Source organism: Geomonas paludis, from assembly GCF_014193585.1.
Taxonomy (GTDB): Bacteria; Desulfobacterota; Desulfuromonadia; order Geobacterales; family Geobacteraceae; genus Geomonas; species Geomonas paludis.
This window is the reverse complement of record NZ_BLXY01000001.1, coordinates 920,704-978,374: the sequence shown is the minus strand read 5'-3', so window position 1 is coordinate 978,374 and position 57,671 is coordinate 920,704. Positions and strand designations below refer to the sequence as shown.

Annotated in this window: 46 protein-coding genes, 1 tRNA gene, 1 other RNA gene and 1 pseudogene (1 of these 49 running past the window's edge); 7 read left to right on the top strand and 42 right to left on the bottom strand. The window is 63.9% G+C overall.

All coding sequences use genetic code 11. From position 1 onward, the window contains the following. Positions 1-290: 290 nt before the first annotated feature. The gene (locus H7687_RS03950; RefSeq protein WP_183345329.1) at positions 291-689 is read right to left on the bottom strand and encodes a hypothetical protein; all 399 of its coding nucleotides are present in this window, start codon (positions 687-689) and stop codon (positions 291-293) included. A 17-nt stretch (positions 690-706) separates the two neighbouring features. After that, the gene (locus H7687_RS03945; protein ID WP_183345327.1) at positions 707-1,276 is read right to left on the bottom strand and encodes a hypothetical protein; all 570 of its coding nucleotides are present in this window, start codon (positions 1,274-1,276) and stop codon (positions 707-709) included. A 207-nt stretch (positions 1,277-1,483) separates the two neighbouring features. Between H7687_RS03945 and H7687_RS21885 the strand changes: the two are divergent. From H7687_RS21885 to H7687_RS03930, 4 genes and pseudogenes are all read left to right on the top strand, one after another. Then, positions 1,484-1,621: pseudogene (locus H7687_RS21885) on the top strand (LexA family protein); the annotation flags it as partial. Between the two features lie 279 nt (positions 1,622-1,900). Further along, positions 1,901-2,287: a LexA family protein gene (locus H7687_RS21880; RefSeq protein WP_246404635.1), complete on the top strand. Its 387-nt coding sequence runs from the start codon at positions 1,901-1,903 to the stop codon at positions 2,285-2,287. Further along, a complete protein-coding gene (locus H7687_RS03935; protein WP_183345322.1) occupies positions 2,263-3,513 on the top strand; it encodes a DNA polymerase Y family protein in 1,251 nt (416 codons plus the stop codon). Before H7687_RS21880 ends, H7687_RS03935 begins: the two co-directional genes overlap by 25 nt. 276 nt (positions 3,514-3,789) lie before the next feature. After that, complete coding sequence (locus H7687_RS03930) at positions 3,790-7,029, top strand: DNA polymerase III subunit alpha (RefSeq protein ID WP_183345320.1); 3,240 nt, start codon at positions 3,790-3,792, stop codon at positions 7,027-7,029. On the opposite strand, the gene H7687_RS03925 is transcribed toward H7687_RS03930, so the two are convergent. The 24 genes from H7687_RS03925 to H7687_RS03810 form a co-directional block, all read right to left on the bottom strand. Continuing rightward, on the bottom strand, positions 6,995-9,157 hold the full coding sequence (locus H7687_RS03925) for a sensor histidine kinase (RefSeq protein WP_246404556.1): 2,163 nt from the start codon (positions 9,155-9,157) through the stop codon (positions 6,995-6,997). The genes H7687_RS03930 and H7687_RS03925 overlap by 35 nt on opposite strands. A 293-nt stretch (positions 9,158-9,450) precedes the next feature. Beyond that, positions 9,451-10,605 (bottom strand): cell division protein FtsZ, encoded by a 1,155-nt coding sequence (gene ftsZ, locus H7687_RS03920; protein WP_183345318.1) that lies wholly within the window; start codon positions 10,603-10,605, stop codon positions 9,451-9,453. 111 nt (positions 10,606-10,716) lie between these two features. Next, complete coding sequence (gene ftsA, locus H7687_RS03915) at positions 10,717-11,955, bottom strand: cell division protein FtsA (RefSeq protein ID WP_183345316.1); 1,239 nt, start codon at positions 11,953-11,955, stop codon at positions 10,717-10,719. A gap of 15 nt (positions 11,956-11,970) precedes the next feature. Next, positions 11,971-12,795: a cell division protein FtsQ/DivIB gene (locus H7687_RS03910; RefSeq protein WP_183345314.1), complete on the bottom strand. Its 825-nt coding sequence runs from the start codon at positions 12,793-12,795 to the stop codon at positions 11,971-11,973. Positions 12,796-12,950: 155 nt separating this feature from the next. Beyond that, on the bottom strand, positions 12,951-13,868 hold the full coding sequence (locus H7687_RS03905; protein ID WP_183345312.1) for a D-alanine--D-alanine ligase: 918 nt from the start codon (positions 13,866-13,868) through the stop codon (positions 12,951-12,953). Positions 13,869-14,148: 280 nt separating this feature from the next. Next, positions 14,149-15,054 carry a UDP-N-acetylmuramate dehydrogenase gene (gene murB / locus H7687_RS03900; RefSeq protein ID WP_183345310.1) on the bottom strand — a complete coding sequence of 302 codons (906 nt, stop codon included), beginning with the start codon at positions 15,052-15,054 and terminating at the stop codon, positions 14,149-14,151. Further along, on the bottom strand, positions 15,051-16,436 hold the full coding sequence (murC, locus tag H7687_RS03895; protein WP_183345308.1) for a UDP-N-acetylmuramate--L-alanine ligase: 1,386 nt from the start codon (positions 16,434-16,436) through the stop codon (positions 15,051-15,053). Before murC ends, murB begins: the two co-directional genes overlap by 4 nt. A 117-nt stretch (positions 16,437-16,553) precedes the next feature. Further along, the gene (murG, locus tag H7687_RS03890) at positions 16,554-17,636 is read right to left on the bottom strand and encodes an undecaprenyldiphospho-muramoylpentapeptide beta-N-acetylglucosaminyltransferase (protein WP_183345306.1); all 1,083 of its coding nucleotides are present in this window, start codon (positions 17,634-17,636) and stop codon (positions 16,554-16,556) included. Further along, positions 17,633-18,712 carry a putative lipid II flippase FtsW gene (gene ftsW, locus H7687_RS03885; protein WP_183346047.1) on the bottom strand — a complete coding sequence of 360 codons (1,080 nt, stop codon included), beginning with the start codon at positions 18,710-18,712 and terminating at the stop codon, positions 17,633-17,635. The genes murG and ftsW overlap by 4 nt, the downstream gene beginning before the upstream one ends. A gap of 20 nt (positions 18,713-18,732) precedes the next feature. Continuing rightward, on the bottom strand, positions 18,733-20,094 hold the full coding sequence (murD, locus tag H7687_RS03880) for a UDP-N-acetylmuramoyl-L-alanine--D-glutamate ligase (protein ID WP_183345304.1): 1,362 nt from the start codon (positions 20,092-20,094) through the stop codon (positions 18,733-18,735). An 84-nt stretch (positions 20,095-20,178) separates the two neighbouring features. Beyond that, complete coding sequence (mraY, locus tag H7687_RS03875) at positions 20,179-21,255, bottom strand: phospho-N-acetylmuramoyl-pentapeptide-transferase (RefSeq protein WP_183345302.1); 1,077 nt, start codon at positions 21,253-21,255, stop codon at positions 20,179-20,181. Next, positions 21,255-22,661: a UDP-N-acetylmuramoyl-tripeptide--D-alanyl-D-alanine ligase gene (locus tag H7687_RS03870; protein ID WP_183345300.1), complete on the bottom strand. Its 1,407-nt coding sequence runs from the start codon at positions 22,659-22,661 to the stop codon at positions 21,255-21,257. Before H7687_RS03870 ends, mraY begins: the two co-directional genes overlap by 1 nt. Before the next feature lie 207 nt (positions 22,662-22,868). After that, positions 22,869-24,383 (bottom strand): UDP-N-acetylmuramoyl-L-alanyl-D-glutamate--2,6-diaminopimelate ligase, encoded by a 1,515-nt coding sequence (locus tag H7687_RS03865; protein WP_183345298.1) that lies wholly within the window; start codon positions 24,381-24,383, stop codon positions 22,869-22,871. Between the two features lie 14 nt (positions 24,384-24,397). Beyond that, positions 24,398-26,362 (bottom strand): PASTA domain-containing penicillin-binding protein, encoded by a 1,965-nt coding sequence (locus H7687_RS03860; RefSeq protein WP_183345296.1) that lies wholly within the window; start codon positions 26,360-26,362, stop codon positions 24,398-24,400. Further along, on the bottom strand, positions 26,359-26,694 hold the full coding sequence (ftsL, locus tag H7687_RS03855) for a cell division protein FtsL (protein WP_183345294.1): 336 nt from the start codon (positions 26,692-26,694) through the stop codon (positions 26,359-26,361). The genes H7687_RS03860 and ftsL overlap by 4 nt, the downstream gene beginning before the upstream one ends. A 14-nt stretch (positions 26,695-26,708) precedes the next feature. Further along, the gene (gene rsmH / locus H7687_RS03850) at positions 26,709-27,647 is read right to left on the bottom strand and encodes a 16S rRNA (cytosine(1402)-N(4))-methyltransferase RsmH (RefSeq protein ID WP_183345292.1); all 939 of its coding nucleotides are present in this window, start codon (positions 27,645-27,647) and stop codon (positions 26,709-26,711) included. Continuing rightward, positions 27,648-28,130, bottom strand: coding sequence for a division/cell wall cluster transcriptional repressor MraZ (mraZ, locus tag H7687_RS03845; protein WP_183345290.1), 483 nt, complete (start codon positions 28,128-28,130; stop codon positions 27,648-27,650). Between the two features lie 276 nt (positions 28,131-28,406). Continuing rightward, the gene (locus tag H7687_RS03840; protein WP_183345288.1) at positions 28,407-28,733 is read right to left on the bottom strand and encodes a hypothetical protein; all 327 of its coding nucleotides are present in this window, start codon (positions 28,731-28,733) and stop codon (positions 28,407-28,409) included. 19 nt (positions 28,734-28,752) lie between these two features. Next, positions 28,753-29,247 carry a hypothetical protein gene (locus tag H7687_RS03835; RefSeq protein WP_183345287.1) on the bottom strand — a complete coding sequence of 165 codons (495 nt, stop codon included), beginning with the start codon at positions 29,245-29,247 and terminating at the stop codon, positions 28,753-28,755. A 253-nt stretch (positions 29,248-29,500) separates the two neighbouring features. Continuing rightward, positions 29,501-29,921: RNase P RNA component class A (gene rnpB, locus H7687_RS03830), an RNA gene on the bottom strand. Between the two features lie 103 nt (positions 29,922-30,024). After that, positions 30,025-30,738, bottom strand: a complete 714-nt coding sequence (locus H7687_RS03825; RefSeq protein ID WP_183345285.1) for a zinc ribbon domain-containing protein — start codon at positions 30,736-30,738, stop codon at positions 30,025-30,027. Positions 30,739-30,785: 47 nt separating this feature from the next. Then, on the bottom strand, positions 30,786-31,904 hold the full coding sequence (locus tag H7687_RS03820; protein ID WP_183345283.1) for a Nif3-like dinuclear metal center hexameric protein: 1,119 nt from the start codon (positions 31,902-31,904) through the stop codon (positions 30,786-30,788). A gap of 120 nt (positions 31,905-32,024) precedes the next feature. After that, positions 32,025-32,101 (bottom strand) — tRNA-Ile (locus H7687_RS03815). Positions 32,102-32,176: 75 nt separating this feature from the next. Next, complete coding sequence (locus tag H7687_RS03810) at positions 32,177-33,301, bottom strand: THUMP domain-containing class I SAM-dependent RNA methyltransferase (protein ID WP_183345275.1); 1,125 nt, start codon at positions 33,299-33,301, stop codon at positions 32,177-32,179. Between the two features lie 386 nt (positions 33,302-33,687). Between H7687_RS03810 and H7687_RS03805 the strand changes: the two genes are divergently transcribed. Continuing rightward, positions 33,688-34,977, top strand: a complete 1,290-nt coding sequence (locus H7687_RS03805; RefSeq protein ID WP_183345273.1) for a sensor domain-containing diguanylate cyclase — start codon at positions 33,688-33,690, stop codon at positions 34,975-34,977. A gap of 237 nt (positions 34,978-35,214) precedes the next feature. On the opposite strand, the gene H7687_RS03800 is transcribed toward H7687_RS03805, so the two are convergent. The 5 genes from H7687_RS03800 to H7687_RS03780 all read right to left on the bottom strand — a co-directional run bounded on the left by H7687_RS03800 (position 35,215) and on the right by H7687_RS03780 (position 42,009). Further along, the gene (locus tag H7687_RS03800; RefSeq protein WP_183345265.1) at positions 35,215-36,000 is read right to left on the bottom strand and encodes an outer membrane protein assembly factor BamD; all 786 of its coding nucleotides are present in this window, start codon (positions 35,998-36,000) and stop codon (positions 35,215-35,217) included. Between the two features lie 77 nt (positions 36,001-36,077). After that, the gene (typA, locus tag H7687_RS03795; RefSeq protein ID WP_183345263.1) at positions 36,078-37,883 is read right to left on the bottom strand and encodes a translational GTPase TypA; all 1,806 of its coding nucleotides are present in this window, start codon (positions 37,881-37,883) and stop codon (positions 36,078-36,080) included. A gap of 104 nt (positions 37,884-37,987) precedes the next feature. After that, positions 37,988-38,716, bottom strand: coding sequence for a tetratricopeptide repeat protein (locus H7687_RS03790; RefSeq protein WP_183345261.1), 729 nt, complete (start codon positions 38,714-38,716; stop codon positions 37,988-37,990). A gap of 57 nt (positions 38,717-38,773) precedes the next feature. Further along, positions 38,774-40,261, bottom strand: coding sequence for a lytic transglycosylase domain-containing protein (locus H7687_RS03785; RefSeq protein WP_183345259.1), 1,488 nt, complete (start codon positions 40,259-40,261; stop codon positions 38,774-38,776). A gap of 611 nt (positions 40,262-40,872) precedes the next feature. Then, positions 40,873-42,009 carry a DUF362 domain-containing protein gene (locus H7687_RS03780; RefSeq protein WP_183345257.1) on the bottom strand — a complete coding sequence of 379 codons (1,137 nt, stop codon included), beginning with the start codon at positions 42,007-42,009 and terminating at the stop codon, positions 40,873-40,875. 59 nt (positions 42,010-42,068) lie between these two features. Here H7687_RS03780 and xerC point away from each other — a divergent pair, with 59 nt between their 5' ends. Further along, positions 42,069-42,944, top strand: coding sequence for a tyrosine recombinase XerC (xerC, locus tag H7687_RS03775; protein ID WP_183345255.1), 876 nt, complete (start codon positions 42,069-42,071; stop codon positions 42,942-42,944). 202 nt (positions 42,945-43,146) lie between these two features. Here the strand turns inward: xerC and scpC are convergent, their stop codons facing one another. Beyond that, on the bottom strand, positions 43,147-44,745 hold the full coding sequence (gene scpC / locus H7687_RS03770; protein ID WP_183345254.1) for a succinyl-CoA:acetate CoA-transferase ScpC: 1,599 nt from the start codon (positions 44,743-44,745) through the stop codon (positions 43,147-43,149). 653 nt (positions 44,746-45,398) lie between these two features. Then, positions 45,399-47,480 (bottom strand): methyl-accepting chemotaxis protein, encoded by a 2,082-nt coding sequence (locus H7687_RS03765; RefSeq protein ID WP_183345252.1) that lies wholly within the window; start codon positions 47,478-47,480, stop codon positions 45,399-45,401. A gap of 210 nt (positions 47,481-47,690) precedes the next feature. Between H7687_RS03765 and H7687_RS03760 the strand changes: the two genes are divergently transcribed. After that, positions 47,691-48,131 carry a PAS domain-containing protein gene (locus tag H7687_RS03760; protein WP_183345250.1) on the top strand — a complete coding sequence of 147 codons (441 nt, stop codon included), beginning with the start codon at positions 47,691-47,693 and terminating at the stop codon, positions 48,129-48,131. Positions 48,132-48,200: 69 nt separating this feature from the next. Here H7687_RS03760 and bfr read toward each other — a convergent pair whose 3' ends face one another. The 9 genes from bfr to H7687_RS03715 form a co-directional block, all read right to left on the bottom strand. Then, complete coding sequence (bfr, locus tag H7687_RS03755; RefSeq protein WP_183345248.1) at positions 48,201-48,668, bottom strand: bacterioferritin; 468 nt, start codon at positions 48,666-48,668, stop codon at positions 48,201-48,203. 386 nt (positions 48,669-49,054) lie between these two features. After that, complete coding sequence (locus H7687_RS03750) at positions 49,055-50,335, bottom strand: uracil-xanthine permease family protein (RefSeq protein WP_183345246.1); 1,281 nt, start codon at positions 50,333-50,335, stop codon at positions 49,055-49,057. A gap of 62 nt (positions 50,336-50,397) precedes the next feature. Then, positions 50,398-51,027 (bottom strand): uracil phosphoribosyltransferase, encoded by a 630-nt coding sequence (upp, locus tag H7687_RS03745; protein WP_183345244.1) that lies wholly within the window; start codon positions 51,025-51,027, stop codon positions 50,398-50,400. A 215-nt stretch (positions 51,028-51,242) separates the two neighbouring features. After that, entirely contained in the window at positions 51,243-52,079 is an 837-nt protein-coding gene (locus tag H7687_RS03740) for a rhomboid family intramembrane serine protease (RefSeq protein WP_183345242.1), read from the bottom strand. Positions 52,080-52,162: 83 nt separating this feature from the next. After that, complete coding sequence (locus H7687_RS03735; protein ID WP_183345235.1) at positions 52,163-53,485, bottom strand: dihydrolipoamide acetyltransferase family protein; 1,323 nt, start codon at positions 53,483-53,485, stop codon at positions 52,163-52,165. Positions 53,486-53,499: 14 nt separating this feature from the next. Continuing rightward, entirely contained in the window at positions 53,500-54,462 is a 963-nt protein-coding gene (locus H7687_RS03730) for an alpha-ketoacid dehydrogenase subunit beta (protein ID WP_183345233.1), read from the bottom strand. Between the two features lies 1 nt (position 54,463). After that, positions 54,464-55,519, bottom strand: coding sequence for a pyruvate dehydrogenase (acetyl-transferring) E1 component subunit alpha (pdhA, locus tag H7687_RS03725; RefSeq protein ID WP_183345231.1), 1,056 nt, complete (start codon positions 55,517-55,519; stop codon positions 54,464-54,466). A gap of 81 nt (positions 55,520-55,600) precedes the next feature. Beyond that, positions 55,601-56,272: a TVP38/TMEM64 family protein gene (locus H7687_RS03720; RefSeq protein ID WP_183345229.1), complete on the bottom strand. Its 672-nt coding sequence runs from the start codon at positions 56,270-56,272 to the stop codon at positions 55,601-55,603. 60 nt (positions 56,273-56,332) lie between these two features. Next, a protein-coding gene (locus H7687_RS03715) for a mercuric reductase (RefSeq protein ID WP_246404554.1) crosses the window boundary here: on the bottom strand, positions 56,333-57,671 show its 3' portion. The gene runs 191 nt beyond the window's last position; only the last 1,339 of its 1,530 coding nucleotides appear in the window; its start codon lies beyond the right edge, outside the window — the gene reads right to left on this strand; it ends in the stop codon at positions 56,333-56,335.

Genomic DNA, 57,671 nt, shown 5'->3' with positions numbered 1-57,671 from the left:
TTTGTGATCGTACTTTGCGATTTTGTGATCTTACTTTGCGATTTTGTAATCGTACTTTGCGATTTTATGGACGCACTTTGCGAAAGTACGGTCGCACTTTGCCAAAGTATGGTCGGACTTTCGCCGAGGGGAGGTTTTACTGGGGCGACAACACCGCTGAAAGTCTTGCCGCGGACGCGGGATGTGTTGAAGTGTGGAGAATGAAACGGCTGCCGGGAACTTCCGGCAGCCATGTTGTGGCGGTCCAAGGGCCCATCTGGGCCAACTTCGCGGGAGTAGGATATGCGAAATTAGATGGAAAGGAGCCGGTGGAAGAAGGAACGGTAACGGCGCAGGGCCAGACGAAGGTCTTCGGTGGAGACGTCGCCGCCGCGATCCCACTGGGCCTCGAGCTTGGCGCGCTCATCGGCGAAGGTCTCGGCCAGACGCTTCATCGCCTCGGCTACCAGGTTGTCCGCCTGTTCCACGCAACGCCGGGGCTCGTCCACAAATCCCACCTGTATCTCGTCCCAGCGACGGCGCAGATTGTTGGCTTCGTTGATGGACAGCAGGGGCGCCTGTTCTTCGCCCGAGACATCCTGCCCCCCTGTGATCTGAACATTGGCCGAGCCGCCTGCATCCGTGCGCCCGGCCAAATCCGCGGTAGTAAGCCCCTCGCGTGCTCTTTCTTCTTTTTTAATGTCGTCCATTTTTTAACCTCCGTTGTCTATACCTCTTTGCGCAACACCACACTCGGTGTCTCTTGTTCGCCGACCAGATCGGTGAACAGGGTGCGGTAGTGTATCATCGCCTGGCGTAAGTCTTCCGTGGTGGCTTGTCCCTTCGCGTGGCGCAGCGCGATCTCGTGGCCGGCCCGGTAATGCTCGACGACCCGCGGATGCTCGACCGAGATATCTGCCGCACGCTGTTCGAAGTCGCCGACGGGATAGCCGCGCTTCACCATGACATCCCCCAGCAGTTGATCCGCCTCAGTGACTGCCCCCTTCGGGTCATCGACGAAGCGGGTCTGCACCCGTGCCCAGGACTCCTTGAACCGCGCGGCGTCCTCCGGGCTGAGTTCCCGGATATTCAGCCTCTCAACCCGCTTTTCCCGCTGCTTCAGATCAGCCTCTGCACGGGCGCGACTCCCGGTTTCCCGGAGTGTGCGGTCGTACTCCGAGCCGAACCGACCGCGCAGGCCAGCAGTCTGCCGCCTTTGAAAGAGGGCAAAGACTGCAATTGCCAGGACAATTACGATGACGCCTAACCCGATAATGATGAGCGTGTTCCCGTCCATACCGGCCTCCAAATATTGGCGTATTTTAATCAATCACGGAGTTATACCATCCTTTCACCGTTGTTCAATGTTCACCCTTCACATTCACCCACGCTTGACTTACGAAAAACTTGCGAGTATTCTCGCTTCCCTGATCGAGTGACCATCTTCCCTCCCCCCTGCCCCTCTCCCAGAGGGAGAGGGGCAGGGGGGAATGGGCGTGATGGAATGGAGGTGGGAATGACACCTAAACAGAAGAGGGTGTTGGATTTCATTCTGGATTTCGTGGACCGCCACGGGTATCAGCCGTCACAGCAGGAAATCGCTGCCGGATGCGGGTTCGATTCGCTGGGAACGGTGCAGCATTACTTGCGCGCGCTGGAACGGCATGGACAGTTGGCGCGACAGGGTAATGCGAAGAGGGGGCTGCAACTAGCAAATCCCCCCTGCCCCCCCTTCGCAAAGGGGGGGACGTTTGCGGCCCATTCACCTGCTAAAGGAGGAACTGTTCTCGCCCCGACCCTCGCAGAGAAAGGAACGCTTACGGGCACCAGCCTCGCAGATAGGGAGACGCTTTCGGCACCAAGGCTGGCAAATTCAGGGGCATTTCGACAGGGGGGGAATGTAGCGTTCCTGGAACTGCCGTTGGTCGGGATCGTGGCGGCGGGACGGCCGGTGGAGGCGTTCCAATTGGCGGACGCCATCGAGGTCCCTTCCGCCATGGCGGGACCGGGCAACGTGGTTTACGAGGTGCGCGGTGATTCGATGGTGGAGATGGGGATCATGGACGGCGATTATGTGGCGGTACACCCGCAGTCGGTCGCGGAGAACGGTCAGACCGTGATCGCGGAGGTCAACGGTTCGATCACCATCAAGAAGTATTTGCGCAAGGGGAACACGATCCAACTGCTGCCGGCCAACTCGGCGATGAGCCCCATCACGGTGACGCAAGAGGACGAGTTTCATATCAGGGGAGTGCTGGTGGGCTCCATGAGGTTTTATCGCAAGTGGACCGGGAAATCCTCCACATAACTATCCCCGCTTTTCCTATCGCGCTGGCACGGGTGATCCATTCGCAGTTGCGCGGGCGACCGGTGGCGGTGGCTCCGCTCAACTCGGAGCGTGCGCTGCTGCAGTCGGTTTCGTCGGAGGCTGCCGCCGAGGGGGTGCACGTGGGGACGCCGATCTATCACGCCCGCAGGTCCTGCCCGTCGCTCATCGTGATCGCGCCGGATCCGCACCTGATGGCCAAGGGAAGCCAGGCGCTCATGGATCTCTCGGCAGAGTTCACGCCCATGGTGGAGCCGGGAGCGGGAAGGGTTTTCCTCGATGTCACCGCATCGAGAAGGCTCTTTGGCCCGGCACGCGACGTTGCGGCACGGCTGGAGAAGTCGATAGCGGGCGAACTCGGATTGGAAGCCATGGCCGGTGCGGGGGGAAACAAGCTGGTATCGCGGGTCGCGGCGGACACCATGCGGGAGCCGGGGGTGTATGACGTCTTCCACGGCGCGGAGCGTCCTTTCCTGGCTCCCTTCCCGGTCTCGGTGCTGCCGGGAGTGGGAGAGTCGCGGCAGACGCTGCTGTTCCGGGATCTCAACCTGAAACTGGTAGAGGAGGTCGCGTCGCTCTCGGTGCCGCAGTTGCGCCTGGCCGTGGGCCCTTTCGCGCCGCTGTTGCACGACCGGGCCTGCGGCATCGACCGTTCTCCGGTGCAGCCGCCGCGCATGTCGACCGAGATCGTGGAGGAAGGGCTTTTGGAGCAGGAGGAGAATGACGACGCCATTTTGCTCTCGGAGCTGTTGCGGCTGGTGGAGGGATGCGGGTTGAGGCTGCGGCGCCTGCGCAAGGGGGCGCGCAAGCTCACGCTGTCGGTGATGTACGCGGACGGGGTCAGCCAGCAGGGGAAGAAGGTGTTGCCGGTGCCGACATCGCTGGACCTGCCGCTGCTGGCGGCCGTGGAGGATCTCTTCTTCGCCACTTGCAAGAGGCGTCAGCGGGTCAAGGGGTTGCGGCTTAGCTGCGACCAGGTGGCGGAGGATGCGGGGCAGATGGATCTCTTTGCGGCCGCGCCGGCCGAGGTGTCCCGCAAGGAGAGCGACCTGCAGGAGACGCTGGACCTCTTGCGGGAAAAGCACGGCAGGAATGCGGTGCGCTGGGGGAAAGGGCTCGCGGCACGCCGGGAGGTTACCCTCGCCAGTGAAGCGCCAGCGGAATGGGACCCGGAGCAGAATAAGTATATGACAGTGACCAAAAGCTAAGGCATTTAACAGGGATAAAGGGGATAAAAGGGATAACGGCAGTAAAGCTAAAAGCTGTTACGCAAAGGACGGCAAGTATCCGCGAAGAACACGGAGACAATCTTTTTTGGGAACGGCTAAAACGAAATCTTTTAACTGATCTTGTGGTTCGGGTCCCCCCGTCTGCCTGATTCTCTTCGTGTTCTTTGCGGACACTTCGAGTTCTTCGCGTAACCGCTTTTCTGGTGGTTTTGTCATCCTTTTTATCCCTTTTATCCCTGTTAATCGGGTTTCCTGATGTTCATCCATCTCCATGTACATTCTTCCCTCTCCCCCAACTGGGGAGTGCTCTCGCCGGAGGCGCTCTGCGCGGAGGCGGCGCGGTTCGGGTTCGACACGCTCGCCCTCACCGACCGAAACGGGCTCTACGGGGTGCCACGATTCCTCGACGCGGCGCGTGACGCCGGCATCTCCCCCATCATCGGCACTGAGGCGGTGACGGAGCAAAACCGCGCGGTGCTGCTGGCGGCGGACCAGGAGGGGTACGCCAACATCTCGCGCCTGCTCTCGGACCTGCACTGCGACACGTCGTTCGACCTCTGCCACGCCCTCACCCGCTACCGGCACGGGGTGATCGTAGTGAGCGACGACCGGCGCCTGCTTGCTGCGCTGAAGCGGGTCTCGGCGGAGAGGCTCTTCGTGGAGCTGTCACCGGGACACGACATGCACCGGGCACTGGCAACATCGCGGGAACTGAAGCTGCCGGCGGTGGCGACGGCGAGGGTTGTCCTTCGTGCGTCGGGTTCCGCGCAAGATTCCCGTGCTGCCGGCGCCCTCACCCCAACCCTCTCCCGGGGGGAGAGGGGGCAGGGGACTGGCTCCGCAGGTGCCTGTCCCCCTCGCTCCAATGCCGCCGACACCGACGTCATCGCCCAAGAGGCAAAGGGGACAGGCACCTGGCGGAGCCAGTCCCCTTCAGGGGTTAGTGGCAACGTGGGGGCAAAGGGGACAGGCACCTGGCGGAGCCAGTCCCCTTTGCGGGGGGACGCCGGCGACTTCCACTTGCACCGGGTGCTGCGGGCCATCGACCTCAACACGAAACTGTCACGATTGACGCCGGAACTGACCGCTTGCGAGTCGGACGCGCTCTACGCTCCGGCACAGATGGCGGAGTTCTTCCCGCACTGCCCGGAGGCCCTGGAAAACTCGCTACGCGTCGCTGCCATGTGCCGCAGGGATTGGGACTTTTCCCGCACCATCTTCCCGGCCTTCCGCGGACTGGGCAACGACGACGCCTTCACGACGCTCAACAACCGCGCACGCGAAGGGGCACTCTGGCGCTACGGCTGCATCGCCCCCAACGTGGAGGCGCGCCTGCAAAAGGAACTGGCCATCATCCGCGACAAGGGGTTCGCGCACTACTTCCTGGTGGTGGAGGAGATCACCAGGCAGTCGCAACGCACCTGCGGCCGGGGGAGTGCCGCGGCGTCGCTGGTCGCCTACTGCCTCGGCATCACCCACGTCGACCCCATCCGCCACAACCTTTTTTTCGAACGCTTCCTCAACGAGGGGCGCAGCGACCCGCCCGATATCGACGTGGACTTCCCGTGGGACGAACGGGACGCCATCCTCGACTTCGCCTTCGCCCGCTACGGCGCCACGCGCGCGGCGATGGTGGCAAACCAGGTGGGCTTCAAGGGGAGGTCGGCCCTGCGCGAGGTGGCCAAGGTCTACGGCCTGCCGGACTTCGAGATCAAGGAGATGACCGATCGTATCTCGGGCTTCTGGCGCGCGGAACAAAGTGCGGCGGCGATGGCGGGGCACCCGCTGTTCCAGGGGGAGGCGCTGTCGCCGGACTGGCAGGAGATCGTCGCCACGGCGCGCCACCTGAACGGCCAGTTGCGCCACCTCTCGCTGCATTGCGGCGGGCTGGTCATCGTCCCGGACGAGATCCGCCGCTACGTCCCGGTGGAGATTTCGCACAAGGGGCTGCCGCTGATCCAGTGGGAGAAGGACCAGGCCGAGGATGCGGGGCTGGTCAAGATCGACATCCTGGGCAACCGTTCGCTGGCGGTGATCCGGGACGCAATGGCGGCGGTGAAGGAGCAGCAGGGAATCGAGATCGACTACGCGAGCTGGCGCCCACTGGAGGACGAGAGGACGCAGAGCCTTATGCGCCGCGGGCTCACCATCGGCTGCTTCTACCTGGAATCCCCCTCGGTGCGCCTGCTGTTACGCAAGATCTGGAGTTCGACGGCGCCGCGCGAAACCTTCGATATCGACCTGTTCGAGGTGCTGGTGCAGGCATCGTCCATCATCCGGCCGGCGGCAAACAGCTTCATCCAGGAGTACGTGGCCCGTATGCAGGGGAAGAAATGGGCGCACCTGCACCCGCTGCTGGAACCTGTCCTGGGGGAGACGCTGGGGATCGCCATCTACCAGGAGCAGATCACCCAGATCGCCATGGAACTGGCCGGGTTCTCGGCGAGCGAAGGGGACCAGCTCAGGAAGGTGATCACCAAGAAGCACCGGGGCAAGCGGCTGGAGGACTTCCACGCCAAGTTCATCGCGGGGGGGAAGGAGCGGGGCGTCTCCGGGCCGGTGCTGGATGCGATCTGGGAACAGATTCTCTCCTTCGCCGGGTACTCCTTCTGCAAGCCCCATTCGGCGAGCTACGCCCTGTTGAGCGCCAAGGCGGCCTACATGAAGGCAAACCACCCGGCGCAGTTCATCGCCGCGGTCATCTCCAACCAGGGGGGCTACTACTCGCCGTTCGCCTACATCTCGGAGGGGCGCAGGCTCGGGCTCACCATCCTGCCGCCGGACGTCAACGGGAGCGACTACCACTACACCGGCGCGGACAAGACGCTGCGCATCGGGCTGATGCAGATCGACGGGCTGACCCGTGAGGGGGCGCAGCGACTCCTCAAGGAGCGCCGCGAGCATGGGGCCTTCACGTCGTTCCAAGACTTCCTGCGCCGGGCCGGCGTGCAGCGCTGCGATGCGGAGCGGCTGGTAAAGGCGGGGTGTTTCGACGCACTGGAAGGGGAACCAAGGCGACCGGCACTGTTGTGGGAGCTGCTCCATTTCCAGCAGCAGGCGACGGCCCTGCTTTTCGAGCAGAAAACCGAACTCCCCTCGCCGCCCCCGTACGACGCGGAAACGGTGTTGAGGCAGGAGGTGGAGGCGCTGGGCTTTCTCGCCTCGCGGCATCCGCTCGCCCTGTACAAGGCACAGTGGCAGCGGCACCGGCCCATCAAGGCATCGGAGCTGATCAAGCACTCGGGGCAGTGGGTGACCATGGTGGGGTGGTGGATCACCACCAAGGCGGTGGAGGACAAGCACGGCCGCCCGATGGAATTCGTCTCCTTCGAGGACGTGACGGCGATCTTCGACGCCACCTTTTTCCCGGACGTCTATGCGCGCTTTTGCCGCAAGCTCTCGCAGCGCCGCCCCTACCTTTTGAAGGGTGTGGTCGAGGAGGAGTTCGGCGTGGCGACGCTCAGGGTGAAATGGGTCGGTTTTCTGGACGGTTGAAGGGTCGGTCTCCCTGCGCCTGCGCGCCGGAGGCCAGTTCGGGCACCCCTGCCGCGGCGGCGCCGGTCAAGAGCGGGAGGTATACGTTGAGGGTGGTCCCCACGCCGGGGGTGCTGTCGATCTCGACGTAGCCTTCGTGCTGCTTGACGATGCCGTAGACGATTGCCAGCCCCAGTCCGCTCCCCTTGCCCACTTCCTTGGTGGTGAAGAACGGTTCCAGCACGTGGGCCTTGGTCGCCTCGTCGATGCCGGTGCCGGTGTCGGTCACGGAGATGACGGCGTAGCTGCCCGGTCTGCCATACCCCCGCTGGTCGATCCACTCCTCGTTCATCTCCATGAGGCTGGTGCAGATGGTGAGGGTCCCGCCATCGGGCATGGCGTCGCGGGCGTTGTTGACCAGGTTGCTGATCACTTGGTCGATCTGGCCCGAGTCCGCCACGACAGCCAGTTTCTCCGGCCAAAGCTCCATGTGCAGTGTGATCTTCGACGTCACCAGCCGGCTCAGGAGCTTGCGCAGGTTGTCGACCACCTGGTTCAGGTTGACCGGCTCGGGATGGTTGACCTGTTTCCTGCTGAAGGCAAGCAGCCCCTGGGTCAGCGAGGCCGCCCGGTCCGCCGCGCTCAGCACCTGTTCCAGGTACTCCTGGGCCGGGTCGTCCCTTTTCAGCTTCATCTGCGCCAGAGCGACGAAGCCCATCATGCCCGTGAGCAGGTTGTTGAAGTCGTGCGCGATGCCCCCCGCCAGGACGCCCACCGATTCCATCTTCTGTGATTGACGGATCTGCTCGGACATGCGCCGCTCACGCTCCAGGTGGATGGCGTTGCGCAGGCTCATGCCGATGACCGGGGCGATACCGGTCAACAGGCTCAGGTCGCTCTGCATCAGCGGGCGCTGCGATTTCTTGTTGTCCACCGCCAGGATCCCCAGCACCTCGCCGTCGCAGGCGATGGGGCAGCAGATGAAGGAGCGCGCTTCCAGTTCCAGGGAGAAGGCGATGCTCCGCGGCGTGTGCAGGTTCGCCACGTCGGCGAAATCGCTCACGAACCGGCTCCGGTTCTGCCGGAAGCAGGTGACGAAGACGCCGTGGGCGCCGGGGTCGGTGAGGTCGAAGGAGGCTTCCAGGAGCACATCCCGCTGCGCGTCGGTATAACCGTAGCCGGTGCGGAAGGTCAGGCGCGATTTCCTCGCGTCGGCCAGCATGATGACGCAGCGGTCGTAACCCAGCCGCTTCTCGATCACCTTGGTGACGTTTTTGAGCACCTCGTCGATCCCGCTTTGCTTGCTGAGCGCCTGCCCGACCTCGTTGACCATGCGGGCGTTGTTGTAGTTGACACCCATCTGCGCGACTATCTGCTCGGTCGATTCCTTCACCTGGTCCAGGGCGGTGACGATCTCCCGCGTCTCCATCCGTTGCGCCAGGTAGGAACTCCCCAGGGTGATAAAGGCGAGTGCGGTGAGGAACGCCACCGGGTGCCCCACCTGTCCGAAGTGCAGCAACAACGCATAGACCACGAGGGAGAGAGGTACCAGCCGGTTCCTGAGGCTGCGCACCCGGGCGTACCAGGTCTTCTTCCAGGAGATGATGTAGCGGCAGCATTCGCCCCCCTGGAAAATGCATTCCTCGTGCAGGGTCTCCGGGGGATGGTAGTTGAACAGCATCACCACCGCCTCGAACATGCCGATACGGTTTTCGCACTGGTAGGGCTGTTCCTCCACCCCCGCGTGCGGCACGAAGGTGATCTCCACCTTGTTGTCGGCCAGTTTCGCCGCGCTGTAAGTCCCGGACCTGCTGAAGTTCCTGGCACACTTGCCGATGGCGAGCAGGGTGTTGACCGGGCCGATCAGCCCCAGCGTGTACTTCATCATCATGCCGTGGGCGGCTGCCGACGCCGCGTAGTGCCCCCCTTCCCTGGAGATGTCCGCCCCCACCATCTGGGTCATCCGGGCGTGGAAGCGGTCCACCTGGCGCTGGGTGAGCCAGTGCCCCTCGTCGTTCACTTCATAGGGGGTTATTTCCGCGTAGCGCAGCAGTTCCGGCACGTCTACGTGCGGATACTTCTTCTGCAGAAGGCTCACGAAGATGCTGATGATCTTGCTGTTGTAGAGTGGCTGTCCTTCGATCGTCACGGTAACTCCGGCTGCGTGCACGGCACAGGCGGGCCTTCATTTTCATAGGCCATTGTGCACCTATCGGATAAATCTGCGGATGCTTTAGGGAAAGGGGAGGCAAAACGGAAGGAGGGGACTGGCTCCGCCGGGTGCCTGTCCCCTTACTGCGTGATGAAGGGGGCTTAGCTGAAAGAAGCGTTCCGCTAGAGGGACAGGCACCTGACGGCCAGTCCCGTCTGCCGTGCACCACATCAAAAAGGCCCGGCTCCCTCTCGGGGCCGGGCCTTTTGGTTTCGTCTGTGGGGCCGGTACTAGTCGACCGACTTCCTCAGGAAGGTCGGGATGTCGTACTGGTCCTCGTCGTCCATCAGGAAGCTGCGCTGCTGCCTGGAGGCTTCACGCTCCTGCTTGGCGCGGATGTAGGTCGGGATCTCGCGGTTCACCTCGGGCTGCGGCTTGACCAGGGTGCTCACGTTCTTGATCTCGTGACGCCCCTTCTCGAGGTCGAAACGGTCGCCGAAGCCGGTGGCGATGGCGGTGACCTTGATGGTCTCGCCGAGGGTCTCGTCGATGACGAGACCGACGATGATGTTGGCGTCCTCGTGGACCTTCTCGTGGATCACCTTGCTGGCCGCATCGAACTCGTCCATGGTCATGGAGGAGGAGCCGGAGATGTTGACCAGGACGCCCTTGGCGCCGGAGATGTCGATGTCTTCGAGGAGCGGGCTGGAGATGGCTTTCAGCGCCGCATCGACGGCACGGTTCTCACCGTTGCCCAGACCGATGCCCATCATGGCCATGCCGCGCTCGCTCATGATCGATTTGACGTCGGCGAAGTCGACGTTGATCAGACCGGACTGGGTGATCAGGTCGGAGATGCCCTGCACCGCCTGGCGCAGTACGTCGTCGGAAGGCTTGAAGGCGTCCAGGATGGACATGGACTTGCCGGCCAGGCCCAGGAGCCTGTCGTTGGGGATCACGATCAGGGAGTCGACGTGCTTCTTGAGTTCCTTGATGCCGTCCTCACCCTTGGCGAGGCGCTGACGCCCTTCGCGGGTGAACGGCTTGGTGACCACGCCCACGGTGAGCGCGCCCTGCTCGCGGGCGATTTCGGCGATGATCGGGGCGGCGCCGGTGCCGGTGCCGCCGCCCATGCCGGCGGCTACGAAGATCATGTCGGCGCCCTTCAGCGCTTCGGTGACCTTGTCTTTGTCTTCCAGGGCTGCGTCGCGGCCGACGTTGGGGTTCGCGCCTGCGCCGAGACCCTTGGTGAGCTGGGTTCCGATCTGTATCTTGACCGGCGCCTTGGACATCCTCAGCGCCTGTGCATCAGTATTGGCAACGATGAAATCGACCCCTGCGATGCCCACAGTCATCATGGTGTTGACTGCGTTCCCGCCGGAACCACCAACGCCTATCACCTTTATTTTCGCAGTCTGGTCGATGCTTTCATCGAAATGGAACATTGAACTACCCCCCTTATTATTGCGCCCCCCGGCGGCGGAAAAATATTAGTCGGCTTTATACTACGTTTGCCCTGATAATGGAAGCCCTAAAACACTATATCTTGTGTTTTTTTAGAAGAACTCGCCAAACCAATCCTTCATCCTGCGGCTCACCCGACGGAAGACAGTCTCGTCACTTTGCTGGGTCGGGAACTCGTGTACGCCGACGTTCTTGGAGCCGTACACCACCAGGCCGACGCCGGTTGCGTAAACGGGGGAATTCACGACATCGGTGAGGCCGCCGATCCTCTGCGGCAAGCCGCGGCGTACCGGGAGGTTGAAGATCTGCTCGGCCAGTTCGGGCATCCCTTCCAGGATGGTGGAGCCGCCGGTGATGACCACGCCCGAGGCGATCATGTCCTCGAGGCCGCTCTTCACGATCTCGCGGTTCACCAGGGTGAAGATCTCCTCGACGCGCGGCTCGAGGATCTCGCACAGCAACTGACGGGAGAGGATGCGCGGCTTGCGGCCGCCCACGCTGGGGACCTCGATGGTCTCGTCCTTGCCGACCAGTGAGGAGAGGCAGCAGCCGTACTTCTGCTTGATGCGCTCGGCTTCGGCCATGGGGGTCCTGAGGCCGACGGCGATGTCGTTGGTCAGGTGGTTGCCGCCCAGGGAGAGCACGGAGGTGTGCTTGATGGCGCCGTCCACGAAGATGGCGATGTCGGTGGTGCCGCCGCCGATGTCGACGAGGGCCACGCCCAGTTCCTTCTCGTCGGCGGAGAGCACGGCCTCGGAGGAGGAGAGCTGCTCGAGGACGATGTCGGCGACTTCAAGGCCGGCGCGGTTGCAGGACTTGACGATGTTCTGTGCGCTGGCCACGGCGCCGGTGACGATGTGCACCTTGGCCTCCAGCCTGACGCCGCTCATCCCCAGCGGCTCGCGGATGCCGTCCTGGTCGTCGATGATGAATTCCTGGGGGAGGATGTGGATCACTTCGCGGTCCATCGGGATGGCGATGGCCTTGGCGGCCTCGATCACGCGCTTCACGTCCTCGGGGGACACCTCGCGGTTCTTGATGGCGATGACACCCTGGGAGTTGAAGCCCTTGATGTGCCCCCCCGCGATGCCGGCGTAGACCGACTTGATCTCGCAGCCGGCCATCAGCTCGGCCTCCTCGATCGCCTTCTTGATCGCGGAGACGGTGCTCTCGATGTTGATCACCACACCTTTTCTGAGCCCCTTGGACGGGCTGGTACCGATACCGACGATGTCGATGCCGTCCTCGGTGACGTTGCCGACGATGGCGCAGATCTTGGTTGTGCCTATATCAAGGCCGACGATCAGGTTATCCCTTCTGGTTGCGGACATGCTCCCCCCCTTTTCCTACACTTTTTTCACTATGATTTTGTCGATGTAATCGAGGTCTATGTAATCCAATGCATGCATCTGCGGTTTGAGGTCGCGATAGATGTTGGACAGGCGCGCGAGCTTCTGGCCGAAGTCGCCGTTGCCCAGTTTCACCGGAACGCCCCCCTGCATGGTGAACAGGGTGAAGCCGTACCCCTTGCTGTAATGAATCTCCGAGATATCGGCCAGGCTGAACACGCCGCCGGACTTCAGGGTGCCGATCAGCTGCAGCGCGCCCTTCAGCGCCTCCTGGCACCCCTTGGGGTCCTGGGACAGGTCCTCCTCGGTGATGCCGGTGATGAGCGGGAAGTCGAGACGGTCCCCCTCGGAGAGCGACTTGAACAGCACGCCCTTTTCGTCGAGGTAGTAGAGACAGCCCACGTTGGCCACCGCCTGCGGGGTCCTTTCCGAAGCGGTGATGGAAAGGGTGTGCGGGAAGTAGCGGCGCACCTGTACCTGCTCCAGCCAGGGATCCTTGGAGAGCCGTGCCATGATGGTCTTCAGGTCGAGCCCCAGCATCGAGTCGCCGGGGCGGACGCCGGCCAGGGTGATGATCTCCTCCCGGGAGACCGTCTTCAGCGGCGACACCTCGATGGTTTCCAGACGGAGCAGCGTGGTGCGCGAGACGAGGTGGTACGCCTTCCAGCCGCCCAGTCCGGCGACGGCGCAGATGACCGAGGCGCCTATCCCCCGGGAGAGCCACTTGAGGATGGGGCCCCAGTTGATGGGCTTACGCTCCTTGGGCGGCTTCTTGACCCTGTTGTGGGGCACCCTCTGTTTTTTGGCGTGCAGATCGCGCATGGCAGTTACCGTCTAGATTGAATTTCAATGCAACTAAATAGCAGCGGTGAACCTGAAAGTAAGACTGAGACTGAGATTAAGACTAAGATTGAGATTGAGGTTAAGGCCTAGACTTAATCTTTAACTTAATCTTTATCTTAATCTTTAACTGCTTCTCAGATTTTCAGCGATGCGGCAGAGATAATGCGCACCACCAACTGGTCAAAATCGATATCGGAGCCGCGGGCGATTTCCGGCAGCAGGCTCAGGTCGGTCATTCCCGGCAGGGTGTTCACCTCGAGGAGGTAGCACTCGCCGGCCTCGTTGACCAGGAAGTCGACACGGCTGTAGCAGTCGCAGCCCAGGGCGGCGTGGGCCTTCTCGCCTTCCTTCAGGACCGCCTGGTACACGCTCTCCGGCAGGCGGGCCGGGAGGATGTGCTCGGCGCCGCCGTCGGTGTACTTCGCCTCGTAGTCGTAGAACTCATTTTTCGGAACGATCTCGATGGCGCCCATGGCGCGTCCGTCCAGTATGCCGACCTGGACCTCCTTGCCGCTGATGAATGCCTCGATCAGGATCTCGGAGTCGTAGCGGAAGGCATCCTCGAGCGCCTTCGCCATCTGGCCGGGCTCTTTCACGATGCTGACGCCGACCGAGGAGCCTTCCTTGGAGGGCTTCACCACCACCGGCAGGGGATTCTCAAGCTTCAGTTCCTCGCCGCGGCGCAGCACCTGGTAGGGGGCAAGCTTCAAGCCGGCGGCGGCAAACATGACTTTGGCGGCGATCTTGTCGATGGCAAGGGCCGACGCGAGCACGCCGGAACCGGTGTAGGGTATTGCCATCAGCTCCAGCAGACCCTGTACCGAACCGTCTTCGCCGAAGCGGCCGTGCAGGGCGATGAAGGCCAGATCCACCTTCTCTTCGGCCAGGCGCTGAGCCAGGTCGCGGCCGACGTCGATGCCGACGGCGTTATACCCCTGGCGCTGCAGCGAAGCGAGCACGGCCTTGCCGCTGTTCAGGGACACCTCGCGCTCGGCGGAAAGCCCCCCCATCAGCACGGCGATCTTCTTGGTTTTCAGGTCCTGTATGGTCATCTCGAAACTTCCTTTGTGCTTATTCTGCTATCAGAGCTCTGGGGTTCCCCCCTCTCCCTCTGGGAGAGGGTCGGGGTGAGGGATGCGCCATGAGCACAATTTCTGCATCTGCCAGCGCCCTCACCCGGCCTTCGGCCACCCTCTCCCGGGGGGCGAGGGACTTTGGTTGCCCCCTCCGGGGTGCGTGTCCCCCCTCTCCCTCCGGGGGTGCGTGTCCCCCCTCTCCCTCTGGGAGAGGGTCGGGGTGAGGGAAACTGCGACAGAAATAGATATCTCTGAGCTATCCTTCCCCGACTATCCTTACCTCTTCCTCCAGCTCGATCCCGGCGGTCTCCTTCACCCGCGACTTGATCAGCTCCGCCAGGGCCAGGAAGTCGGCAGCAAGGGCGCCCCCCTTGTTGACCAGGAAGTTGGTGTGCACCTCGGAGACCTGGGCTCCACCAATCATCCAGCCGCGCAGTCCGGCCTCGTCTATCAACCGCCAGGCGCTCCCGCCGGCCGGGTTCTTGAAGAAGGACCCTGCGTTGGGGAAGCCGACCCGCTGGCCGCCGCGCTTGGCGATGTACTCCTGGATGCTCTCCTCGATCAGACGGCGCTCAACCGGTTCCAGCCTTAGCCGCGCCCCCAGGATTATCTCGCCAGGCTCCAGCTTCAGGAAGCGGTAGCCGTACTGCAACTCATCCCGTTTGCGCACCAGCACCCCGCTCTCCCGCAGGGTGGTGAGCAACTCGACCCGCTGCATGGTCTCGCCGCCGTGGGCGCCGGCGTTCATCGCCAGCGCGCCGCCGAAGCTCCCCGGGATGGCGCTCAGGAACTCGATCCCGCCCAGACACTGTTGCGCCGCGAAGCGGGTGAGGGCCTGGTTGGTGACCCCGGCGCCGACGTCGAGCCTTGCTCCCGGCAACGGCTCCAGGGTGTCCAATCCTTTCAACGAGACCACGCACCCCCTGATGCCGCCGTCACGGACCAGGAGGTTGTAGCCCCCTCCGATGACCAGGCAGGGAATGCCTGCCGACCGGAGTTGTTCCAGGACCCTTTGCAGGTCGTCGATGTCCGCCGGCTCCAGGTAGAGATCCGCCGGGCCGCCTACCCTGAGCGAGGTGTGCCGGGACATGGGTTCGTCCCACAGGACGGTTCCCTGCGTCCCTTGTGCGACCTGCTCCAGATGGGCCCGGGACCAGGTCATTTGTCCCCCGCAGCCTTCAGGCGCTCCAGCATGGTCTCACCCACCTGCCAGACGTTGCCGGCGCCCAAGGTGAGCAGGATGTCGCCCGGGGCCAGCACCCGCTCCAGGTGCTCGCAGAGCTTGTCCCGCTCCGGAATCCAGGTGACGTCCTTCTGGCCGTGCCTCCTGACCCGTGCCGCCAGCGACTCGGCGGTGATCCCCTCGATAGGGGCCTCGCCGGCCGCGTAGATGTCGGTGAGGATCAGAACGTCCGCATCGTGGAACGCCTTGACGAAGTCCTCGAAGAGTTCCTTGGTGCGCGAGTAGCGGTGCGGCTGGAACACGACCACCAGGCGGTTCTCCGCGAAGCCGGCCTTGGCCGCGGCCAGGGTCGCCTTGATCTCGGTCGGGTGGTGGCCGTAGTCGTCGACCACCATGATGCCGTTCACTTCCCCCTTCAGGGAGAAGCGGCGCCCGACACCGCCGAAGGCCTTGAAGCCTTCCTGGATGGTCTCGAACGGGATGTCCAGTTCCATGGCCACGGCGACGGCGGCCAGCGCGTTGAGCACGTTGTGCGCACCGGGCATGGAGAAGGTGATCTCGCCCAGCCGGACCCCCTTGTGGTGGGCCACGAAGCTGGTGGAGAAGCCGGACAGGCGCACGTCGGTGGCGCGGAAGTCCGCTTGCGCCGACAGCCCGTAGCTGGTAAAGCGCTTCTTCACCCGCGGCAGGATGTCGGCGATGTTGCCGTTATCCAGGCAGAGTACCGCCAGGCCGTAGAAGGGAACTTTGTTGATGAATTCGACGAAGGTGTCCTTGATCTCCTCGATACCGCTGTAGAAATCGAGGTGGTCGGCGTCGATGTTGGTCACCACCGCGATAGTCGGCGAGAGAAGCAGGAACGAGCCGTCGGACTCGTCCGCCTCTGCTACCAGGAACTGGCCCTGGCCAAGGCGCGCGTTGGTGCCCAGGGAGTTCAGCCTGCCACCGATGACCATGGTCGGGTCGATCCCCCCTTTGGCCAGGAGCGTCGCCACCATCGAGGTGGTGGTGGTCTTGCCGTGGGTGCCGGCGACCGCGACGCCGTACTTCATGCGCATCAGCTCGGCCAGCATCTCGGCGCGCGGGATCACCGGGATCAGCTTCAGGTGCGCCTCGATCACCTCGGGGTTGTCTTCGTGCACGGCGCTGGAGATGACCACCACGTCCGCCTGTGCCACATTCTCGGCGGCGTGGCCGATGAAGATCTCGCCCCCCAGGGTTTCCAGGCGTTGGGTGGTGTCCGAACTGCGCAGGTCGGAGCCCGAGACCTTGTAGCCCAGGTTAAGCAGCACCTCCGCAATCCCGCTCATGCCGATGCCGCCGATGCCGACGAAATGTATCCGCTCTATCTTTCCGTACACTCTTGCTCCCTTCGGTCGCAGATTAAGATAAAGATTAAGATTGAGAACAACCTAAACTTTCCCTTCCGTGCCGACCGACTCATTATCTTAAGGTTTTCCTTAGTCTCAATCTCAGTCTTAATCTGCTTTCATAACCATGGCCGCAACGATGGCCTGGGCGGCGTCGAGCTGGGCCAGGGACCGGGCGTTCTTCTCCAACTCGGCTACCTGCTCCGGGTGATTCATCAGGTTCAGGATCTCGGCGGCCAGGTGCGCGCCGGTCAGATCTTCCTCGAGGATCATCCGCCCCGCGTCACGCTTCACCAGCGACTCGGCGTTCTTCCTCTGGTGGTCGTCGGCCGCAAAGGGATACGGGATGAAGATGCACCCCTTGCCGCAGGCGGTGACCTCGGCGATGGTGGTCGCCCCGGCCCGGCAGATCACCAGATCAGCGGCGCCGTAGGCCGCGGACATGTTGTCGATGAAGGAGAGCACCTGCGCCTGGACGCCCTGGGCCTGGTACCCCTCGCGCACCCGCGCCACGTCCTTCTCCCCGGTCTGGTGCGTGATGCGCAGCTTGTGCTTCACCTCTCCCAGGTGGGGCAGCGCTTCCAGCATGGCACTGTTGATGCGCTGGGCGCCGGCGCTGCCGCCGAAAACCAGCAGGCTGAAGGTGTCACCCGTAGTCCTGCTGCGCTGCTCCTGGAAGCCCCACAGGATTTCCTTGCGGATCGGATTGCCGGTCATCTGGGTGCTTTTCCCCGGAAAGAAGCTGGCAGCCTCCTCCATGGAGATGAAGATCCCGTCCACCACGCGGCTCAGCACCTTGTTGGTGAGGCCGGGGGCGGCGTTCTGCTCGTGGATGAAGGTCCGGATCCCCATGCCGCGCGCGGCAAGGAGGATCGGGGCCGAGGCGTAACCGCCGACACCCAGCACCATATCGGGCCTGAACGCTTTCAGGATCTTCCTCGACTGCGAGTAGCCGTACAGCAGGCGCCCGGCGCTCATGAGCTTCTTGACGGTGCCCATCCCCTTCATGCCGCTGGCGGAGATCAGCTCCAGCTTGTAGCCCAACTTGGGCATCAGGCGCGCCTCGATGCCGCGTTCGGTGCCGACGAACAGGACCTCGTTCTCCGGCCCGCGGGCCAGGAATTCCTCGGCCACCGCAATACCCGGGAAGAGATGCCCCCCGGTGCCGCCTCCCGCGATGATCAGCCTCATAGTGTCCCCCTCATCCTGGTGGAGACGTTGAGAAGCACGCCTACCGCGCAAAGCGAAATGATCAGCGAACTGCCGCCGTAGCTAAGAAACGGAAGCGCGATCCCCTTGGTGGGGAGCAGTCCCGTGACCACCGACATGTTGATGAAAGCCTCCAGGCCGAGCAGGGTGGCGATGCCGAAGGCGAGGAAGCGGCCGAAGCTGTCCTCAGCGGCGATGGCGACCCGGATGCTTCTCTGTACCAACAACAGGAACATCGAGGCGATCACGATCACCCCGACAAACCCCATCTCCTCGCCGAGCACGGAGAGGATGAAGTCGGTATGCGCCTCCGGGAGGTAGAACAGTTTCTGCTTCCCTTCCCCGAGTCCCTGGCCGAAGAAGCCGCCGGTCCCCAGCGCCAGCCAGGACTGGATGATCTGGAACCCCGCGTCGGTGGGGTCCTGCCACGGATCCAGGAAGGCGGTGATGCGCCGCATCCGGTAGGCCTTGGTGAAGACCAGGTAACAGATGCCGGGCAGGGCGACGAGCCCCATCCCCAGGATGTACTGCACCTTGGTGCCGGCAGCGAAGAGCATGACGATGGCCACCACCAGCATGGTGAGCGCGGCGCCCATGTCGTGCTGCGCCAGGAGGATCGCGATGAAGACCCCGAGGATCAGCATGTACGGGAAGAAGCCGGACATGAACTGCTTCAGCTTCTCCTGCCGCTTCTCCAGGGAGTAGGCCATGTACATGATCAGCGCCACCTTGGCCAGCTCGGAGGGCTGGAAGTTGAAGCCGGGGAGCCGGATCCAGCGCGAGGCACCCTTGGCGGTCCCGCCGATGCCGGGGACGAACACCAGCAGGAGCAGGAAGAAGGTCCCCAGGAAGAGCGGCACCGCCCACTTCTTCCAGACGTGGTAGTCGACGTGCATGGCGAGCCCCATGCCGATGAAGCCGATCAGCGCGTACAGGGACTGCCGTTTCAGGAAGAAGAAGCCGTCGTGGAACTTCTTGGCAGCCATGACGGAAGACGCGGAGTAGACCATGACCACACCGAAACAGGTGAGGATCACCGCCATCATAAGCACGATCATGTCGTACCCCTCCAGTCGCTTCACTTCTTCTCAGCCTCCTTGGCCGCGCGTACCGCCGCCTTGAAGCGCTCGGCGCGCTCCTCGTAATTCTTGAACATGTCGAAGCTGGAACAGGCCGGCGAGAAGAGGACCACGCCACCGGGCTGGGTCAGCGTCCGGGCGGTTTCAACCGCCTCCTCCAGGGTATCGGCGAAGTGGGTGTCGGTGAGATCGCCCAGCGCCTGGTGCATGCGCTCGCGCGCTTCGCCGATCAGGACCAGATGACTGACCCGTTGCGAGACCAGCTGTGCCAGCGGCTCGTAGGATCCCCCCTTGTCCTTGCCCCCGGCGATGAGGGTGATGCCGGAATCGAAGCTCTCCAGGGACTTCACCACGCTGCCGACGTTGGTCCCCTTGCTGTCCTCGTAGTAGGCGACGCCGTTGACCTCCTCGACGAACTCCATGCGGTGCGGCAGCCCCTTGAAATCCTTGACCGTCGCGTAGGCGCAGTCGCCGTCGCAGCGCATGAGCAGGGTGGATGCCATGCTGGCCATGATGTTGTCCAGGTTGTGCACCCCTTTGAGCTTGAAGCCGTCGGTGCCGAAGCGGAGCACCTTGCCGTCGTGGGCGAAGGTGATGAAGCCGTCACGGTAGCTGATCCCTTCCTCGAGCTCGTGGAAACGGCTCATCGGGAAGAGGCGCGCCTTGAGCTTTGAGGCGCAGGCGGCGACCAGCGGATCGTCGATGTTCAGCACCGCGAAGTCCTCCGGCCCCTGGTTCTCGAAGATGCGCAGCTTGGCGTCGATGTACTCCTGGAAGCTGTGGTAGCGGTCCAGGTGGTCCTCGGTAAGGTTCAGAAGCACCGCGACGTGCGGGCGGAAGCTCTCGACCCCCTCCAACTGGAAGGAGGAGAGTTCGACCACGACGCGCTCGACCCGCTCACCGCTCATGGCGAGCTCGATGAGGGGATTGCCGATGTTGCCGCCGACGAAGGTGTCGAAGCCGCACCCCTTGAAGATCTCGCCGGTCAGGGTGGTCGTTGTGGTCTTGCCGTTGGTGCCGGTGATGGCGACCATGGGGGCCTCGATGAACCAGGAGGCGAGTTCCACCTCGGAAACCACGCGGCGCTTCTGGGCCCGCGCCATCTCCAGCGGCTTGATGTCCATGGGGACGCCGGGGGAGACCACGATCAGGTCGGCCATCAGGAAGCTGTAGGGGACGTGGCGCCCCAGTTCCAGGCAGAGGTCGAGATCGGAGAGTTCGGCGAGGACGTCGGCAAGCGCCTCGTCGTCGCGCATGTCGGTGACGGTGACCAGGGCGCCGCGCTCCGCCAGGAAGCGGGTCACGGCGACGCCGGTCTTGGCCAGCCCTACCACCAGTATTTTCTTGTCCTTTAATTCCATGTGACCTTCTTCTCCAAACCTAAATCCCCCCTGTCCCCCCTTCGCAAAGGGGGGGGACGCGAGGTCAGGTGCAATACGTTATGGCTAGCGCATCTTCAGGGTCGAGATGGCGACCAGCGCCAGGATGATGGTGATGATCCAGAACCGGACGATGATCTTCGGCTCGGCCACCCCCTTCAATTCAAAGTGATGATGAATGGGCGCCATCCGGAAGATCCGCTTGCCGCGGTACTTGTACGAGCCCACCTGGAAAATGACCGAAAGCGCCTCCACGACGAAGACGCCACCCACGATGACCAGCAGGATCTCCTGCTTGGTGAGCACGGCCAGGGTACCGAGCCCTCCCCCCAACGACAGGGAGCCGACGTCTCCCATGAAGACCTCGGCGGGGTAGCTGTTGTACCACAGGAATCCCAGACCCGCGCCGACCATGGCCCCGCACAGGACGGCAAGCTCGCCGCCACCCGGTACGTAGGGGATCTGCAGGTATCCGGAGAGCCGCGCGTTGCCGGCGATATAGCAGAACAGCATGTAGGTGGCCGCGTTGATGGCCACCGGCCCGATGGCCAGGCCGTCCAGACCGTCGGTCAGGTTGACCGCGTTGCTCGCGCCCACGATGACCAGGGTCACGAACGGAATGAACAGGATCCCCAGCTCCGGATGCAGCCTCTTGAAGAAGGGGAAATACAGTTCGGTGGAGAAACCGGGGAGGTTGTAGAGGAAGATGCCGACGCCGCCGGCCAGGATCACCTGCCAGAACATCTTCTGGCGCGGCGAGAGCCCCTTGGGGTTCTTCTCCACCACCTTCTTGTAGTCGTCCACGAAGCCCAGCACGCCGTAACCGCCGATGATGAGCAGGGTGAGCCAGATGAAGACGTTCTTCAGGTCGGCCCACAACAGGGTCGGCACGATGATGCAGACCAGGATCAGCACCCCGCCCATGGTGGGGGTGCCCTGCTTCTTCAGGTGGGACTCGGGGCCGTCGGTGCGGATCACCTGGCGCGCCTGCAGCCCTTCCAGCTTCCTGACCACCCAGGGGCCCACGATGAAGGCCAGCACCAGCGCCGTGATCATGGCGTAGATGGTACGGAAGGTCAGGTATTTGAAGACGTTGAAAAGCTTGTAGTCCGAGGCGAGCGGATACAAAAGATGGTACAGCATCAGTCATGCCCCCCTTGTTTCGTGGGTGCCAGCGCCTCTTTTACCGCCGTCGCCACCTTGTCCATCTTCATGCCGCGCGACCCCTTGAAGAGGACGCAGTCGCCGGGCTGAAGCCAGGCGATCAGTTCGCGGGAAAGCTCGTCGTGGTTTGCTGCACGCACGATGCGCTCTGCGGGCAGCCCCGCCTCCAGCGCGCCTTTCTCGACCTGCACGGCCAGTTCGCCCAAAAGGTAGAGCCGCTCCACGGTCGCCGCCTTGTGGCCGAGCTCCCGGTGTGCTTCCTCGGTCCCCAGCCCCAGTTCCAGCATGTCGCCCAGGACCGCCGCGCATCTCGCGCCCCCCGCGACATCCTTCAGGGTGGTCAGGGCGGCCGCCATGGAGGCGGGGTTGGCGTTGTAGCTGTCGTCGATGAGCGTGACGCCGGCCACGTCCTCGAGCTGGAAGCGTTTGTCGTAGGGGGTGAATTCCTCGAGCCCCTGGCGGATCACCGGGCCGGGAACGCCGAGCGCGTGCGCCGCGGCCGCGGCGGCCAGCGCATTGTAGATGTTGTGCCGTCCGTAGGCCTTCAACGTCACCTGCTCCTCGCCGTCGGGAAGCCGCAGCGTAAAGCTTTCGCCCTCTTTGCCGAGGCTTTTGATCGACGCGGAGGAGACCTCGGCGCCGCGCAGGCCGAAGGTGAGCCGGGTCACGTTCAGGTGGGTCGGGCAGGCGGAGATGAGAGGATCGTCCACGTTGTAGACCGCGACCGCGCCCTCCCTTAGGCGCAGGAACAGTTCGCCCTTGGCACGGGCCACCCCTTCCACGCTCCCCAGGGTCTCCAGGTGGGCAGGGAAGGCGTTGGTGATGATGCCCACCTGCGGCTCCGCGATCTCGGCCAGGCGATCGATCTCGCCGAACTCGCTCATGCCGATCTCGACCACCGCCCAGCGCTCGCGGCCGGTGAGGCGGAACAGGGTGAGCGGCAGGCCGATCAGGTTGTTCAGGTTCCCCTCGGTCTTCAGACCGGGGCCGGTCTGGGCCAGGATGCCAGCCAGCATCTCCTTGGTGGTGGTCTTGCCGTTGCTGCCGGTCACCGCCACCACCTTGAGGTCGAAGCGGCGGCGGTGCCAGGCGGCCAGGTCGCCCAGGGCACGCAGGGTATCTTTCACCGTCACGGCGCAGGCGCCTGCCGGCACCCCGTGTGCGGCGTGCCAGCTCTCGGTCATCAGGAACGCGGCCACGCCGCGGCCTGCAGCCGTCTCTATGAAGTCGTGGCCGTCGAAGCGCTCTCCCACGAGCGGAACGAACAGCTCACCCGGGGCGACCTGGCGCGAGTCGGTGGAAACGCCCGACACGACGGTCTGGGCCTCCCCGATCATCCTGCCGCCGGTTGCCTCGGCTATTTCTTTCAGCGTGAACATCGCCATCTGGATCCTTGTTTCCTTATGCTGCTGGACGCTCGACGCGTCCTTATTCTTAACCGATGAGGCATGAACTTCCGCTGCTCCCCAGACATCCCCCTCTCCCTCCGGGAGAGGGAACCGGCGAGCCGTCAAGGGAGGGGGCGAGGCTTTAAACCTTCGCGGCGCAAACGCAGTAATGTGCCGCAAAATAAAGGAAAAGGGAACCTTTTTTTACGCCCTGAGTTTCAGCGCGGCGGCAGCCTCTTCCCTGTCGTCGAAGTGGAATTTCTCGGTACCGACGATCTGGTAATCCTCGTGTCCCTTGCCCGCCAGCAGCACGATGTCGCCGGGGCGCGCGGCCAGGATGGCGGCGCGCACCGCGGTGCGCCGGGACTCGATGGTGGCAAAGCCTTTCTCGCGGAAACCGGCCTCCAACTCCTCCAGGCTGTACTCTTTCATCCCCGCCGGGATGCCGGCACGGACGTCTGCCAGGATCGCCTGCGGGTCCTCGGTGCGCGGGTTGTCCGAGGTGATGATGGCGAGGTCGCTGTAGCGGGCGGCAATCTCTCCCATCACCGGGCGCTTCCCCTTGTCGCGGTCGCCGCCGCAGCCGAAGAGGGTGATGATCCGGTCGGTCTTCAGTTCGGCGATGGTGGAGAGGACATTCTCCAGTGCGTCGCCGGTGTGGGCGTAGTCGACCAGCACGATGACGCCCTGGTCGTTGGGAACCCGCTCCAGGCGACCCGGCACCTTCTTGTGCCCCTCGATGCCGGCCTCGATGGCTTCCTTGGGGATGCCCAGGGCAAGCCCCGCTCCCACGGCGCCCATGATGTTGTACAGGTTGAAGCGCCCCAAAAGGTCCGAGTTGATGTTGATCTCCCCCACCGGCGACTTCAGGCGGCAGCGGATGCCGTGCACCGAGAAGTTCACCTCGGCGACGCTCAGGTCTGCCGGGCCGTTGACGGCGTAGGTCAGCACCGGCGCAGCGGCATCGGCGGCGATCCTCGCCCCGTACGGGTCGTCCAGGTTGACCACCGCGCGCCGCAGCGGCTTGTGCACGTTGGGGGTCAAAAGGTCGGTGAAGAGCCGGAGCTTGCTCTGGTAGTAGGACTCCATGTCCAGGTGGTAGTCGAGGTGGTCGCGGGTCAGGTTGGTGAAGATGGCCACGTCGAAGATGCAGCCGTCGGCACGGCGCTGCTCCAGGGAGTGCGAGGAGACTTCCATCACCGCGCCCTTCGCCCCCTGGTCCACCAGTTCCCGCAGGATGCGCTGCAGGTCGACGGACTCCGGCGTCGTGTTGGGGGCCGGGATGTTGGTGTCACCGAAGCGGTAGCTGATGGTGCCGAGTACGGCGGCCGGGATGCCGGCGCGCTCCATGATCCCCTCGACCAGGTAAGTGGTGGTGGTCTTGCCGTTGGTGCCGGTGATGCCGACCAGCGGCACGCCGCCGGTGGGGGTGCCGTAGAAGACGGCGGCCATGAGGCTCATGGCGCGGCGTGCGTCCGGCACCTCGACGCAGGTAACCCCGGCAACGGCGCAGGGGCGGTCCGCAATAATTGCGACCGCCCCCCCCTTTACAGCGGATGCCACGAATTCTGTTCCGTCGCTCTTCACCCCGCGCAACGCGAAGAAGAGCGCGCCTGGCGTCACCTGCCGCGAGTCGTAGCAGAGCGCCCCTATCTCGATGGCTTCGTCACCGGTTACCTTGGCGCCCGGGACACAGGCCAGAAGTTGTCTCAGTTCCATTGTTCCCCCATGAATCAGGCCGACGGCACGAAGCGCACCCAGACCTGGTCCTGCGTGGTGATGCGGGCTCCCGGCGGCGGGTTCTGCTCCACCGCCCGGCCGCTTCCCTGCAGCTTGACGTTGAGGCCGCGCTGTTCCATGACCCTCAGCACCTGCCTCATGCTCATGCCGCGGAAGTTGGGCATGGCCCCGGCGTCCGCCCCTTCCACCGTCCCCCCCTCGACCACCGCCTGCTCCGCCTGCGGGGTGACCTTCTCGGGGGCCGGTGCCTGCTTCTTCTTGATGCTTTTGTCCGGCGGCACGTTCAGGTAGCACAGGGTCTGCTGTGCGATGGCGCTGAAGGCCGGCGCGGCAACGACACCGCCGTAGACGTTGGCGGTCGGCTCGTCCACCATCACCATGATGGCCAGCCTGGGCTTCTCGACCGGCACGAAGCCTACGAAGGACCCGATGCGCTTGCTGGCCGAGTAGCTGCGCCCCTCGACCTTCTGGGCGGTGCCGGTCTTGCCCGCGACCCGGTAGCCGTCGACCGCGGCCCCGGTGCCGGTCCCGCCTTCCCCCACGACCCCCTCGAGCATGTGGGCCACGGTCTTGGCCGTCTCCGGCGAGATCACCCTTCTCTTCAACTGGGGCCCGAACTGTTGCAGGACCACCCCCTCGTCGTCCACGATCCGGTCCACCAGGTAGGGCTTCATCAGGTTGCCGCCGTTGGCGACGGCGGAAACCGCGGCGGTCAGCTGCAGGGCGGTGGCGGTCACCCCCTGGCCGAAGGAGATGGTGGCCAGGTCGATGCCGTACCATTTCTCCTGCGGGCGGAGCATCCCGGCCACTTCGCCGGGGAGGTCGATGCTGCTCCTCTCACCGAACCCGAACCCGGTGAGCGCCGTGAACAGGCGCTGCGGGCCGAGCCTCTGGCCGATCTTGGCGGCGCCGATGTTGCTCGAGTACTTGAGAACCTGCGGCACGGTCAGCGCACCGTACTTGTGCGTGTCGTGGATGGTCCTGCCGTACATGTTGCAGGAGCCGTTCTCACAGTTGAAACTGTCGCCGGGGCGGATCACCCCCGCTTCCAGCGCCGCCGCCACCAGGAAGATCTTGAAGGTGGAGCCGGGTTCGAAGCTGTCGGCGATGGCGCGGTTCCTGATCGACCCCGGGGTCAGTTCCTTGACGTTGTTCGGGTTGAAGGAGGGGTAGTTGGCCATGGCCAGCACCCGCCCGGTGTCGGGCTCCATCACGATGGCGATGCCCGCCTTGGCACCGTTTTTCTCGATGGTCTTGGTGAGCTCCTTCTCCGCTATGTACTGGATGTTCTTGTCCAGGGTGAGGACGACGTTGCTCCCCTTGGAGCCGGCCTTCCCTTCGCTCCCCTTCTTGAGAGCGATGTCGCGCCCGAGGGCGTCGCGCTCGGTGACCAGGTAACCGGTGTTGCCGAGGATGATGTTGTCGTACTTCTTCTCGACCCCTTCCAGGCCGCTGGGGTCCAGACCGGTGAAGCCTATCACATGGGCTGCGACCTGCGAGTTGGGGTAGAAGCGGCGGCTTTCCTTCACGAAGCCGACCCCCTCCAGGTCCAGCGCCTTCACCCTTTTCGCCTGCTCGGGGGGCATCCTGCGGGCCAGCCAGACGAAGTTCCTGGCCGCCTTCAGTTTCGCCTCCAGCTCCTCCTTCGAGCAGCCCAGCGCCGGCGCCAGCTGCGCCGCCGCCTCGGAGACGTTCTCCATGTTCCTGGTCTCGGCGTAGCAGGAGTCCATCTCGATGGAGACCGCGAAGGGGGCGTTGTTACGATCGTAGATCCCGCCGCGGCTGGGGGTGAGCGGGATGCTCTTCTGGTGCTGCTTCTCGGCGATCTTCACCAGCTTGTCGTTGTCCAGGACCTGCAGGTAGAAGGCGCGCCCGCTGGCCGCGATGAAGAATCCGACGAAGAGCAGAGCCACGAAGCGCATGCGGACCCTGGCCCATTTCTCCCACTTGTCTATCACTTGACCAGGACCACCTGCTGGTCGGTGGGGAGCGCCATACCGAGCTCACCCTTGGCCAGCGCCTCGATGCGGGCCGGCGCCTTCAGGGACGCCACCTCCACCTTGAGACGCTTGTTCTCCTGCTGCTGATCCCTGAACTGTTTGTTCGCCTCGCCGATCCTCAGGTTGAGATCGATCACCTCGACCCGGGACCAGACGTGGAATATGGAAACCAGCGTAAGCAGGACCATGACCCCGGTCAGGTACCGGAAACTGATCCAGTTCTCTCTTGCTACCGCTCCGGGTCGTGCCGGTGCGGCGACCTTGCCGTAGGCAACTTTGCTCTGTGCCATAGTGCTACCTCTTGTTAAATCTTCTCGATGCCTCTCAGGCGTGCGCTCCGGGAGCGCGGGTTCGCGTTCAGTTCCTCATCACCGGCCTTGACCGCCTTCTTGGTCAGCACCTTGTACTGCGGCACCCGGTTGCAGACGCAGATCGGGAGCTCCTTGGGGCAGGTGCAGCCGGCGGCGGCGGCGCGGAAGGCCTCCTTGACGATGCGGTCCTCCAGCGAGTGGAAGGAGATCACTGCACCGCGCCCGCCGGGTTTCAGGAGTTTCAGCAGGTCGGCAAGCCCGTCCTCCAGGCTCTTCAGCTCCTCGTTGACCGCGATCCGTAGCCCCTGGAAGGTCCTCGTCGCGGGATGCAGCCGCTCCTCCCACTTCGCCTTGGGGATGGCCCCCTTGATGATGTCCACCAGCTGCATGGTGGTCTCGATGGGGGCCTCGGCCCGGGCCTTCACGATGAAGGAGGCGACCCTCTTGGCCCAGCGCTCCTCGCCGTACTCGGCGATGATGCGGTGCAGTTCGGCCTCGGAGAGGGTGTTGACCAGGTCGGCTGCGCTCGGGCCGGAGCTTCGGTCCATGCGCATGTCCAGGGGCGCGTCGGCCTGGAAGCTGAAGCCCCGCTCCTCCTTGTCCAGCTGGTGGCTGGAAACCCCGAGGTCGAGGACGAAACCGTCGATGGCGTCCACCCCGATCTCGGCCAGGGTCGCCGCTATCGAGGAGAAGTTCCTCTGGAAGATCCTGACCCGGTCGCCGAAGGGGGCGAGCCGTTCGCGGGCCACCGCGATCGCCTCCGCGTCACGATCGAAGCCGATCAGGACGCCGTCCGGACTGCTCGCCGTGAGCACCAGGCCGGCGTGGCCGGCCCCTCCCAGGGTGCCGTCCACGTAGATGCCGCCCGATTTGGGGGCGACCAGCTCGAGGACCTCGTCCGGGAGTACCGATATGTGATGGAAATCCGCCATCTAGAGGCCCAGCGCCGTGAGGCCCGGTGCGTCGAGCGGGAAGTTCTGCTCGTCCTGGGCGCAGACCTGGGCCCAGACCGCCTGGCTGTAGATGTCGATCTTTTTCTGCATGCCGACGAAGTGGAGCTCGCGCTCCAGCTGCGCGGTCTTTCTCAGGTCGGTGGGAACCAGGATGCGGCCCAGCTTGTCCGCCGTGCATTCGACGGCGGGAACCAGGATGGTGCGGCGCACCGAGGCCAACTGCTCGGCGGAGAAGCCGAGGGCGGCCCCGTCCTTGAGCCTTTCCTCGAGGGCCAGGAACTCGGTGTAGGGATAGATGACGAGACCATAGCCCATCTGCCCACCACCCAGCCTCAGCGGACTGGACTTGGTGAGGAAGAAGCGCTCGTCGCCGAAGCTGTCCAGCAGAACCTCGCGAAATTTCGCGGGAATGCTGGTACGCCCCTTGGCGTCGATGGTCGTGTCGAACTTCCCTCTGAACATGGTTTCCCCGGCACTCGTTGCCACTTTATACCACTGCATACCACTTTCGTGCACGAACTATACGGGAGGCAAGGATTGATGTCAAGGCAAAATTAGCGGCAAATAGGGAATTTTTGGGAGGTTTTCCGAGGAGTTAAGCGAGGGGACGGCAACCGGTGGCAAGAAGTGGTAAAAGCGGGGAGTGAACCGGAGTAAATTAAAAGACCTAGCGAACAGCGAAGGGCGAAACGCGGCGGGCGGGGCCTTTAAGGCCCCGCCCGGAACGGTGCGACATTATTAATTCTTTTTCCTGTCGAAGAGGGAAACCACGTTCCCCTTCTTCTGGGAGCCGCCGCTGTCCACCGGCGCCACCGGCTTCTCGGGAGGTTCCGGCGACACCACCTTCTCGAGCATGATCGGGGTCCCGGACATGGTGAAGGGGGCGCCATTGACCTGGCTTTCGTCCAGTATCCAGTGGTAGACCTGGAGCGGCACGGTGAGCACCAGGAGCTGCACCTGCCACCAGCCGGGTTTCACGTCCGGGGTGATGTCCTCGATCCGGGCGTAGAAGCTGGGTTTGTTGTCGATGTGCGCCAGCACGATGTCGTTGATGGTGGTCGTCATGGTCACTTCTCCTGTGGGGTCAAAGCAGGGAGCCGTCCATGCTCCGCGCCGGGAACAGGGCGCGGATCTCGGCGTAGCGGGCGGCAAGCTCCTGCTCCATCCGGTAAAAGCGGGCGACTTCGTCCCGCGGCATCTGATCCTCGATGAGGTCGCAATTGAAGGTGATGCAGTTGAAGGGCCGGTAGCCCGGCGGCATCAGGCACTCCGGCTCGCCCAGAAACGGGCAGAGCCCGTTGTCGAAGCGCGGCGTAAAGAGCGGCTGCCCGGTGGCCAGGTACACCAGGAGGTCCGCGGCGCTGAAGTGGTATTTCCCCTTGGCGCAGCAGGCCCCGCCGCAGCCGGCGCAATGGGCGGCGGCATCGACCCGGGTGACCAGTTGCTGCATCGCCTGTTTGTGGGCGACCATGGCCCGGGCCGAGGCTGCCAGTTCCAGGCGGACGGCATCCGGCAGCCGTCCGAACGCCGCCGTCACCTTCCCTACCGCCCCCTGCCACTCATGATCCCAACCGGTCACTTCAAACCTCTTGCACCATAAAAAAACGCCGTCCGGTGTGATCGGAAGGCGAGTCTACACCTACAAACCGATGGTTAACGCAAAGCCGCAATGACGCAAAGACAGCACAAAAACGAACCTGACTGGTGATGACCTTTCCTGGTTCCCAAGTTCCAGCTTGGGAACCCCATATGGCGCAAAGCTCCAGCTTTGCATCCGAGGGGAGTTGGAGCTTCGGAGAGGCTTTGCGTTTAATTCTATTTGTTTGAAAATTGGCCGAAGCAGCCCGTAAGCCGGGTTCTGTTCCCGCAGCCGGTTACCCGGAGGCGGGTGATAGTCATTCATCTAGGAGTGCCGTTGCCGACACCCTCAAGCAACCAACCCGGAAGCACGGACGGGCCGTCCTTGGCGCTTCCCTATTTGGTCTTGCTCCTGGTGGGGTTTACCTGGCATCCGACGTCGCCGCCGGACCCGGTGAGCTCTTACCTCACCCTTTCACCCTTACCCCCCTACGCCAAGGCTTCGGGGGGCAAGCCCCTTAAAGCTTTGGTCTGGTGGGCGGACTTCTCTCTGTGGCACTATCCCTAGGGTTGCCCCCGCTGGACGTTATCCAGCACCATGCCCTGTGGAGCCCGGACTTTCCTCCCTCCACCTTCGCCCAAGGCGAGGTGAACGGCGACCATCTGGTCTGCTTCGGCCAAAATCTTTACTGCAGATCGAGACAGAGATTAAGACTAAGGAAAAGCAGAGGCCTCATCTCAGTCTTAATCTTAATCTTAATCTTAGTCTTACTCTGCCTTACTCCACTTCCTGCTTCATGACCAGGATGCGCTGGCAGTGCGGGCAGGTGATCACGTCGTCGGCGCGGAACAGGGTGTTGTAGAGCTGCGGCGGCAGGTGCATGTTGCACCCCATGCAGTTCCCTTCCTTGGCTTCCACCACGGCAACGCCCCTTCTCTGGTCGCGCAGCCTGCTGTAGCGCTTCATCACGGAGGCCGGGATGATCTTCATGGTCTCTTCGCGGGTGGCGGCATCCTTGGCAATCCCACCTTCCAGCGCTTCCACCTTCTGCTGCACTTCGGCCTGCTGCGCGGCGACGTTCCCTTCCAGCTCGACTAGATCGGCTTCGCGCTTGGCGATGTCGGCGTTGATCTCCTCGATGGCGTTGATCTTCTGCAGGATCTGCTCCTCCAGTTCGGCGATCAGCTTCTTGGCGCCGGAGATCTCCTTGGAGACCGCCTGGTACTCCTTCTGGGTCTTGATCTCCTTGAGGTGCGACTCGGAACGGTTGATGTTGTCGTTCTCGGAGGCGAGGCTGGCCTCCAGGGCCCCCTTCTCCTCTTCGAGCGTGTTCACTTCTTCGCGCCGCGCCGCGATCTTCTCACGGGCTTCCGCAAGTTTCGCGTCCAGAGCCTGGGACTCGCTCACCAGCTGCGCCTTCTCCCCGTCCAGCCCGTCGATCCTGAGATCGATCTCCTGCAATTCGTATAACGCCTTCAGTTTGTTACGCAAAATCCGCCTCCCCAACTACCTTTTTATGTGCTTAAAGAGCAGACGCCTCACCAGAAGCTGAAAGGCTCCTGCTCTCCTTGGTATTCCACCACTTCCGCCTCGAAACGGCGCGCCGCAATGGCGTCCTTCAACTGCGCCCCGAGCCCCTCGATCATGAGCCGCTCGGTGGCGAAATGGCCGGCGTCCAGCAGCGCCACCCCGAGGGCCTCGGCCTCGCGCGCCTCGTGGTATTTCACGTCACCGGTCACCAGGATATCGGCACCCTTGCGGGCCGCGTCGTGCAGCAGCGACACGCCGGAGCCGCCGCAGACTGCCACTTTTTTCACCGGACGCTCCGGGTCCCCGACCAGCCGCACGCCTGCCGCACCGAGGCGCTCCCGGACCTCCCTGGCAAAGCCCCCCGCGGCCACCGGGGCGGCCAGCGTGCCGATACGTCCCAGCCCGCGCGGCGCCCCCTGGTTCAGCACCGGGTACAGGTCGTAGGCCGGCTCCTCGTAGGGGTGCACCCCCTTCAGGGCGGTCACGGCGGCGCCGATGCGCTCCTTCATGATCAGGAACTCGAGCCTGCTCTCCGGCTCGGCATGTCCCGAGCCGACCTCCCCCACGAAGGGCTTGGCGCCGGCCAGCGGGGTGAAGCGCCCGGTCCCCTCGACCTGGTAGGAACAGTCGCGGTAGTTGCCGATCAGGGGCATGAAGGGGGAGAGCGCGGCCAAAAGCTTCTCCTCGAAGCCGCGCGGCGCGAACAGCACCATCTTGACGTACTCCTCCCCGCCGGTGATCTTCAGAGGCTGCGCGCCCTGGAGTCCCAGGCGGCCGGCCAGAAGGTCGTTGACGCCCCCATGGGCGATGTCGAGGTTGGTGTGCAGGGAGATGATGGCGAGGTCGTGCTTGAGGGCGAGGATGGTAAGGCGGCCGGTCTCGTCGGCGGCGGTGATCTTTTTGAGCGGAGAGAAGATGAACGGGTGATGCGTGACCAGCAGTTGGCAGCCGGCCTCGATGGCCGCCTCGACGGCGGGACGGCCGGGATCGAGCGCCACCATGATCCGGGAGACCTGGCCGACGGGGTCGCCAAGCTGCAGCCCCACGTTGTCCCAGGATTCAGCGAAGTGAATTGGGGCAATTTTGCCAGTTATTCCAACTAGATCGGAAATTCTTGGAGTTATCATCGCGCTCAAAAGAAAAAGAGTGCAACCGCTTGGTGTGCACTCTCTCTCCCCACTAACAGTGTATTTTTCCGTCTGACCAGGTGCTTTAAGGGCATCCCCACATCATCCTAATTTGTAAGGTGGTGGGCCCACCAGGACTCGAACCTGGGACCGACCGGTTATGAGCCGGTAGCTCTAACCAACTGAGCTATAGGCCCGAAAAGCGAAATTAAAACATATAGTAAAAGGATTAGCGTGTCAAGCTTCTATTTTAATGACAGAAGTCACCCTTGCTAATACATCTCGTACTTGAGCAGCCGGCACTCGATGGGGCCGTTGTAGAGCACCATCCTGCGGGTCGCCTTCAGTCCGACCGACTTGGCCAGCTCCAGGTTGCCGGTGAAGAGGTAGGCGGTGTACCCCTTGCAGCGCTGTTTCAGGGTGTCGCCGATCTCCTTGTAGAGCGGGCGCAGCGCCTCCTGCTCGCCGAGCCTCTTGCCGTAGGGCGGGTTGATGATCAGCACTCCGGGCCCCGGGGGCACGGTGAGTTCCGCCATGGGGAGGCGCCCCAGCACCAGGTGCTCAAGCACCCCGGCGCGCTTCGCGTTCTGCGCCGCCATTCCCACCGCGGAGTGGGAGAGGTCGGTCCCCTGCACCGGCGCGGGGAGCCGCTCCAGCATGCCGGCGCGCGCCTCGGCGACGATGCGGTCCCACAGGGCACGGTCGAAGCCCTGCCAGCGCTGGAAACCGAAGCGGCGGTTGAGCCCGGGAGGGATGCGCAGCGCCTTGAGCGCCGCCTCGATGGCGATGGTCCCGGTGCCGCACATGGGATCGACCAGCGGGATGCTGCCGTCCCAGCCGGACAGTTCCACCAGCGCCGCGGCCAGGTTCTCCTTGAGCGGCGCCTCGTGCCGGTCCAGGCGGTAGCCGCGGCGGTCCAGGGGTTCGCCGGAGAGGTCGAGGCTAAGGGTGCAGCGGTTCTTGAACAGGCGCACGTTGACACGCAGGTCGGGGTCCTTGGTGTCCACGCTGGGGCGGCTGCCGTAGTGGTCGCGCAGGGCGTCGACGATGGCGTCCTTGGTCTTGAGCGCCACGAAGCCGGAATGGGTCAGCGCCGAGTCGCGCAGGTTGCAGTCGACGGCGAGGGTGAGGGCCGGGGTCAGGAAGCGCTCCCAGGAGACGGCGCGCACGCCGCGGTACAACTCTTCCGGGCTTTCGCAAGGGAACTCGGCCAGGGTCATCAGCACACGGCTCGCGGTGCGCAGCCAGAGGTTGGCGCGGTAGGCGGCCTCCATCCCACCTGCGAAGCGGACGCCGCCGCTTTCGGCAGTGACCTCGGGAACACCCAGCCGTACCAGCTCGGCCGCCAGCGCCTCTTCCACGCCCTTGGCGGTGGTGGCGAAAAAAAACTGCTTCATCCTTTCTCCTTAAAAAAAACCTGCCGGAGCACTCTGTCATGAGAGGTGCCGCGCCGCCCCCCCGTGGTGGCCGTGCTGCCGCCGCTCACCTTCATGAGGAATATACACGCAGCGGCTTCGGCACCGCAACGGTAAAGCACAAATTAATATTGATCGCCCATTGCACTGATTAGAAGATAATGATAAAAAATTAATTTCTTCAGTTGTCCGGGACATCTGCCGATAGGAGTTTTCATGAACCCGACACTGGCCTGCGTCTACGGGAGCCCCGCCGCCGCGGGAGGTCTTTTACCTGCCCGGCACGCGGGTTGCCATTGTGTCGGCCTGCATTACAATTTTGCAGTACCCGGTGCCACAATCCCCTGTTTTATCGGAGAATTTCGCACATGAAGAGACTGTTAAGAGTCCTGATCGTAGAGGACGCTCCGGACGATGCCCAGCTGATCGTGATCCAGCTCGAGCAGGGGGGATTCGACGTCCACTTCCAGCGCGTCGATAGTGCCCAGGCCCTGACCGAAGCGCTGACCTCGGCCCAGTGGGACGTCATCATCTGCGACTACGTGATGCCCGGCTTCAGCGGCTTGAAAGCGCTGCAGATACTCAAGGAAAACGGCTGCGACATCCCCTTCCTGATGATCTCCGGCAAGGTCGGCGAGGAGGCCGCTGCGGCCGCCATCCGCGCCGGGGCCGATGATTTCGTACTCAAGGGGAACCTGGCCCGGCTGGTGCCGGCGGTGCAGCGCTCCATCGCCGAGGCGGCCCTGCGCCAGCAAAGCCGGCGCCACGAGCAGGAGCTCAAGGAGAAGCTGGAATTCATCCAGGTGCTCATCGACACCCTCCCCACCCCGATCTTTTACAACGACCCCAACGGCCTGTACCTGGGCTGCAACAGGGCGTTCGAGGAACAGATCGGCATCAAGCCCGGCGAGCACGTCAACAAGAGCATCTACGAGATCCTCCCCCCGGACCTGGCCGCCCTCTACACCCGCGGCGAGGAGACCGCCGAAAACGGGGTCGGCCCGCGCAGTTTCGAGGGGACCATTACCTGCGCCGACGGCGAGCGCCGTGACATGATCTTTTACAGCGCCACCTTCAAGAACTCCGGGAACAGCTCCGGCGGCGTGGTCGGGGCCCTCTTGGACATCTCCGAGCGCAAGCAGGCCGAGCTGAAGCTGCGCTACCTGAGCAGCCACGACATCCTCACCGGTATCTACAACCGGGCCTACTTCGATGAGGAGCTCGACCGGCTCAGCAAGGGGCGCAAGTTCCCGGTCAGCATCGTCATGGTGGACGTGGACCGCCTGAAAGAGGTCAACGACCAGCAGGGGCACGCGGCCGGCGACGAACTGCTCCGGCACGCCGCCGAGGTGCTGAAAAATGCCTTCCGGCGCGAGGACGTGGTGGCAAGGGTCGGCGGGGACGAGTTCGCCGCGCTCCTTCCCAACACCGACGAGTCCACCCTGCGCGAAGCGATGGAGCGGCTCCAGGCCCATCTGGCCCAGAGCAACCACGAACACCCCGCGCTCCCCTTGAGCCTCTCCATCGGGGCCGCCACCGCCTACGACGGCGAGGAACTGATGACCTCGTGGCGCCTGGCGGACCAGCGCATGTACCGGCAGAAGAAAGGGCGCAAAAACAGCAACGCCGGCAGCAGGCAACACCAGTTGGTGGCCTAGAGCCGGCGAAGCGCAGTGAGGGCGCGCGTCCCGGGGCCGGGGCGCGCGCCTTTTCTATTTCTGGTCGGCGAGATCCTCCGCTATTCCCTCTCCCTCCGGGAGAGGGTGCCCGAAGGGCGGGTGAGGGAGGTGCCACGAAGCGGGATCATTGCCTATTGCAGCGCCCTCACCCCAGCCCTCTCCCTGAGGGAGAGGGGGATGGGGCCCTTGGCGGAGATCACCGCTAGTCAGGTTTTTTTATTTGGTGTCCTTGAAGATGATCATGGGCAGCTCGTCCTTGCCCGGGGCGGGCTGCGCCGCCTCTCCCCGCGCCTCGCGCGCCTTGGCAGGGTATTCCGTCTCGAGCCTCTTGGCCACCTCGTCGGCACGCGCCGTATCACCCGATTTCCGGTAGGCCTGCTCCAGGTAGGTCAGGGTGTCGGCCAGCCCCGGCTCGCCCGGGAAACGCTGCAGCGCCTCGTTCAGGCGCTTGATGGCGGAGGGATACTTCTTGGTCCTGAGGTAGAAGTTGCCGACGTAGTTCTCGTAGGCGAGTTCCTTGCCGCGGCAGTCGGCCAGCTTGGCCTTGGCGTCGGCCGCGTACTCGGAGCCCGGGTACTGGGCCAGGAACATCTCCAGGTAGTGCACCGCGTTTTTCACGGCGGTCTGGTCGGTGTCGATGCCGGTGATCTGGTTGTAGTTGGCAAGCCCCAGGCGGTACAGCGCGTAGGGGGCCTTTTCATTGGTGGGGTGGAGCTTGCGGAAGTCCTCGTAGGCGGCAGCCGCCTCGATGAAGGCGCCGTTCTCGAAGTGGGCGTCCGCTATCTTCAGCTCGGCCTGCGCGCTCAGTTCCGGATTGCTGAAGCTCTCCTTCACCTTCTTGAACTGGGTGATGGCATCCGCGTAGTTCTTGGAAGCATAGGCGGCCTCACCTTCCTTGAAGAAGGTCTCGGGGGTCTTCACCGGGGCGGGGGCCGTGGCGCAGGCGCCCAGGAGGGCGATCAGGGAGCAAAGGCCCAGGAAACGCAGGGATCGAGAATGCATGGATGCCTCCTTGAGGTGCGATGAGTTCATAAAAAGCCCCCGCAGCCGATGACCTACGGCTGCGGGGGCTGATTTTATCAGGCCCGGCCGGCGCGCTTGCGCTTGTTCGGGTCGAGCTCCTTCTTGCGCAGACGGATGGAAACCGGCGTCACCTCGACCAGTTCGTCCTCGTCGATGAACTCGAGCGCCTGCTCCAGGGTGAGGACGCGCGGCGGCGTGAGCTTCACGGCGTCGTCGCTGCCGGAGGCGCGCACGTTGGTGAGCTTTTTCCCCTTGCAGGGGTTCACCTCGAGGTCGTTGTCTTTGGCATGCTGGCCGATGATCATGCCGCCGTACACCTCGACGCCGGCGCCGAGGAAGAGGATGCCGCGCGGCTGCAGGGCGTCCAGCGAGTAGGCAGTGGTCTCACCCTGCTCCATGGCGATGAGGACGCCGTTCTTCCTACCGGGGATCTCGCCCTTGTAGGGGGCGTAGTCGTGGAAGGTGTGGGTGATCACGGCGGTGCCGCGGGTCTCCGTCAGGAATTCGCCCCTGATGCCGATCAGGCCGCGGGCCGGAACGATGAACTCCAGGCGCACGGTGTCCCCCATCGGGTTCATGGAGACCATCTCCCCTTTCCTCGGGCCCATCTTCTCGATGATGGAGCCCTGGTACTCGGAGGGTACGTCAACCACCAGGTATTCCATCGGCTCATGGCGCACGCCGTCCACCATACGCATGATGACCTCCGGCTTGGAGACCGCCATCTCGAAACCTTCGCGGCGCATGTTCTCGATCAGGATGGAGAGGTGCAGTTCGCCGCGGCCGGAAACCTGGAAGGTGTCGGCGTTGGCCGTATCGGAGACCCTGAGCGAGACGTTGGTTCTAAGCTCGCGGTCCAGACGCTCGCGGATGTTCCTCGAGGTGACCAGCTTCCCCTCGCGCCCGGCAAACGGGGAGGAGTTGACGATGAAGTTCATGGACAGGGTCGGCTCGTCGATGGCGACGTAGGGCAGCGGCATCGGGTTGTCGGCGGCGGCCAGGGTCTCGCCGATGCCCACCTCGGTGAAGCCCGCGATGGTGACGATGTCGCCGGTGTAGGCTTCGGCGATCTCTACCTGCTTCAGCCCCTCGTAGCCCAGCAGCTTGCTGACGCGCGCCTTGGAGATGACGCCGTCGCGCTTGATGAGCGCCACGGTCTCGCCGGCGGTTACCTTGCCGTTGAAGATCTTGCCGGTGGCGATGCGACCGATGTAGTCGTTGTAGTCGATGTTGGTGACCAGGAGCTGGAACGGCGCGTCGGGGTTCCCCTCCGGCGGATGGACGTTGTCCTTGATGAGCTCGAACAGCGGCTCCATGTTCTCGGAGGGCTGGTCCATCTCGCGCATGGCGTAGCCCATCTTGGCGCTGGTGTAGCAGATGGCGAAGTCGAGCTGGGCGTCGGACGCCTGCAGTTCGCAGAAGAGGTCGAACACCATGTCCACGACCTCGGCGGGGCGGGCGCCGGGGCGGTCGACCTTGTTGATGACGACAATGGGACGCAGCCCCAGGTCGAGCGACTTCTTCAGTACGAAGCGGGTCTGCGGCATCGGGCCGTCCAGCGCGTCAACGAGCAGCAGCACGGAGTCGACCATCTTGAGCACGCGCTCAACCTCACCGCCGAAGTCGGCGTGTCCCGGGGTGTCGACGATGTTGATCTTGTAGCCACCGTGGTGGATGGAGAGGTTCTTGGCAAGAATGGTGATGCCGCGCTCCTTCTCCAGGTCGTTGGAATCCATCACGCGCTCGGTGATCGCCTCGTTTTCCCGGAAAACACCGGACTGCTTCAACATGGCATCGACCAGGGTGGTCTTGCCGTGGTCGACGTGGGCGATAATGGCGATGTTTCTGATCTTCTCCTGCATGCTTTACTGCTCCTTTTCTTGGCTCGGCTACAAATAAAAAGACGAGCAGCGAAGCCCGTCTTAAAAAACAGCTCAATATGGCATTTTTGAGATATCTTTACAAGCTATTTTCTGATAATTCGGCGCTTTCCGCCCATGGCCGCCATCTGCTGCTTCTGGATGGTCGCCATGCTTTCCAGGTGGAACTGCAGCCACATCTCGCCGTACCCCTTCATCTTCATCTTCTTCCCTTCGCGTAACAGCTCCAGGTTCTGCTTCAGGTTTTCGTCGCCGGGGAGCTTCGCCACCCCTTTGGCCACGATCTCGCAGGCCTTCACGTTCTCGCCGATCTCGTTAAGGCAGTAGCCGTAGAGGGCGTAGAGCAGCGACTCTTTCGGGCTCGCCATGAGCGCCTTGTCGAAGGTCTCCTTCATCTTGTCGTGCTTGTTCTTCTTCATGTAGGTGACGCCGAGCATGCCCATGGTGACCCAGTTCTTGAAGAACCCCTTCTCCAGGTAGGGGAAGGCGGTGGCGAACTCGCGGCGGACGAAGTAGACCATGCCGATGGCGGAGTTGATCTGGCTCTCCACGTAGATCTGCCACTTGCCGTAGCGTAGCGCGGCCTTCAGGTCGCGGAGCCCCTTCTCGAAGCGCTGGGCCTGAATGTCCTTCATGGCCGGCTCCATGATCGCTTCGAGCTTCTTGGTGATGATGCGGGAGATGATCAAAAAGCTCGCCATGAAGACGATCATGGCGCCCAGAAGCGCCGCCCACCAGTACTGGAAGCCGGCGGCGAGGGAAACGACGAGGAATACTGCGATTGCTGCGCCTGCGGAGATGAGAAGGTTGTACATCGGTTGATTTATCCTTTCGTGGTGCGGGTCACGTGATTTGCGAAGCGGTTGACGGGGTTAGCCTTCGTCCTTGACCAGGGCGCCCTTCTTTTCCTGGTACTTGGCGACGATGATGCGCTTGCCGGGCTTCAGAGCCACCCGGGTCTTCAGGTTGTTCCAGGCGGAGAGGAGCCTGGCCGTTACGTTGAACCTCTTGGCGAGGGAGGCGAGGGTGTCGCCCTTCTTGACGGTGTAGTACTTGTGGAATTCCTTGGGAGCCGCCTCGGCCTTGGCCACCTGGGTCGCGGCCTTGGTCTCGGCCTTGGCTTCGGCCGCTGCCGGATGCGCCTCGCCACGAGCCGACGCCACCTGGACCGGGATGGTCAGCACGCGGCCGGCGAGCTTCACCTTCTTCTTGCCCAGGTTGTTCACTTCGGCGATGGTCTGCGGGCTGGTGTTGAAGCGCCGGGCGATGGAGGCCAGGGTGTCGCGCTTCTTGGCACGGTATGCCACGTTCCTGACCCGCTCAACGTAGCGCTCCGATTCGGGGATCTTGGCGTACTCGGTGAGGCAGGTGGCGCCGGCACCCTTGGGCACCTTCAACTGGTATCCCGGGTAGTCCGGCGGCGTGGTGGCGCGACGCAGCTCCGGGTTCAGCTCCTTGATGTTCTGCAGCGGGACGCCGCAGGCCTTGGCCATCACGTCCAGATCGGTGCGGGACGGAATCGGCACCTGGTCGAACTCGATGGGCGGCAGGTAGGCCACGTCGGCGAAGCCGTATTTGGCCGGCTCCTTGGCGATGATGGCGGCAGCAAGAAGCTTGGGGACGTAGTCCTTGGTTTCGCGCGCCAGGTAGCTCCCCTTGGAGATCTCCCAGAAGTCGCGGGTGTTGTACATGTTGATGGCGCGCAGGATCTTGTTCTCGCCGGCGTTGTAGCCTGCCGCGGCGAGGTACCAGTCGTTGTTGAAGAGCGCGTAGAGTTCCTTCAAGTAGAGCGCTGCGGCGACGGTGGCCTTGAGCGGGTCGCGCCGCTCGTCGATCCAGGGGTCGATCCTGAGCGCGTAGCGCTTGCCGGTCGCCGGCATGAACTGCCAGGGGCCGACGGCGGCAGCCACCGAGACGGCATGCGGGATGAAGCCGCTCTCGATCATGGCCAGGTAGACCAGGTCCTCGGGGAGCCCTTCCTTCTTCAGCACCGTCTTCATCATGGGGATGTAGCGCTCGCTCCTGGAGAGCCACTTGGCGAAGAAGCCGCGGCCGGAGCCCTGGAAGTAGCGGGTGAAGTACTCCACCTTGGAGTTGAAGGTAAGGGGGATGTCGGAATCCGGCAGATCCATCTCCGGCAGTTTCAATTCGAAGTCATCGGGGTCGGCGGCGGCGAGGTCTTCGTTGCCGGGAAAATCTGCGGAGGTGAGGCCGAGTCCTTTGGAAAGGGCAAGGTCGGCCGAGGCGAGTTGCTGGGTCTGCTGCTCCTTACGTCCCGATTCCTGGAGCAGGTCTCCGGGCGCCGCGAGGGCGTAGCAGGGGGTCAGAAGTGCGAGTATGACAAGGGTAACTTTAAGCATTCAATACCTATTTGGGGGTGACGGCACGCGTACGCACAGGTGCGCAGAATAGCGGAATTTGGCACAGTTGTCAATTCAAACGGGTTTTGACCAATGCAGACCAAGCGGCGGCAGCGGCTTCGGCGCGCCCCCATGCCCTTTATGGCCGCATCGGGCGATGCGGCACCCTACTTTAGCTTTCGGCGGCAATGCCCCCCCTCTCCCCACGAGAACGCCCCTCCTCTCTCTCAACGAGAATGGATCCCCTCTCCCCCGGGAGAGGGTGCCCGGAGGGCGGGTGAGGGAGGTTTGCTCCGACCCTCCGGACGCGCGAAATCCGGAAGGTGGAAGGGATGTTGAACGAGGGGCGAAAAATATCGTTCTCCGTCGAAAACGAAAAAGCCCCCCGCGGTGAACGGGGGGCTTTTTTTCATGGGGCGCCCGCCGCAGTCAGGCGACGGGCAGACTAGGGCAACCTTCCTTGCAGTGGGTCACCGGACGGATCATAAAGAAGTTAGTCCACATGTCGTGATCTCCTTATCCCTGGTTGGACTTGCATCCCTCGCTGTGTGGTTCCCGGAGGATGGGGAAAAATATAATTGCCCCCCTCCCCTTGTCAACCGCCCCACCATCTAGATGGAGCGGCCGCTTTTCTTCATCAGCCAGAGCAGCCAGCCGTCCCTCAGCGTCAGCGCGGCATGCGGGCAGAGCTCACGGCAGCAGAAGCAGCGGATGCAGCGCTGGTAGTCGAAACGAAGCCTCCCCCCCTGGACCCGTATCGCCGCCGGCGGGCACGCCTTGACGCAGACGCTGCAGAGTTCGCACTTGTCGGGCGCGACTTCGGGACGGGAGGTGAACTGGTTCCTGAGCCGGTTCTTCAGAAAGCCCGGGAGCCCGAACTGAACGTCGGAGAGATGGGGGAGCCGCAGCGGACGCTCCAGCACACGGTCCGGGTCCGGCCCCAGCACCGTGATCTCGTCCGGCGCCGATCCGGGAAGCCCCATGCGCCGGGCGGCGCTCTCCAGGTAGAGGAGTTGGCGCGGTATGCCTGCCACCCGCGCGGCCACATGGTCCACGGCCACCGCGTTGTCCCCGGCCAGAAGCACCCCGACCTGGCAGGGGTCGCCGCTCCCCGGGCCGTTACCTTCCATGGCGACCACGGCGTCCACGATGTTCAGGTCCGGTTCGCGCAGCCGGTACAGTTCCAGGAGCATGTCGGCGAAGAGCTCCTTGTCGGCACCGGCCTTGAGATGCCAGGCCGCCTTGGCGGTTCCCACCACGGCGCCGAACAGGTTCTTCACGCAACAGGTCATGGTCATCATCTCGTGGGTCTTCAACTTGGGGAGGTTAATCAGGCGGTCCGCCTCGAGGTACGGGCGTGCCAGTTCAAACTCCTTGAAGGTTCCCGAAGCGGCGACGGGCACGGCCTCGGTGAAGGGGACGAACTCCGCGCCGGTCTCCTCGATGACCGCCATCATGCCCGAACGCTCGGCGACACGCCGTCCGCTGCCCACGCCCGGGGAGTCACCCACCAGCGGCACGCCACCGGCCTTTTGCACCTCCAGGATCACCGCACGCAAGAGCTCCGGATGGGTGGTCACCGCCGCCTCGGCCGGCTTGGCCGAGAGCAGGTTGGGCTTGATCAGCACCCGCTCGCCCGGCTTCACGTAGCGCTCCATTCCTCCCAGCGGTTCCAGGAGCCGGGCCACCCCTTCCCTCATCGTTTCGCGCCCGTAATCCGAAACCCGCTCCAGCGCCACGTGGTACATCTCGTCCTCCTGCAAAAGCTGTTGTAAACCGGGATCACCCTGAGGTAGATTCACATACCATGAAACGGGCCATCGAGCAATTCTGCGCTTACCTGGAGACCGAGCGCAACGTCTCCCCCCACACCCTCGCCGCCTACAAAAGCGACCTGGAGCAGTTCGCCTCCTTCCTGGGGCAGCGCGGCGAGCCGCGCCCGGAGTCCGTGGACCACCTGGCCATCAGGCAGTACCTGGCCCAACTGCACAAGGGGCACGCCAAGAGCTCCATCGGGCGCAAGCTCTCCGCGATCCGGGCGCTGTTTCGCTTCCTGCTTCGTGAAGGGCGCCTGGAGAAGAACCCCGCCGAGTTGGTCAGCACGCCCAAGAAGGAGAAGCGTCTCCCCTTCCACCTGAACATCGACCAGGTGAGCGCGCTGGTGGAAGCGCCGGCCGGGACCAGGCTGCCACTGCGGGACCGGGCGGTGCTGGAGACGCTGTACTCCTGCGGCATCAGGGTGAGCGAGCTGACCGGGATGAACGTCGCCGACCTCGATCTTGCCGACGGGTTGGCGCGGGTCATGGGCAAGGGGGGCAAGGAGCGCATCGTGCCGGTAGGTTCCTTCGCCCGGCAGGCCCTTGCCGCCTACCTCGACGAGCGCGGCAATCCCGGGCCGGGAGAACCGCTGATTCTCAACAGCCGTGGCGGGAGGATCAACCGTCGTAGCGTCACGCGCATCGTGGACAGCCACATGCTGCTCATCGCCGCCATGCGCAAGGTTTCCCCGCACACGCTGCGTCACACCTTCGCCACCCACCTCCTGGAGGGTGGGGCCGACCTGAGGGCGATCCAGGAGCTTTTGGGGCACGCCTCGCTTTCCACCACCCAGAAGTACACCCACGTCAGCATCGACAAGCTGATGGAGGTGTACGACCAGGCCCACCCCAAGGCCCGCCGGTAGCTGCTTCACCTTAGAGCCCTTCCCCCGGGGGAGGGGCCTGTCCCCTTAGTGCTTCGGCAAGATGACTGAGCGGAATAGAGCGTACCGCTAGAGGGACAGGCACCTGACGGAGCCGGTCCCTCCTGCAACAACACCATTGAGCCCAAAAAAAAGGCCCCGCCGAATCCGGCGGGGCCTTTGTGCTGCTTGCTGCTGCGAGCGATTAGTCTTCGCAGAGGTCGATCTTCACATCCCAGTTCTTGAGCTTCATGGTGCCGTTCTTCTCAAGGTTGAGGTGCATCTTGAAGGCGCGATCCCACAGCTGCGGCTCGTGGCCGACCTTCCTCGCCAGGCACTCCTTCTCGGCGATGTTGAGGTACTCGGTGAGCTGCGCCTTGTAATCCGGGTGGGCGCACTTCTCGATGATCTTACGTGCGCGATCCTTCGGAGCCAGACCGCGCAGGTCGGCCAGACCCTGCTCGGTGATGACGCAGTCGAGGTCGTGCTCGGTGTGGTCGATGTGCGAGCAGTGCGGCACGACGCAGGAGATACCGGTCGGGTCGGTCTTGCTCGGACGGGAAGACGGGGTGTGCATCATCTTCAGGAAGCCGTTCCTGAGGAAGTCGCCGGAGCCGCCCAGACCGTTGATCATACGGGTACCGCCGACCAGGGTTGAGTTGGCGTGCGCGTAGATGTCGATCTCGACCGGGGTGTTCATGGCGATGCAACCCAGACGACGGATCGGCTCCGGTGCGTTGGAGATGGAGAGCGGACGCAGGGTGATCTTGTCGAAGTACTTGTCCATGTTCTCGAAGAAGCGCGGGAAGCCCGGGCTGGCCGAGAGGGACAGGGAGCAGGAGGAAGCCGCGTCGAGTTTGCCGGAGTCGAACAGGTCGAGCATGGTGTCCTGGAGTACCTCGGTGTAGACGGTCAGGTTGGTGAAGGGGCCTTTGGCCAGGCCGCCGATGACGGCGTTGGCGATAGAGCCGACGCCCGACTGGATCGGGAGCAGGTTCTTCGGCAGACGGCCGGCTTTCACCTCGGCGGTGAAGAAGTCGATGATGTGGTTTGCAATCGCCTCGGAGGTGTCGTCCTGCTCGGCGAAGGCACGACCCTGGTCGCGCAGCTTGGACTCAACCACGGCGACAACCTTGCTCGGGTCGCAGGGGATCGAGGTGGAACCGATCCTCTCGCCGGCGTGGGTGATGCCCAGGATCTGGCGGTTCGGCGGGGTGAGCGGGGTCAAGAGGTCGTGGATGCCTTCGAAGGAGGGCTGTCCGGTGTTCACTTCGAGGATGATCTTGTCGCAGATCATCAGGATCTCAGGGATGACGCCGCAGGAAGAGGTCGGCACCAGGGAGCCGTCTTCCTTGACCGCGGAAACCTCGATGATGGCGAGGTCGAGCTTGCCGCTCTCGGAGTCCTTGGTGTAGAAGCCGTAGCCCAGGTCCTGTGCGAACAGGGAGAGGTGCTTGTCGCCCATGCGGATGCGGCCAGCGTTGATGCCGGCAGCGATGTTCTTGCCGGTCTGGTACGGCCAGCGACGGTCGATCATGTCCAGAGTCGCCCAACGGTCTTCGGTCTCGGCACCGACGGAGGCGCCGATGAAGAGGTTGAACTTCAGCTTGCCCTGCAGGTTGTTCTTCTCGACGTGGTCAGCCAGGGCGATGGGCACCACTTTCGGATAACCGGCCGGGGTGAAACCAGACCAACCAAGGTTCATCCCGTTCTTGAAGAACTCGACGGTCTGCTCGGGAGCCATGACCTTGTTCAAAAGTTGTTTGCATTGTACCCGGTCTTGAAGTGTGCCGTACTCGGACATATCTGCCTCCTGTTTTGTTTTGATGTTTACAACCAAATCAGCCTAAAGCTGACAAATCACATGTTTTTTGCCGCCGATCCGCGCCGGCCAAACATCATGCCTGACGGTCTTTTTTCAAGATTCGGTAAAAAATTAGAACCGGATTCTACTTAAGGGAGGCCATTGAGTCAACTAAAAACCCCTGCTGCCCGCCTACCGGTCTCCCCCCCCCTCACAGGCCATCCTGCGCCTCTGAGCGGGCAATGCGGCAATGTATACAGTATGCAATCTAATCTGAACTTGCCGTTCACGTCAAGAATAAAAAGTTGTTTCGTGTTCCCCGGGACACCGCTCCGGCGACCGGCGCGGACGTTTATTCTGTTAAATTGGGTATTTTCATGAAGGAGGGACTTGGACCGCTGACGGAACTTTTCTTTTCAATTCTGCCCCTCTATGGGGACGCCGCCCCGGCGGCGTGGGGCGGACCGGCGGCTGAAACAAGGGGCGGCCGCTGCGCCCCCCGCCCCCCCCGGAGCTGCCGTAGCGGAAAGAGATGGCCGTGCGTCGTACGCAAAAATAAAACAAAAGGGGGGCCGCCGGTGGCTACGCAGGACGCCGACCGGCACGATACGGGGCCGCTCCACGCGCCCCCCAGCTAGCAATGTGGTGCGAAGCTACTTGGCGAGATACCCGAGCCGGACCGCGCCCCAGTGCCGGTTGTTGATCATGATGGGGGTGGAGATGTCGTTCATGATCTCACCGGTATCCCTCATGTAGGTCTGCAGCAGGTACGGCTCCATGTTCTGGGCGGCCTTGAGCCCGGTCTTGTCGTCGAAGATCCGCTTGGTCCGGTTGTTCACCTTGTCGGTTTCCGGGTCGCCGGTGAGCGGCTTGGAGTAGCGCAGGTTGTGGCAGGGGACGTAGCCGTGGTCGTCGACGCAGATGGCGAAGAAGATGGTCCCCTTGCGCCCCAGGACTTCCTCCTGCACCGGCGAGACGTACTGGTCGAAGAAGCTGTCGAAGGCGGTGTGATATTTCTGGGGGGACGTGTCGGCAATGGGGCGGTAGTTGCGGTCGAAGAGGTCGGCCGTGGAGATCCTGCCGGAGGCCACCCCCTGCTCGATGGTCGCGGTCAGCTTGTCCCGCAGCTCGGTGGCGAGCGCCTTCATCTCATCGTGGCGGTTGCCGACGCTGAATTTTCCCACCGTCGAGAAGATCTGCTCCGCCACCCGGGTGAGATCGGTGAAGGCCCGGTCGCTTTCCAGCATGTCCTCATGCACCCCGGAGGCGGAGTTGGAGACGTTGTGGATCTTTTCCGCGATCTCGTTGGTGGTGGCACTTTGTTCCTCGGTGGCGGAGGCGATCTGGTTGATGAGCTGCGCCGTTTCGCCCGCCAGCCCCAGGATCCGCTCCAGGCACTCCCGCGCGGCGGCCGACTTCTCGACGCCGTCTTCCACGCGCCCCTGCTCCTCGGTGATGGAGCGGGCGGCCTCGCGGCTCTCGATCTGGATGTTGGTGATGATCTTGGCGATTTCCTTGGTGGACGTCGCCGTCTTCTCGGAAAGCATCTTCACCTCGTCCGCGACCACGGCAAATCCACGGCCATGCTCACCGGCGCGCGCCGCCTCGATAGCGGCGTTGAGGGCCAGGAGCTTGGTCTGGTCGGCGATGTCCTCGATGAGGACGATGATGTCGCCGATCTGCGCCGACGACGCCTCCAACCGTTCCACGGTGCCCAGGGTCTGTACCACGTTCTCCCTGATCATGGTGATCGAGTTGCAGGCGCTGTCCACGACGCCCATGCCCCGGCTGGCCGCATCATCGACCTCCGAGGAGAACTCCGCGGCCTTATGGGTGTTGCCGGCAACGACGTTGAGGGTCGCCGCCATCTCCTCAGTGGCCACGGCGACCGCCTCGGACCGCTGCTTCTGGTCCGCCGCCGAAACCACCGTCTTGGCGGCACGGCTTGAGACATGGCACAGCGAGATAGAGATGCTTTCGGCCAGGTCGTAGAGCACCGTGATCGTCTCGCGCAGCTTTTGGACCAGGTGGTTGATGTGGCGCGCTAGGTCGCCGATCTCGTCGCCGGAACGTACCGGTATCTCCTTGGTGAGGTCTCCCTCCCCTTCCGCGATGTCCTTGAGCTTCTCGGAGAAGAAGAGGATCTCACGCATCACCGACTTCCTGAAGAAGAAGTACATCCCCCCCATCATACAGATGAAAAAGACGCACCCTGCCCCCACCAGTATGGCAATCATCTTCACTGCGCTGCGGTAGCCGTCCTCCAGCGAGGAGGTGAGCAAAACGGCGCCCAGGTACTTATCGCCGGCATCATGGCACTGCTGGCAGCGCTGCTCGTTCTTCATCGGGACCGCGGCGCGCAGGGTATGGACCCCGCCGACCACCTCCCGTTTCTCGACCCGCTTGCCGGTGGCGAAACTTTCCGTGACGTCCTTGTTGACAGTCCCGGAGACTGGATCCTTGCCGTCCTTGCCGAAAATCTGCAGGTCGAAGCCGAAGTTCTGATCCTTCGCCGTCTTGGCCAGGTTAAGCACCGACTTCGAGTCGTCCTTCATCATGAAAGACTTGATCTCGTCGATGATCACCGCCGACATGGTGCGGCTGTTCTGCTCCTGCAACTTCATTGTGGAACTGTACTGGAGCCAGATCGCCAGGCATCCTACTATGGCGATGCCGACCAACAGGTTCACGCCGATGATCGCGAGGATCTTGTGCATCAGCTTGTTCTTGAACATCACGCCTCCTGATGGACCCCAGAGTCCTCTGTCATTGGTGTCAGTATCGGCAACTGTTTACTGCACCTTTAGAAACGTCGTTTAAAATTATGAATATTTAATTCCGCCCTTTATATCACTCACGTCGCGCGCTCTCGCTTTTTGATTTCAGTCAAGAGCCGGTTGTGCCAGGGATGGTATCATTGCAATAAAACAGCACGGGAGGGAGCCATGAACGAGATGAACGAACAGGAGCTGTACCGGCAACTGGTACAGAACTGCAACGACGCCATCATCTTCTCTGACAGGGAAGGTTTGATCAGACTGTGGAACAAGGGAGCGGAAGAGATGCTGGGGTTCAGCGCCGAGGAGGCGCTGGGGCAGTCGCTGGATATCTTCATCCCGGAGAACCAGCGCCCCCGTCACTGGGAGGGGTACTACCGTGTCATGGAGACCGGCACCACGCGCTACGCGAAGGAACTGCTGGCGGCCCCCGCCCTGAAAAAGGACGGCACGCGCATCTCGACCGAGTTCTCCATGACCATCATCAGGGATGCCGAAGGGAAAGTGGCCGGGACCGTGGCCGTGATGCGGGACGTCACCGCCCGGTGGCAGAAGGAAAAGACGCTGCGGGCGCGCCTGGCCGAGTTGGAAAAGGCACAGGGCGCCTGATGTGGGCGCGAAAAAGGGCGCCGGGAATCTTCCCGGCGCCCGCTCTCATCGTGGCGCAACAACCCGCCCTCAGCCGACCTGGTCCACCAGGTAGTTCTGCACCCCCATCTGGGAGATCTGGTCCAGTTGGGCCTCGATGTCGTCGATGTGATCCTCTTCCTGCTTGAGGATCGATTCCAGCAGTTCCTTGGTCCCGTTGTCCCCCAACTCCATGGCCAGCTTGATGCTCTCGTTGTACCCCTTGATGGCGCTCTCCTCGAGGGCGTGGTCGAACTGGTGCATCTTCGGTATCTCGCCGCCGATGTGGATCGGGTCCAGCCTGCTCACGATGGGCCTCCCCTCCAGGAACAGGATCCGCTCGATCAGCTTCTCCGCGTGCTTCATCTCGCTGATGGCGCGCTCCCGGACGGCGGCGTAGAGCCTCTTGTAGCCCCAGTTCTCACACATCTCCGCATGCACCATGTACTGGTTGGTCGCGGTCAGCTCCTCCGCCAGGCGTACGTTCAACTGCTCGATCACCCTCTCGTTTCCCTTCATGGACGACCTCCTTTTTGCGCCCGGCGGCTGCGGGCGCGGTTCGCTTCCGGCAACCGAAAGGGTGCGCCGGCTAAACTGGTTAATTTATTCTAATTTAAAACGAATAGATTATACCCGCGCCGGAGGGGTTGGCAATTGGGAAGGGATTTAAGAGGTGAGAGGCAAAGACCTGCCGTGGTAATAGCCCAAAGCAGGGGAAGTCCGCCTTTCCCCCCGCCCCCTGCGGGAGGGGGACAGGGGGTGGGGGAAGGCGCCATCTCTTTCCCGGATGTTGCAGCTTCACCCACCCCCCCGGCCCCCTCCCGTCAAGGGAGGGGGAGACCAATAAAAAAGCGCCGGTCCTTTCCAGGACCAGCGCTCGGTGTCTGTTGCAGTTTGGCGGTGGCTTACGCCACGGTCTCCTCCGGCTCTTCCTCGACGGCGTCGCCACCCATCGGGGCGGCCTCGCCTTTCGGAAGCAGCAGGTTCAAGAGAATGGCGGCGATGCCGCACAGGCTCACGCCGTGCAGGTGCTGACCGGCGACGTTGATGCTGAGCCCACCGATACCGAAGACCAGCACCAGCGAGACGATGACCAGGTTGCGCGGGCGGTGCATGTCGACCTGGGCATGGATCAGGGTGTTCAGACCTACCGAGGCGATGGAGCCGAACAGCAGCATCATGATGCCCCCCATGACCGGCACCGGTATGGACTGCAGAATGGCGTTGAACTTCCCGAAGAAGGCCATCACGATGGCGAAGCCGGCGGCCCAGGTCATGATGACCGGGTTGTAGCAGCGGGTGATCATGACCGCGCCGGTGACCTCGGCGTAGGTGGTGACCGGGGGGCCGCCCACGAGCGCCGCGGCGCAGACCGCGAGGCCGTCGCCCAGCATGGTGCGGTGCAGGCCCGGCTTCTCCGTGTAGTCCTTGCCGGTCACGGCGCCGATGGCGACCACGTCGCCGACATGCTCGATGGCGGGGGCCAGGGCGACCGGGATCATGAACAGGACCGCGGACCAGTTCCACTCGGGCGTCACGAACTTGGGCACTTCCAGCCACGGTGCGGCAGCGATCTTGGAGAAGTCCACGAGGCCCAGGAAGATGGAGAGCGCGTAGCCTACGGCGACGCCGGAGAGGACCGGCAGCAGCCGGAAGATGCCGCGGGCGCGCACCGCCACGGCGGCGGTGGTGGCAAGCGAGATGCCGGCCACGAGGAGCGCGGTGTTGTAGTCGACCAGAACCGCCTTGCCGTCACCGGTCTTGCCCATGGCCATGTTGACCGCCACGTTGGCCAGGCCCAGGCCGATGATCATGATGATGGGACCGACCACGACCGGCGGCATGATGCGGTGCACGAAATCCGCGCCGCGCAGGTAGATGGCGAGCGAGAAGGCGAGGTAGAGCCAGCCGGCGGCGAAGAGGCCCGCCAGGGTCGAGGGAAGGCCCCAGGTCTGTACGCTGTAGATGATGGGCGCGATGAAGGCGAAGGAGGACCCCAGGAAGATGGGGACCTGGCGCTTGGTGCAGAGTTGGAAGATGATGGTGCCCATACCCGCGCCCAGAAGGGCCATGCTCGGGTTCAGGCCGGTGAGGATCGGCACCAGCACCAGCGCGCCGAAGGCGACAAAAAGGATCTGCGCGCCGGACAGCGCCTGGCGCCAGACCGGTTCTTTTACTTCAGACATGCAATTGACCTCGCAAGGAAATGATACGGAGGGGACACCCCCGCTTGAATGCAGCAGGGGTGTTACTTGGTGCCGAAGATCTTGTCGCCGGCGTCGCCCAGGCCGGGCAGGATGTAACCGTGCTCGTTGAGCCGCTGATCGATGGCGGCCACGTAGATGTCGATGTCGGGATAGGCCGAGGTGATCTTCGCAAGCCCCTCCGGCGCCGCCACCAGGCAGAGCACGCGGATCTGGCGGCAGCCGCTTTTCCTGAGCATCTCGATGGTGGCGGCCATGGACCCGCCGGTGGCGAGCATGGGATCGATGATCAGCGCCAGGCGCTCGTCCAGTTTGCCCACGAAGCGCTCGAAGTAGGTGTGCGCCTCCAGGGTCTCCTCGTTCCGGGCCAGGCCCACCACGCTCACCTTGGCGTTGGGGATCATGTCGAGGACCCCTTCCAGCATGCCGATGCCGGCGCGCAGGATGGGCACCACGGTCACCTTCTTCCCCTTGATCTGCTGGATCTCGATGGTGCTGCCGTCCCAACCGGTGATGGCACGGGGCTCCAGCGCGAAGTCGCGGGTGGCCTCGTAGGCAAGCAGGCAGGCTATCTCGGCGGTGAGCTCGCGGAACTTTTTGGTGCTGATACCGGACTCCCGCATCAGGCCTATCTTGTGCTTCACCAGGGGGTGGTTTACTTCGTGGACGCTCATCTGGCTCTCCCGTGGAAAATTTTGGTCTTACCATACCGGATTTTACGTCTGCAAACAAGCAGTTACGCATTAACAGGAGCCAATCGGAGGGGGCTGCGTTTGATATGGTCAGACCACGGGCGGAGGCGTGCTGTTCACCGGGATGCGGGCAGCCTGCTGCGCCCCGCAATGGGGGAAAAACGTTCAGAGACAGGTGGTTGGCAGGGAGGGCGGCATCAGGATTGACGGTAGGAGAGGATCTGCATCCCCTTCCAGACGCCGAAGGCGAGGACGACGACGGTGACCAACAGGCAGAAGAGGGCCGCCAGGTGGTGCAGCGAGTTGTCGCGGCGCCGCTCCCGGTAGCCGAGCAGTTTCGCGGTAATGATGCCGCCGACGATGCCGCCGCCATGTCCCCAGTTGTTGATGCCGGGCATGACCAGGCCGAACACCACCAGGCTGATCAACCACCCGCTCACCTCGCGCGAGACCGCCTGGCCGTAGTTGCCGCCGCGGCTCTTGCCGAAATAGAACAGGGCGCCGATGAGGCCGCAGACCGCCGCCGAAGCGCCGATGGTGAACGTGACGCCGGCCAGCACCGAGAGGAGATACCCGGCGATGCCGCTCACCGTGTAGATGACGAACATGCGGCTCGCGCCGAACTCTGCGCAGACCCAGGGGCCGATCTGCCTAAGGGCCATCATGTTGAACAGGATGTGCAGCGCCCCGCCGTGCAGGTAGTTGGCGGAGATGAGCGTCCAGAGGCCGTAGCGGAAAACCGGGTAGGTCCCGGTGGCGCCCAGCAGCGCCAGGCTGTTGTCGTCCGGGGAGAGGAAACCGAAGATGCCGCCGCCCAGCGCGGTCCTGCTGGAGATGAGCAGCGACAGGAGGTAGTAGACCACGTTGGCGACGATGATGCCGTTGATGACCAGGTCGCCCCCCCGGTCGCTACGCATCACCTCGATCACCCTGCCGCCGGAGGGAGGGAGCGCGGCGCCGCACCAAAGGCAGGAGGAATATCTGGCGTCGGTGGCGCGTCCGCATTGGGGACAGGTTATGGAGGGGTGAGCCATTGGGGATACCTCTCAGAAAGATCGCGCGCCCCACTCTACCATTTTCATTGCAGAAAACAACTAAAGAGGTGCAGGCCGGACAGCTAGCCGCAGTCGAGGAACAACAGGGCGGGGTCTTCCAGGTAACGCAGCACCTTGCCCAGGAACCTGGCGGCATCGGCGCCGTCGGTGGCCCGGTGGTCGAAGGTAAGGGAAAGGGGAAGGATCTTCCTGATGACGATCTGGCCGCGGTGCACCCAGGGGCGCTCGACGATGCGCCCGAACCCCATGATGGCGACGTCGGGCCAGTTGATGATCGGGGTGGCGAAGGTGCCGCCGAAGTGCCCGTAGTTGGTGATGGTGAAGCTGCTGCCGCGCAGTTCGTCCAGCGCGATGCTCCGCTCGCGGGCCTTGCGCCCCAGCTCCTGGATCGCCTGGGCCAGCTCGATGATGCTCTTCCTGTCGACATCCCGGATCACCGGGACCATGAGCCCCTCGGGCGTGTCCACCGCGATGCCGAAATGGTAGTGCCGCTTCAGCACCAGTTCCTGGGCCTCGTCGTCAATGGAGGCGTTCAGGAGCGGGTGCTCCTTCAGGGCATGCTGCACCGCTTTCATGAAGAAGGGGAGGAAGGTAAGGTGGGTGCCGCGCGACTCGACCTCCCCCTGTTCCCGGAGGCGCAGCTCGAAGATATCGGTGATATCCACCTCCTCCATGCTGGTCACGAAGGCCGTGGTCCTCTGGGAGGCGGCCACGTTGCGGGCGATGGTGCGGCGCAGGCCGCGCAGCGGCACCCGCTCCTCCGCCCCGGCGCCCCCCATGACCTTGCCTGCCGCAGGAGGCTGGCGCTCCAGGTCCTCGGGCCTGATGCAGCCGCGCGGCCCGCTCCCCTTGATGTTCCTGAGATCGACGCCCCGCTCGCGCGCCAGCTTGCGCACCATCGGCGTCGCCAGTCCCTCGAATTCGCCGGAGCCCGCCGCAACTGCAGCCGACGGGACCGCCCCGGCAGGCGCCCCCGCCATGCCGGCCGCAGCGGATTGCGGCTCCTCCTCCGCCTCCGGGAGAGAGCCCACGATCCCCACGGAGGCCGGCCTGGCAGCCTGCCCCTGTCCCTGCGATTGCGATTGCCCCTGTGCCTGGGATTGCGATTGTCCCTGCGCCTGGGGTTGCGGTGGCGCCGGTTCCGCCTGGCGCTCCGCCAGGGTCAGCAGGACCTCGCCCACCCGCACCGTTTCCCCTTCCACATGGCGCAGCCCCGACACGACACCGGAACGGGGCGAGGGGACTTCCACCACCGCCTTGTCGGTCTCCACCTCCAGCAGCGGCTGGTGCTCGCGGACCGCATCCCCCTCGGCGACCAGCCAGCGGCGCAGTTCCACCTCGGCGATCCCTTCGCCCAGATCCGGAAGTTTGAAGTCGAAAGCCATGATGGTCTCCTTTTTCAGTACTGCAGCACGTCGTCGATGGCGGTTCTGATCTGCTGCACACCGGGGAGGTAGTGGTCGATGAGCTTCGCCAGCGGCACCGGGACGTCCGGCGCGGTGACCCGCAGGATGGGCGCACGCAGGTGCAGGATGGCCTCTTCGGCGACGGTGGCCGCTATCTCCGCGCCCAAGCCACAGGTCTTGGCCGCCTCGTGCACGATCACCAGCCGCCCGGTCTTGCGAACCGACGCGATGATGGCCTCGCTGTCGAAGGGGTTCAGCGTCAGCAGGTCCAGCACCTCCGCGTCGTACCCCTCCGCCGCCTTCAGTACCCGCTCCAGCATGCTCCCCCACGCCACCACGGTCACCGAGCTCCCCGGCCGCGCCACCCGCGCCTTGCCGAGTTCCACCAGGTACTCCTCTTCCGGCACCTCCTCGCGCAAAAGGCGATAGAGCCGGGTCGGCTCCAGGAACAGCACCGGGTCGGGATCGCGCAGCGCCGCCAGCAGGAGCCCCTTGGCGACGTACGGACCCGACGGCACCACCACCTTCAGCCCCGGAACTTGGCAAAAGAGCGCCTCGGTGCTCTCCTCGTGCAGTTCCGGCGCCTTGATGCCGCCGCCGTACGGGGTGCGCACCACCATGGGGCAACTGTAGCGGCCGCGGGAACGGGAGCGCAGGCGCGCGGCATGGGCGAAGAGCTGTTCGAAGGCGGAATAGGTGAAGCCCAGAAACTGTATTTCCGGCACCGGCCGCAGACCGTAGGCCGCCATGCCGATGGCCGCACCCATGATGCCCGATTCGCACAGCGGGGTATCCAGCACGCGCTCCCTGCCGAAGCGCTCCAAAAGCCCCTCGGTGACCCGGAACACGCCGCCGTCACGTCCCACGTCCTCTCCCAGCAGGAGCACCCGGTCGTCGCGCGCCATCTCCTGGGCCAGCGCCTGGTTGATCGCCTGTACCATGTTGAGCTGGGCCATGTCAGCGCACCTTCCTTTGCCCGGCCTGGCGCGGGGTGAGCGTGGCGAGGATCTCGTCGAAGAGCTCCGTCGCGGCCGGCGGGGGCAACGCCTCCATCTCCGCGACCCCGGCGTCGACCAGGGCGGCGGCCTGCGCCGCGGCCTCTTCACGTTTTTGCGGGCTCCAGAGCCCGCGCCGCTCCAGGAAGCGCTCCAGGCGCAGGATGGGATCGCGTGCCGCCCAGAAGGCGACCTCCTCACCGGAGCGGTAGCGCCCGGCATCGTCGGCGGTGGTGTGGTCGGCCATGCGGTAGGTGAGACATTCGATGAAGGTGGGACCGGCGCCGCTGCGCGCCTTTGCCACCGCCTGGCCGGTGGCCCGGTACACGGCGAAGACGTCGTTGCCGTCCACCTGCACCCCTTCGAAGCCGTAGGCGACGGCCTTCTGGGCCAGGGAGGCGGAAGCGGTCTGCCCCTTGAGGGGGATGGAGATGGCCCACTGGTTGTTCTGGCAGATGAAAACCAGGGGAAGGTTGAAGACGCCGGCGAGGTTCATCGCCTCGTGGAAGTCTCCCTTGGAGGTGGCGCCGTCGCCGAAGTAGGTGACGATGGCCACCGGGTCGCGCCGGTAGCGCGCGGCGAGCGCGGCCCCCGCCGCCTGGGGGATCTGGCTGCCGACGGCAACGCAGAAGGGGAAGATGTTCAGGCCGACCGGCACCTTCTGCGACCGCTCGTCGCCGCCCCAGTACTGCAGCAGTTGCGGGATCGGGTAGCCCAGGGTCAGGTGCGCGCCCATCTCCCGGAAGGAAGGGAAGAGCCAGTCCTGTTTGGTCAGGGCGAAGGCGCTGCCGACCTGGGCCGCCTCCTGCCCGCGGATGGGGGGATAGGTGCCGATGCGCCCCTCACGCTGCAGGGCGACCGCGCGCTCGTCGAAGATGCGCGCCAGCAGCATCAGCTCGTACAGGCGCCAGATCTGGGCGTCGGAGAGTTCCGGCAGCAGCTCCGGGTCCGCCTCCCCCTTCTCGTTCAGGACTTCCAGACGCTTGACCTGAAAATCGGCTAGTAACACTTCCGGCATGGACCGCCTCGTTTTTAATAAAAGGTAGACTGAGCGATTAGGAGAGTGTAAACGGACACTTGCAGGATGTCAAAAGCGTTTCTACTGCCGTTTCAGCCTGCCGTAGAGGACCGGCGCCAGGGCGAAGAGCCCCAGAAGGGCGAAGGAGCCCAACACCCGCGCCGAGGCAACGTCGGCAAGGGAGTTGATGGCGGCGAGACTCGCCCCGGCGTTGACGAAGACGAAGCCCCCCGGGATGATGCCGAACAGCGTCCCCAGCACGAATACGCGCAGCGGCAGACGGGTGAGACCGGCGGCGAGGTTGATCAGGAAGAAGGGGAAGAGCGGCACCAGCCGCAAGAACAACAGGTAGTTCCACCCCCGCTGCTCCAGTTCGCGGTTGAGCCCCTCCAGCCGTGTCCCGAAGCGTCCGGCGACCGTGTCCCGGAGCAGGTAACGGGTGACCAGGAAGGCGAGCGTGGCGCCGATGGTGGCGGCGCAGACGGCATAGACGGTGCCCGCCAGCACCCCGAACACGGCCCCCGCGGCAAGGGAGAGGACGGCGGCGCCGGGGAGGGAAAGCGCGGTCTGCAGGATGTAGATCGCCATGAACAGGGCGACGGTCGCCCCCCGGTGCGCCGCGTAGTAGCCGGCGAGAAACTCGCGGTTGGCCTTGAGCGCCTCCAGGGTGAGGAAGCGCTGCAGGTCGAAGAGGAAGAACAGCGCCACGGCGCCGGCTACTGCGAGACATACCAGGATCTTCGTCAGGTTCATGAGCGGCCTGCTCCTGCATCGGTGGGGTATGCAGGTTTTAACATATCGGCAGCGCTGGCGTTACCATTTTCTTTGCCAGGCGAGCCAAGCGCGCAAAAGCCGCTGCACCGGGGGGGTGAGGCGGCGGCGCTGGTAGGCGTCGGCGAGCTTGCGCCACGACTCCGACTGGGTGGGATAGGGGTGGATGGTGTTGCCGATGGCGACCAGGCCGAGCCCGGAGCCGATGGCCAGGGTGATCTCGCTGATCATCTCCCCCGCGTGCCGTGCCACCAGGGTCGCCCCCAGGATGGTGTCGCTCCCCTTCTTCAGGTGCACCCGGGCGAAGCCCTGCTCCTCGCCGTCCAAAACGGCACGGTCCACCTCGGCGAAGGGGACGGTGAACGTGTCCACCTCGATGCCGCGCGCCGCGGCCTCCGCCGGGTACATGCCGACGTGGGCCACCTCGGGGTCGGTGTAGGTGCACCAGGGGATAGTGAGTGCTGAATTCTTGCGCCTCCCCTTGAAGAGCGCGTTGGCAATGAGGATGCGGGCCTGGGCGTCGGCGTTGTGGGTGAAGCGCAGGCGCGAGCAGACGTCGCCGGCGGCGTAGACGCGGGGGTTGGTGGTCTGCAGGGTGTCGCTCACCGTGATCCCGTTGCGGTCGTAAGCGATCCCGGCCTCTTCGAGCCCAAGCCCCTCCACGTTGGGGGCGCGGCCGGCGCCGACCAGTATTTCGGCCACCTCCACCTCGAACGGCACCCCTTGCCGCTGCAGCCGCAACAGCTTGCTGCCGCCGCGCCGCTCGACGGCGAGTACCTCGGTGCCCAGATGCACCGCTATCCCTTCCTGTCGGAAAGACTCCGCTACCATGGCGGCCGCGTCGGGGTCGTCGCGCCCCAGGAGCTGCCCCCCCGGCTCAACGAGGGTCACCTGCGCGCCGAAGCGGGCAAAAGCCTGTGCCAGTTCGCAGCCGATGGGACCGCCGCCGACCACCGCCAGCGTCGCCGGGAGCTCCGTAAGCGAGAAGACGGTTTCGTTGGTGAGATAGCCGGCGTCCGAAAGGCCGGGGATGGGGGGGACTGCGGCTCGGGCGCCGGTGCAGAGGGCGGCACGGGCGAACTTCAGTTCGGCCCCGGCCACTGCCACGCGGTCCGCCGCGGTGAAGGACGCCGCGCCGAAGAAGACGTCGACGCCCAGCTCGTCCCGGAAACGCCGCGCCGCGTCGTGCCGGCTGATGCCGGCCCTCAGGCGCCGTAGCCGCTCCATGGCGACGCCGAAATCGGCGCCCACCCCTTCGCCCCCGACCACCCCGAATCCTCCGCCGGAACGGGCATCGAAGACGGCGCGGGCCGCCCGCAAAAGCGCCTTGGAGGGGACGCAGCCGACGTTCAGGCAGTCGCCGCCCAAGAAACCACGTTCC

Excerpts from the sequence above, each read along its gene's own strand:
- H7687_RS03740 (WP_183345242.1), bottom strand. The coding sequence starts at position 52,079 with ATGGCTCACCCCTCCATAACCTGTCCCCAATGCGGACGCGCCACCGAC.
- H7687_RS03910 (WP_183345314.1), bottom strand. The coding sequence starts at position 12,795 with ATGCGCGATCTGCACGCCAAAAAACAGAGGGTGCCCCACAACAGGGTC.
- H7687_RS03735 (WP_183345235.1), bottom strand. The coding sequence starts at position 53,485 with ATGGCTTTCGACTTCAAACTTCCGGATCTGGGCGAAGGGATCGCCGAG.
- H7687_RS03765 (WP_183345252.1), bottom strand. The coding sequence starts at position 47,480 with ATGTTCAAGAACAAGCTGATGCACAAGATCCTCGCGATCATCGGCGTG.
- H7687_RS03760 (WP_183345250.1), top strand. The coding sequence starts at position 47,691 with ATGAACGAGATGAACGAACAGGAGCTGTACCGGCAACTGGTACAGAAC.
- H7687_RS03840 (WP_183345288.1), bottom strand. The coding sequence starts at position 28,733 with ATGACGACCACCATCAACGACATCGTGCTGGCGCACATCGACAACAAA.
- murG (WP_183345306.1), bottom strand. The coding sequence starts at position 17,636 with ATGAGGCTGATCATCGCGGGAGGCGGCACCGGGGGGCATCTCTTCCCG.
- ftsZ (WP_183345318.1), bottom strand. The coding sequence starts at position 10,605 with ATGTTCCATTTCGATGAAAGCATCGACCAGACTGCGAAAATAAAGGTG.
- mraY (WP_183345302.1), bottom strand. The coding sequence starts at position 21,255 with ATGCTGTACCATCTTTTGTATCCGCTCGCCTCGGACTACAAGCTTTTC.
- H7687_RS03865 (WP_183345298.1), bottom strand. The coding sequence starts at position 24,383 with ATGGAACTGAGACAACTTCTGGCCTGTGTCCCGGGCGCCAAGGTAACC.
- H7687_RS03950 (WP_183345329.1), bottom strand. The coding sequence starts at position 689 with ATGGACGACATTAAAAAAGAAGAAAGAGCACGCGAGGGGCTTACTACC.
- typA (WP_183345263.1), bottom strand. The coding sequence starts at position 37,883 with ATGCAGGAGAAGATCAGAAACATCGCCATTATCGCCCACGTCGACCAC.
- ftsA (WP_183345316.1), bottom strand. The coding sequence starts at position 11,955 with ATGTCCGCAACCAGAAGGGATAACCTGATCGTCGGCCTTGATATAGGC.
- H7687_RS03780 (WP_183345257.1), bottom strand. The coding sequence starts at position 42,009 with ATGTACCACGTGGCGCTGGAGCGGGTTTCGGATTACGGGCGCGAAACG.
- ftsL (WP_183345294.1), bottom strand. The coding sequence starts at position 26,694 with ATGGCACAGAGCAAAGTTGCCTACGGCAAGGTCGCCGCACCGGCACGA.
- H7687_RS03945 (WP_183345327.1), bottom strand. The coding sequence starts at position 1,276 with ATGGACGGGAACACGCTCATCATTATCGGGTTAGGCGTCATCGTAATT.
- H7687_RS03800 (WP_183345265.1), bottom strand. The coding sequence starts at position 36,000 with ATGCATTCTCGATCCCTGCGTTTCCTGGGCCTTTGCTCCCTGATCGCC.
- H7687_RS03930 (WP_183345320.1), top strand. The coding sequence starts at position 3,790 with ATGTTCATCCATCTCCATGTACATTCTTCCCTCTCCCCCAACTGGGGA.
- pdhA (WP_183345231.1), bottom strand. The coding sequence starts at position 55,519 with ATGCCGGAAGTGTTACTAGCCGATTTTCAGGTCAAGCGTCTGGAAGTC.
- rsmH (WP_183345292.1), bottom strand. The coding sequence starts at position 27,647 with ATGGCGGATTTCCATCACATATCGGTACTCCCGGACGAGGTCCTCGAG.
- H7687_RS03810 (WP_183345275.1), bottom strand. The coding sequence starts at position 33,301 with ATGAAGCAGTTTTTTTTCGCCACCACCGCCAAGGGCGTGGAAGAGGCG.
- H7687_RS03790 (WP_183345261.1), bottom strand. The coding sequence starts at position 38,716 with ATGTACAACCTTCTCATCTCCGCAGGCGCAGCAATCGCAGTATTCCTC.
- H7687_RS03720 (WP_183345229.1), bottom strand. The coding sequence starts at position 56,272 with ATGAACCTGACGAAGATCCTGGTATGTCTCGCAGTAGCCGGCGCCGTG.
- scpC (WP_183345254.1), bottom strand. The coding sequence starts at position 44,745 with ATGTCCGAGTACGGCACACTTCAAGACCGGGTACAATGCAAACAACTT.
- H7687_RS03870 (WP_183345300.1), bottom strand. The coding sequence starts at position 22,661 with ATGGCGATGTTCACGCTGAAAGAAATAGCCGAGGCAACCGGCGGCAGG.
- murD (WP_183345304.1), bottom strand. The coding sequence starts at position 20,094 with ATGGAATTAAAGGACAAGAAAATACTGGTGGTAGGGCTGGCCAAGACC.
- H7687_RS03750 (WP_183345246.1), bottom strand. The coding sequence starts at position 50,335 with ATGTCTGAAGTAAAAGAACCGGTCTGGCGCCAGGCGCTGTCCGGCGCG.
- H7687_RS03785 (WP_183345259.1), bottom strand. The coding sequence starts at position 40,261 with ATGCTTAAAGTTACCCTTGTCATACTCGCACTTCTGACCCCCTGCTAC.
- murB (WP_183345310.1), bottom strand. The coding sequence starts at position 15,054 with ATGACCTGGTCCCGGGCCCATCTGGAGCAGGTCGCACAAGGGACGCAG.
- mraZ (WP_183345290.1), bottom strand. The coding sequence starts at position 28,130 with ATGTTCAGAGGGAAGTTCGACACGACCATCGACGCCAAGGGGCGTACC.
- ftsW (WP_183346047.1), bottom strand. The coding sequence starts at position 18,712 with ATGATCGTGCTTATGATGGCGGTGATCCTCACCTGTTTCGGTGTGGTC.
- bfr (WP_183345248.1), bottom strand. The coding sequence starts at position 48,668 with ATGAAGGGAAACGAGAGGGTGATCGAGCAGTTGAACGTACGCCTGGCG.
- H7687_RS03730 (WP_183345233.1), bottom strand. The coding sequence starts at position 54,462 with ATGGCCCAGCTCAACATGGTACAGGCGATCAACCAGGCGCTGGCCCAG.
- H7687_RS03820 (WP_183345283.1), bottom strand. The coding sequence starts at position 31,904 with ATGATAACTCCAAGAATTTCCGATCTAGTTGGAATAACTGGCAAAATT.
- xerC (WP_183345255.1), top strand. The coding sequence starts at position 42,069 with ATGAAACGGGCCATCGAGCAATTCTGCGCTTACCTGGAGACCGAGCGC.
- H7687_RS03805 (WP_183345273.1), top strand. The coding sequence starts at position 33,688 with ATGAAGAGACTGTTAAGAGTCCTGATCGTAGAGGACGCTCCGGACGAT.
- upp (WP_183345244.1), bottom strand. The coding sequence starts at position 51,027 with ATGAGCGTCCACGAAGTAAACCACCCCCTGGTGAAGCACAAGATAGGC.
- H7687_RS03905 (WP_183345312.1), bottom strand. The coding sequence starts at position 13,868 with ATGACCATACAGGACCTGAAAACCAAGAAGATCGCCGTGCTGATGGGG.